General features: G+C 69.9%; 54 protein-coding genes (1 of these 54 only partly in view). 12 read left to right on the top strand and 42 right to left on the bottom strand.

What is annotated here, in order from left to right:
• From ABZU72_RS21110 to ABZU72_RS21095, 4 genes are all read left to right on the top strand, one after another.
• On the top strand, positions 1–1395 hold the 3' portion of the coding sequence (locus ABZU72_RS21110) for a bifunctional FO biosynthesis protein CofGH (protein WP_355020774.1). 1131 nt of this gene lie to the left of the window's left edge; the window shows 1395 of its 2526 coding nt (coding positions 1132–2526); its start codon lies off the left edge, out of view; the stop codon is at positions 1393–1395.
• Positions 1396–1399: 4 nt separating this feature from the next.
• Entirely contained in the window at positions 1400–1936 is a 537-nt protein-coding gene (locus ABZU72_RS21105) for a DUF1697 domain-containing protein (RefSeq protein ID WP_355020773.1), read from the top strand.
• A 97-nt stretch (positions 1937–2033) separates the two neighbouring features.
• The gene (locus tag ABZU72_RS21100) at positions 2034–3251 is read left to right on the top strand and encodes a hypothetical protein (protein WP_355020772.1); all 1218 of its coding nucleotides are present in this window, start codon (positions 2034–2036) and stop codon (positions 3249–3251) included.
• A 9-nt stretch (positions 3252–3260) separates the two neighbouring features.
• A complete protein-coding gene (locus ABZU72_RS21095) occupies positions 3261–4226 on the top strand; it encodes a formylglycine-generating enzyme family protein (protein WP_355020771.1) in 966 nt (321 codons plus the stop codon).
• Here the strand turns inward: ABZU72_RS21095 and ABZU72_RS21090 are convergent.
• Entirely contained in the window at positions 4211–5752 is a 1542-nt protein-coding gene (locus tag ABZU72_RS21090) for a sulfatase-like hydrolase/transferase (RefSeq protein WP_355020770.1), read from the bottom strand. The genes ABZU72_RS21095 and ABZU72_RS21090 overlap by 16 nt on opposite strands.
• A 127-nt stretch (positions 5753–5879) precedes the next feature.
• Here ABZU72_RS21090 and ABZU72_RS21085 point away from each other — a divergent pair, with 127 nt between their 5' ends.
• A complete protein-coding gene (locus ABZU72_RS21085) occupies positions 5880–6341 on the top strand; it encodes a DUF5709 domain-containing protein (protein ID WP_355020769.1) in 462 nt (153 codons plus the stop codon).
• Here the strand turns inward: ABZU72_RS21085 and ABZU72_RS21080 are convergent.
• A complete protein-coding gene (locus ABZU72_RS21080; protein WP_355020768.1) occupies positions 6338–6733 on the bottom strand; it encodes a VOC family protein in 396 nt (131 codons plus the stop codon). The genes ABZU72_RS21085 and ABZU72_RS21080 overlap by 4 nt on opposite strands.
• Positions 6734–6869: 136 nt before the next feature.
• Between ABZU72_RS21080 and ABZU72_RS21075 the strand changes: the two genes are divergently transcribed.
• Complete coding sequence (locus ABZU72_RS21075) at positions 6870–7919, top strand: adenosine deaminase (protein WP_355020767.1); 1050 nt, start codon at positions 6870–6872, stop codon at positions 7917–7919.
• A gap of 40 nt (positions 7920–7959) precedes the next feature.
• Positions 7960–8811 (top strand): alpha/beta hydrolase, encoded by an 852-nt coding sequence (locus ABZU72_RS21070; RefSeq protein WP_355020766.1) that lies wholly within the window; start codon positions 7960–7962, stop codon positions 8809–8811.
• On the opposite strand, the gene ABZU72_RS21065 is transcribed toward ABZU72_RS21070, so the two are convergent.
• From ABZU72_RS21065 to ABZU72_RS21045, 5 genes are read right to left on the bottom strand one after another with little or no spacing between them, the layout of a single operon-like run.
• Positions 8808–10535, bottom strand: a complete 1728-nt coding sequence (locus ABZU72_RS21065) for a biotin carboxylase N-terminal domain-containing protein (protein WP_355020765.1) — start codon at positions 10533–10535, stop codon at positions 8808–8810. The genes ABZU72_RS21070 and ABZU72_RS21065 overlap by 4 nt on opposite strands.
• Before the next feature lies 1 nt (position 10536).
• Positions 10537–12159 carry an urea amidolyase family protein gene (locus ABZU72_RS21060; RefSeq protein ID WP_355020764.1) on the bottom strand — a complete coding sequence of 541 codons (1623 nt, stop codon included), beginning with the start codon at positions 12157–12159 and terminating at the stop codon, positions 10537–10539.
• Positions 12156–12950 (bottom strand): putative hydro-lyase, encoded by a 795-nt coding sequence (locus ABZU72_RS21055; protein WP_355020763.1) that lies wholly within the window; start codon positions 12948–12950, stop codon positions 12156–12158. The genes ABZU72_RS21060 and ABZU72_RS21055 overlap by 4 nt, the downstream gene beginning before the upstream one ends.
• Positions 12947–13720: a 5-oxoprolinase subunit PxpA gene (locus ABZU72_RS21050; protein ID WP_355020762.1), complete on the bottom strand. Its 774-nt coding sequence runs from the start codon at positions 13718–13720 to the stop codon at positions 12947–12949. The genes ABZU72_RS21055 and ABZU72_RS21050 overlap by 4 nt, the downstream gene beginning before the upstream one ends.
• 14 nt (positions 13721–13734) lie before the next feature.
• Complete coding sequence (locus ABZU72_RS21045; RefSeq protein ID WP_355020761.1) at positions 13735–14991, bottom strand: NRAMP family divalent metal transporter; 1257 nt, start codon at positions 14989–14991, stop codon at positions 13735–13737.
• A 143-nt stretch (positions 14992–15134) separates the two neighbouring features.
• Here ABZU72_RS21045 and ABZU72_RS21040 point away from each other — a divergent pair, with 143 nt between their 5' ends.
• Positions 15135–15776 (top strand): GntR family transcriptional regulator, encoded by a 642-nt coding sequence (locus ABZU72_RS21040; RefSeq protein ID WP_355020760.1) that lies wholly within the window; start codon positions 15135–15137, stop codon positions 15774–15776.
• A gap of 30 nt (positions 15777–15806) precedes the next feature.
• Here ABZU72_RS21040 and ABZU72_RS21035 read toward each other — a convergent pair whose 3' ends face one another.
• The 18 genes from ABZU72_RS21035 to ABZU72_RS20950 all read right to left on the bottom strand — a co-directional run bounded on the left by ABZU72_RS21035 (position 15807) and on the right by ABZU72_RS20950 (position 34407).
• Positions 15807–16070 (bottom strand): hypothetical protein, encoded by a 264-nt coding sequence (locus tag ABZU72_RS21035; RefSeq protein ID WP_328527302.1) that lies wholly within the window; start codon positions 16068–16070, stop codon positions 15807–15809.
• A gap of 197 nt (positions 16071–16267) precedes the next feature.
• Complete coding sequence (locus ABZU72_RS21030; RefSeq protein ID WP_355020759.1) at positions 16268–16639, bottom strand: DoxX family protein; 372 nt, start codon at positions 16637–16639, stop codon at positions 16268–16270.
• A gap of 211 nt (positions 16640–16850) precedes the next feature.
• Positions 16851–17192 (bottom strand): DUF3140 domain-containing protein, encoded by a 342-nt coding sequence (locus ABZU72_RS21025; protein ID WP_355020758.1) that lies wholly within the window; start codon positions 17190–17192, stop codon positions 16851–16853.
• 67 nt (positions 17193–17259) lie between these two features.
• The gene (locus ABZU72_RS21020) at positions 17260–18291 is read right to left on the bottom strand and encodes a hypothetical protein (protein ID WP_355020757.1); all 1032 of its coding nucleotides are present in this window, start codon (positions 18289–18291) and stop codon (positions 17260–17262) included.
• 114 nt (positions 18292–18405) lie between these two features.
• On the bottom strand, positions 18406–19980 hold the full coding sequence (gene guaA, locus ABZU72_RS21015) for a glutamine-hydrolyzing GMP synthase (RefSeq protein WP_350665591.1): 1575 nt from the start codon (positions 19978–19980) through the stop codon (positions 18406–18408).
• Between the two features lie 247 nt (positions 19981–20227).
• Positions 20228–21946 (bottom strand): GMC family oxidoreductase, encoded by a 1719-nt coding sequence (locus tag ABZU72_RS21010; RefSeq protein WP_355020756.1) that lies wholly within the window; start codon positions 21944–21946, stop codon positions 20228–20230.
• A gap of 76 nt (positions 21947–22022) precedes the next feature.
• Positions 22023–23645 (bottom strand): succinic semialdehyde dehydrogenase, encoded by a 1623-nt coding sequence (locus tag ABZU72_RS21005; RefSeq protein WP_355020755.1) that lies wholly within the window; start codon positions 23643–23645, stop codon positions 22023–22025.
• 48 nt (positions 23646–23693) lie between these two features.
• Positions 23694–24293 carry a hypothetical protein gene (locus ABZU72_RS21000; RefSeq protein ID WP_355020754.1) on the bottom strand — a complete coding sequence of 200 codons (600 nt, stop codon included), beginning with the start codon at positions 24291–24293 and terminating at the stop codon, positions 23694–23696.
• A 43-nt stretch (positions 24294–24336) separates the two neighbouring features.
• Positions 24337–26076 carry a glycerol-3-phosphate dehydrogenase/oxidase gene (locus ABZU72_RS20995; protein WP_355020753.1) on the bottom strand — a complete coding sequence of 580 codons (1740 nt, stop codon included), beginning with the start codon at positions 26074–26076 and terminating at the stop codon, positions 24337–24339.
• Positions 26077–26160: 84 nt separating this feature from the next.
• Entirely contained in the window at positions 26161–26742 is a 582-nt protein-coding gene (locus ABZU72_RS20990; RefSeq protein WP_355020752.1) for a C40 family peptidase, read from the bottom strand.
• Positions 26739–27899 carry a dipeptide epimerase gene (locus tag ABZU72_RS20985; protein WP_355020751.1) on the bottom strand — a complete coding sequence of 387 codons (1161 nt, stop codon included), beginning with the start codon at positions 27897–27899 and terminating at the stop codon, positions 26739–26741. Before ABZU72_RS20985 ends, ABZU72_RS20990 begins: the two co-directional genes overlap by 4 nt.
• Positions 27896–28666 (bottom strand): serine hydrolase, encoded by a 771-nt coding sequence (locus ABZU72_RS20980; protein ID WP_355020750.1) that lies wholly within the window; start codon positions 28664–28666, stop codon positions 27896–27898. Before ABZU72_RS20980 ends, ABZU72_RS20985 begins: the two co-directional genes overlap by 4 nt.
• Before the next feature lie 10 nt (positions 28667–28676).
• Entirely contained in the window at positions 28677–29456 is a 780-nt protein-coding gene (locus tag ABZU72_RS20975) for an SDR family NAD(P)-dependent oxidoreductase (protein ID WP_355020749.1), read from the bottom strand.
• A 105-nt stretch (positions 29457–29561) separates the two neighbouring features.
• A complete protein-coding gene (locus ABZU72_RS20970; RefSeq protein WP_355020748.1) occupies positions 29562–30890 on the bottom strand; it encodes an ABC transporter substrate-binding protein in 1329 nt (442 codons plus the stop codon).
• On the bottom strand, positions 30887–31981 hold the full coding sequence (locus ABZU72_RS20965; protein ID WP_355020747.1) for a branched-chain amino acid ABC transporter permease: 1095 nt from the start codon (positions 31979–31981) through the stop codon (positions 30887–30889). Before ABZU72_RS20965 ends, ABZU72_RS20970 begins: the two co-directional genes overlap by 4 nt.
• 3 nt (positions 31982–31984) lie before the next feature.
• Positions 31985–32863: a branched-chain amino acid ABC transporter permease gene (locus ABZU72_RS20960; protein ID WP_355020746.1), complete on the bottom strand. Its 879-nt coding sequence runs from the start codon at positions 32861–32863 to the stop codon at positions 31985–31987.
• Between the two features lie 12 nt (positions 32864–32875).
• Complete coding sequence (locus tag ABZU72_RS20955; protein ID WP_355020745.1) at positions 32876–33580, bottom strand: ABC transporter ATP-binding protein; 705 nt, start codon at positions 33578–33580, stop codon at positions 32876–32878.
• A complete protein-coding gene (locus tag ABZU72_RS20950; RefSeq protein ID WP_355020744.1) occupies positions 33580–34407 on the bottom strand; it encodes an ABC transporter ATP-binding protein in 828 nt (275 codons plus the stop codon). Before ABZU72_RS20950 ends, ABZU72_RS20955 begins: the two co-directional genes overlap by 1 nt.
• 146 nt (positions 34408–34553) lie before the next feature.
• Between ABZU72_RS20950 and ABZU72_RS20945 the strand changes: the two genes are divergently transcribed.
• Positions 34554–35768 carry a helix-turn-helix domain-containing protein gene (locus ABZU72_RS20945; RefSeq protein ID WP_355020743.1) on the top strand — a complete coding sequence of 405 codons (1215 nt, stop codon included), beginning with the start codon at positions 34554–34556 and terminating at the stop codon, positions 35766–35768.
• Between the two features lie 72 nt (positions 35769–35840).
• Here the strand turns inward: ABZU72_RS20945 and ABZU72_RS20940 are convergent, their stop codons facing one another.
• The 10 genes from ABZU72_RS20940 to ABZU72_RS20895 form a co-directional block, all read right to left on the bottom strand.
• The gene (locus tag ABZU72_RS20940) at positions 35841–36923 is read right to left on the bottom strand and encodes an acyl-CoA dehydrogenase family protein (protein WP_355020742.1); all 1083 of its coding nucleotides are present in this window, start codon (positions 36921–36923) and stop codon (positions 35841–35843) included.
• Positions 36920–38107, bottom strand: a complete 1188-nt coding sequence (locus ABZU72_RS20935) for an acyl-CoA dehydrogenase family protein (protein WP_355020741.1) — start codon at positions 38105–38107, stop codon at positions 36920–36922. Before ABZU72_RS20935 ends, ABZU72_RS20940 begins: the two co-directional genes overlap by 4 nt.
• The gene (locus ABZU72_RS20930; RefSeq protein WP_355020740.1) at positions 38104–39336 is read right to left on the bottom strand and encodes an acyl-CoA dehydrogenase family protein; all 1233 of its coding nucleotides are present in this window, start codon (positions 39334–39336) and stop codon (positions 38104–38106) included. Before ABZU72_RS20930 ends, ABZU72_RS20935 begins: the two co-directional genes overlap by 4 nt.
• A 149-nt stretch (positions 39337–39485) precedes the next feature.
• A complete protein-coding gene (locus ABZU72_RS20925; RefSeq protein WP_355020739.1) occupies positions 39486–40532 on the bottom strand; it encodes a phosphotransferase family protein in 1047 nt (348 codons plus the stop codon).
• Positions 40529–41164, bottom strand: a complete 636-nt coding sequence (locus ABZU72_RS20920; RefSeq protein ID WP_355020738.1) for an HAD family phosphatase — start codon at positions 41162–41164, stop codon at positions 40529–40531. The genes ABZU72_RS20925 and ABZU72_RS20920 overlap by 4 nt, the downstream gene beginning before the upstream one ends.
• On the bottom strand, positions 41161–42144 hold the full coding sequence (locus ABZU72_RS20915) for an NADPH:quinone oxidoreductase family protein (RefSeq protein WP_355020737.1): 984 nt from the start codon (positions 42142–42144) through the stop codon (positions 41161–41163). Before ABZU72_RS20915 ends, ABZU72_RS20920 begins: the two co-directional genes overlap by 4 nt.
• Complete coding sequence (locus ABZU72_RS20910; protein WP_355020736.1) at positions 42141–42917, bottom strand: SDR family oxidoreductase; 777 nt, start codon at positions 42915–42917, stop codon at positions 42141–42143. The genes ABZU72_RS20915 and ABZU72_RS20910 overlap by 4 nt, the downstream gene beginning before the upstream one ends.
• On the bottom strand, positions 42917–43672 hold the full coding sequence (locus tag ABZU72_RS20905) for an SDR family oxidoreductase (RefSeq protein ID WP_355020735.1): 756 nt from the start codon (positions 43670–43672) through the stop codon (positions 42917–42919). The genes ABZU72_RS20910 and ABZU72_RS20905 overlap by 1 nt, the downstream gene beginning before the upstream one ends.
• Positions 43673–44121: 449 nt before the next feature.
• A complete protein-coding gene (locus tag ABZU72_RS20900; RefSeq protein WP_091051839.1) occupies positions 44122–45228 on the bottom strand; it encodes a GuaB3 family IMP dehydrogenase-related protein in 1107 nt (368 codons plus the stop codon).
• A 72-nt stretch (positions 45229–45300) separates the two neighbouring features.
• The gene (locus ABZU72_RS20895; RefSeq protein WP_355020734.1) at positions 45301–46122 is read right to left on the bottom strand and encodes a class I SAM-dependent methyltransferase; all 822 of its coding nucleotides are present in this window, start codon (positions 46120–46122) and stop codon (positions 45301–45303) included.
• A 202-nt stretch (positions 46123–46324) separates the two neighbouring features.
• On the opposite strand from ABZU72_RS20895, the gene ABZU72_RS20890 reads away from it, so the two are divergent.
• Positions 46325–46990, top strand: coding sequence for a helix-turn-helix domain-containing protein (locus ABZU72_RS20890; RefSeq protein ID WP_355020733.1), 666 nt, complete (start codon positions 46325–46327; stop codon positions 46988–46990).
• Here ABZU72_RS20890 and ABZU72_RS20885 read toward each other — a convergent pair.
• Complete coding sequence (locus tag ABZU72_RS20885) at positions 46975–47448, bottom strand: DUF3224 domain-containing protein (protein ID WP_355020732.1); 474 nt, start codon at positions 47446–47448, stop codon at positions 46975–46977. The two genes, ABZU72_RS20890 and ABZU72_RS20885, sit on opposite strands and share 16 nt — an antisense overlap.
• 63 nt (positions 47449–47511) lie before the next feature.
• Between ABZU72_RS20885 and ABZU72_RS20880 the strand changes: the two genes are divergently transcribed.
• A complete protein-coding gene (locus ABZU72_RS20880) occupies positions 47512–48309 on the top strand; it encodes a helix-turn-helix domain-containing protein (protein WP_355020731.1) in 798 nt (265 codons plus the stop codon).
• On the opposite strand, the gene ABZU72_RS20875 is transcribed toward ABZU72_RS20880, so the two are convergent.
• Entirely contained in the window at positions 48306–49127 is an 822-nt protein-coding gene (locus ABZU72_RS20875) for a helix-turn-helix transcriptional regulator (protein ID WP_355020730.1), read from the bottom strand. The genes ABZU72_RS20880 and ABZU72_RS20875 overlap by 4 nt on opposite strands.
• Positions 49128–49245: 118 nt before the next feature.
• Here ABZU72_RS20875 and ABZU72_RS20870 point away from each other — a divergent pair, with 118 nt between their 5' ends.
• Positions 49246–50643: an MFS transporter gene (locus ABZU72_RS20870; RefSeq protein ID WP_355020729.1), complete on the top strand. Its 1398-nt coding sequence runs from the start codon at positions 49246–49248 to the stop codon at positions 50641–50643.
• A gap of 8 nt (positions 50644–50651) precedes the next feature.
• On the opposite strand, the gene ABZU72_RS20865 is transcribed toward ABZU72_RS20870, so the two are convergent.
• The 5 genes from ABZU72_RS20865 to ABZU72_RS20845 form a co-directional block, all read right to left on the bottom strand.
• Complete coding sequence (locus ABZU72_RS20865; RefSeq protein WP_355020728.1) at positions 50652–51449, bottom strand: DUF1684 domain-containing protein; 798 nt, start codon at positions 51447–51449, stop codon at positions 50652–50654.
• A 214-nt stretch (positions 51450–51663) separates the two neighbouring features.
• Positions 51664–53163, bottom strand: coding sequence for an IMP dehydrogenase (gene guaB, locus ABZU72_RS20860; RefSeq protein ID WP_355020727.1), 1500 nt, complete (start codon positions 53161–53163; stop codon positions 51664–51666).
• A gap of 127 nt (positions 53164–53290) precedes the next feature.
• Positions 53291–54202 carry a GNAT family N-acetyltransferase gene (locus tag ABZU72_RS20855; RefSeq protein ID WP_355020726.1) on the bottom strand — a complete coding sequence of 304 codons (912 nt, stop codon included), beginning with the start codon at positions 54200–54202 and terminating at the stop codon, positions 53291–53293.
• Positions 54203–54265: 63 nt separating this feature from the next.
• Positions 54266–55051: a DUF1684 domain-containing protein gene (locus ABZU72_RS20850; protein WP_355020725.1), complete on the bottom strand. Its 786-nt coding sequence runs from the start codon at positions 55049–55051 to the stop codon at positions 54266–54268.
• A gap of 64 nt (positions 55052–55115) precedes the next feature.
• Positions 55116–55871, bottom strand: coding sequence for a hypothetical protein (locus ABZU72_RS20845; RefSeq protein WP_355020724.1), 756 nt, complete (start codon positions 55869–55871; stop codon positions 55116–55118).
• Positions 55872–56034: the final 163 nt, after the last annotated feature.

Below are 56034 nucleotides of genomic sequence, written 5' to 3'. Positions count from 1 at the left end.
GTCAACGGCACCCTGCGCGAGGGGCAGGCCTGGATCGACCCGCGCGTCCTCTCCCACGTCGAGGCCCTCGCCGACGAGGACGGGCTGGCCCGTGACGGCATCCGCCCCGAAGGGCACCCGTGGCAGGAGCCCGACGGCGGCTTCACCGCAGCCGGCCGGGTCGACCTGCACGCCTCCGTCGACACCGAGGGCCGCACCAACGACCGCCGCGACGACTTCGAGACGGTCTACGGCGACTGGGACGCCGTTCGAGAGGCCGCCACCACGACCGGCGCACCGGCCGTACTCCACGCCGAGGGACACGAGGCTCTCGCCGCCGCTGAGAAGGACCCCGGCAACCTCTCCGACGAGCACGCACTGACCCTGATGACCGCCGAGGGCGACCTGCTGCGCCAGGTCACCAAGCTCGCCGATGACCTGCGCCAACAGGTCAACGGCGACACCGTGACGTACGTCGTCAACCGCAACATCAACTTCACCAACGTCTGCTACGTCGGCTGCCGGTTCTGCGCCTTCGCCCAGCGCAAGACCGACGCGGATGCGTACTCCCTGGATCTGGACCAGGTCGCCGACCGCGCCGAGGAGGCCTGGAACCTCGGCGCCACCGAGGTGTGCATGCAGGGCGGGATCGACCCCGAACTCCCCTCGACCGCCTACTTCGACCTCGTCCAGGCCGTCAAGCAGCGGGTGCCGGAGATGCACGTGCACGCCTTCTCCCCGATGGAGATCGTCAACGGCACCTCCCGCACCGGGCTCCCCATCGAGGACTTCCTGATCAAGGTCCGCGAGGCCGGGCTGGGCTCGCTCCCCGGCACCGCCGCCGAGATCCTCGACGACGAGGTCCGCTGGGTCCTGACCAAGGGCAAGCTACCCGCGAAGACCTGGATCGAGATCGTCTCCACCGCCCACCGCGTCGGCATCCCGACGACGTCGACGATGATGTACGGCCACGTCGACAACCCGCGCCACTGGGTCGGTCACCTCCGCGTCCTGGCCGGCATCCAGGACCAGGCCCGTGAGCACGGAAACGCCGGATTCACCGAGTTCGTACCGCTTCCGTTCGTGCACACCAGCGCACCGATCTACCTCGCCGGCGCAGCCCGCCCCGGCCCGACCATGCGCGACAACCTCGCCGTCCACGCGCTCGCCCGGATCATGCTCCACGGCCGCATCGACAACATCCAGACCTCCTGGGTCAAGCTCGGCATCGACGGCACCAGGGCCATGCTCCAAGCCGGCGCCAACGACCTCGGCGGCACCCTGATGGAAGAGACCATCTCCCGGATGGCCGGCTCCGAGCACGGCTCGGCAAAGACCGTCGCCGAGCTCGAGGAGATCGGCGCAGGCATCGGCCGGGACGTACGCGAACGGACGACCTTGTACGAAGGTCGATGACCTGATGCACGTCGTGTTCTACCGGAACCTCAACCTCGGTCATGCCGGGTCGCCGAACCGGGAGCAACTGGAGGGTGCGCTCGAGCGGGGCGGCGCCTTGCGCGTGAGGTCGTTCCAGACGAACGGGACGGTGTTGCTCGAGGCCGATGCCCCCGAGAGGGTCGTGGCTGCGGCAGCCGGCGAACTGGGCTCCCTGGCAGGGTACGACGACGCGGCCATCGTGAGGCCGTTGGCGGATCTCGAAGAGCTGTTGGCCTTGGGGGTGTTCGAGAAGCACCAGTCCCCCCGCACGTACCGCGAGACCGTGACGTTCTTCTGGGGCGGCAAGGAGCCGAGTTGGTCAACACCATGGACCAACTCCAAAGACGACGTCGACGTGCTGCACATCGGAGACGGGATCGCCCTGAGCCTGATCCGCAAACCCCGCAACTCCGCGGGGAGTCCCACCTTCGAACTGGAACGGGCCACCGGTGGCGTGGCCACGACGAGGACCCGCGGCTCCATCGACCGGCTGTTGAATGCCGCCGCAAAGTGGAAGTAGTCCGCATCGTTGAGGCGGAAGCCACTGGGGAGTGGCAGGGGGTATCGGAAACGACTACCCTCTACGATCCTCGCTGAACCGTCTCGAGAAGAGTGAGATGTCCGACCCCACCGGCAGCACCGCTCAGCAACAACCGAAACCCACCGAGCTCGCCAACGCGGCGGCTGAGGAGGCCCGTCGGCGACGGCTCGGGCTGCCGCCGCTGCCGCGGCGGCGGCGTGACCGGGGCCGCCCCGTACGCCTGGCGCTGCGCTGGCTCGTGAGCGTCGGCGTACTCGTCGCGGTGGCCTTCCTCGGCACCTCGGCGTGGGCTTACTTCACCGGCGAGATCGGTCCGCTGCGCGGTGCCGAGAAGGACGTCGCGCGCACTCTCGCCCTCGCCGGCGACACCCCGGCCTGGGCCGACCCAGAGCAGATCCGCTGCGCCGGAGACGCCATGGTCAAGGACAAGGGCAGCGCCGGGCTCGCCGATGCCGGAGTGGTCGCCAAGACCGGCAGCGGGTTCAGCTACGCCGGGGAGTGGCCCTCGGCGCTGGGCTCGCAGTGGTACGCGGAGCTGCTCGACTGCGCCGACGGCGGCGCCAACAGCTGGAGCAGGCAGGTCGCAGACGCCTGGACGCTCGATGACCCCCGATGCCTGCGGGAGGTCGGCCGCCCGGCGATCGCCGGTGTCCTGGCGGTCACCAACCTGCGGCTCACCGACGAGGACCTCGCCGCCAAGAACGTCGCCACGATCACCCACCTCGACAGCTGCTACGCCCGCACACCCGAGGCGCCGACCGGAGCCGCCGCCGCGGGCTACCGCGAGGTCACGCTGAAGGTCACCGCCCCGGCGGTCACCTCCGGCATCGCCTCCATCGACGACGGCGCCACCCAGCCCACCGCCGGCGAGGACCCGGAGCTCACCTACACGCTGCCGGTCGCCAAGGGCGGCACCGAGGCTTGCGTAGAGGCGACCACCAAGGTGACGTACGCCTGGGGCACGGTCCGCGCCGGCGAGCCGGCCAAGCTCTGCGGCAAGGCGGCCGCGGCCCGGATGGAGTGGCACACGGTCGAGCGTTCGTGCCCGAAGGGGAAGCCGAAGTGCACCTACATGGCGGCCTATGTCGAGGGGTTGGCCGACAACCAGACGATGACGGTCACCTACCGGCCGACGGGTGACTTCAAGTGTGCCGGCAAGAAGCCGACCTGCACGGTCAAGATCAAGGCCGACGCCACCGGGAAGGCCCGCACGCCCGGCCTGATGGTCACCGGCAAGAAGGGGAAGATCGTGGCGAGCGCGGGCAGTCTGAAGGCGACGTTCAGCGGCTCGTAGGCTGGGGGCGTGCCTTCTGATCTCACCTTCGGCGCGACCCGCGGGCCCAGCCCCGACCCGGCCCAGCGCCCGCCGGCACTGCCCCGCAAGCGTCGCCGGACCCTTGTCGACCTCCCCTGTGGGACGTACGTCGCCGGGGACTCGTTCGGCGAGGGCTACCAGGCCGACGGCGAAGGTCCGGTGCACCCGGTCGACCTGCCCGGCTTCCGGCTGGACGCGACCGCGGTCACCAACGAGGAGTTCGCCCGGTTCGTGAAGGCGACCGGACACGTCACCACGGCCGAACGAGAGGGCTTCTCTGCCGTCTTCCACCTGGCCTTCGAGGGCTCGCCCCGCGACGTCCTGGGCCGCTCCCCCGAGGCACCCTGGTGGCTCGGCGTACGCGCCGCGTCCTGGCGGGCCCCGGAGGGCCCCGGCTCCAACGTCGGCCGCCGCGGCAACCACCCGGTCGTCCACGTCTCGCACGACGACGCGCTGGCGTACTGCGACTGGGCCGGGACCAGGCTGCCGACCGAGGCCGAGTGGGAGTACGCCGCCCGCGGCGGCATCGCCGGCTCGCGCTTCCCGTGGGGTGACGACCTGGAGCAGGCCGACACCCACCACGCCAACGTCTGGCAGGGAGTCTTTCCCGACACCAACACCGCCGACGACGGGTTCGTGACGACCGCGCCGGTGCGGACGTACGACCCCAACGGCTTCGGGCTGTTCCAGATGATCGGCAACGTCTGGGAGTGGTGCGCGGACTGGTTCTCGCCGACCTACTACGCCGACCTCGTCGACTCCGGCTCCTCCGCGGACCCGCGGGGCCCGGCCGAGGGCCTGACCCGGGTCATGCGCGGCGGCTCCTACCTCTGCCACGACTCCTACTGCCACCGCTACCGGCTCTCGGCGCGCTCCAGCAGCCCGCCCGACTCGACAGCGGGCAACCTGGGGTTCCGCTGCGCGGCCGACCTGGACGATCAGTCCGCCGGGTAGAACTCCTTCGGGCAGGTGTCACCGGCACAGTCGGCGTACTTCTCGCTCAGCCCACGCAGCTCGGCCAGCTCGTCGGCGTACTCGGGGAGCAGCGCGAGCGAGCGGATCTGGTAGGGGTCCTCGGCCAGGTCGTAGAGCTCTTCGCTGCCGTCGGAGAAGCGGGCGTAGGTCCAGTCACCGAAGCGGATCCCTGAGTAGATCTGCTTGGAGCCGTCGTTGACCCGCCAGGCGGAGAGCGGGATCACCCGGTCCTGCGCGGGGGCCTCGAGCCACGGCATGATGTTGACGCCGTCCTGGGTCCGCCCCGGCTCGGCGCCGGCGACCGCCATGATCGTGGTGGCGATGTCGGGGTTGCCGACCCCGGTGGCCAGGGTCCGTCCGGCCGGGATGCCCGGGCCGCGCAGGATCACCGGGATCCGCTGCGTCTCGCGGTAGTGCATCAGCTTGCCGTTGATGTTGTGGCCGCCGGTGGTGTAGCCGTTGTCCGAGGTGAAGATGATGATGGTGTTGTCGAGCTGGCCGGTCTCCTGCAGGCGGAGTACGTGGCTGGCGACCGCGCGGTCGAGCGACTGGACTGCCTCGACCCGCTGCTCGTGCGCGATCCGCAGCTCGGCGCGGCCCTGCGCGTCGAAGTGCTTGCGCGAGGCCGAGATCCGCGGCGCATCGGTCGGGGTGCGGAACATGTAGGGAGTGTCCGGCAGCTCGAGACCGTCGAAGGAGTGCTTGTCCTCCTCCGCCGGCCTGGTCGTGCTGGTGCCCTCCGGGTCTTCCGGCTCATCGGGTCCACCGTGGTGCGGTGCCACGTAGTTGAGCCACATGTACCACGGCTTGTCGGCACGCTCCGGCGCCGAGATCATCTCGTTGGCCTGGTCCCGCATGACGTACGTCGTGTAGCGGTTGTAGGTCGTGAGCTTGCCGTTGTGGTTGATCCGCGGCCGGATGAAGTTGTAGGTCGACATGTCTGTCGTCGCCCGCCAGTCGGTCCACCCGGGCGGCACGTCCTTGGCGGTCCCGTCGAGACCGTAGCCGTTGAGGTACTTGCCGGCGAAGAGGGTGTCGTAGCCAGCATCCTGCAGCGCCTCGGGCAGCGTGCCGGTGTGGTCCATCGACTGGTAGCCACCGCGTTCGCCGTTGATCGTCACCGTGTGGTGGTTCTGGCTGTACTGCCCGGTCAGCAGCGACGCACGGGCCGGCACGCAGATCGGCGTGGGCGCGATCGCCTCGGTCAGCGAGGTGCCCTGCGCGGCCAGGAGGCTGCGGGTGTGGGGCATGAACTCGAGGTCCTCGTAGGCGAGGTCGTCCGCCGTGATCATGAGGATGTTGGGCTGGGTCGAGTAGGGCGCCCAGTCGGGCGTCGATGTGGCCGTCGAGGGCACCACGCCATCGTTGTCGCGCGCGAAGGCGTTCCCGGCCAGAGATCCCAGCGAACCCAGCGGACCGGCCGATTCAGGCATCGCGCCGAGCGCGATCGAGGCGCCGGCGAGCACGGCAACGGCCGCCACCGCCAGTCGGGCGCGAGGCGCCATCTGCTCTGCTCCCTTGGTCGGTCCCCGCGTCGTATGTTTCCGTCCGGTTCCACTCCATACCGGACCGGGTTAACGTTACCGAAGGGGGCCGTCATGACCCCAATGCCCGGCCGATCAGGAGACTCAAGTGAGCGAATCGCGCGAGAACTACGGCGACTACAGTGTCGACGACGAGGACCAGATCACCGGTGAGGACGCGCTCTCCGGGGACGTTCTCGAAGGTGAGGTGCGCGACGAGCTCGACCACGGCATCGTCACCGCCGACCGCTACTCCACCGACTACGGCAACACGCCCTGGGAGGAGGAGCACCGGGAGTGCATCGACCAGCGCCGCCACCAGGAGGTGCCGGAACCGGATCCCTACGCGGTCGAGTACGACGATGCCGAGGAGAGCGACGACCCTGACGGCCGCGAGGTCGGCAACCAGCGAGCGGGGCGGCTGGTCGACCCCGACCGTGGCGAGGGGGAGGACGCGGAGTCCGAGCTCTACGGGATCGATGCCGGCATCGACGGCGCCGGCGCCTCCGCCGAGGAGGCCGCCATCCACATCATCGACGACAGCGACGCCGACGGGGACGACTACCGCTAGGCGGTGAGGTCGTCGATCTCCAGCACGATCTCGACCTCGAACCCCTCAGAGCTCTCCAGGTAGAGCGCCGTGTGCTCGTCGCCGCCGGCGTGCGGGTAACGGTCGGCGTACATCTCGTGCCAGCCGTGCTCGGTCGACGCCGCCCGCATCCTGTCGAGCTGGTCTCGGTCATCGATCATGAACGCGATGTGGTTGACGCCGGGCCGGAGCCGGTCCTGCGTGCCGTGCTGGTCCTTGGAGTGCTCCATGAAGACGTACGTCCCGTCCGGTGCCTCCCAGAAGTGGCCCTTCTCGCCGGCCTCCCAGCCGAGCTCACCGAAGAGCCAGCCCCACTCCCCCGAAGCGGTCTCGAAGTCGTCGACCCAGAGGTCCCAGTGGTGGATCGCCCGCATCTCTCCCCCTAACCAGCCAGTGAGCCTGAGGCTACATCGTGCACCGGCGTACGCGGATCGGTTCGGACTCGGAGTATTGGTGGCGAAGCCGAGAAACGGAGTCGCGGGAGGGCGTGCCGCGTGTGAGGATCGGGGCGTGAGTGACCTGAAGACCTTCATCGCCGGGCTGCCCAAGGCCGAGCTCCATGTCCACCATGTCGGATCGGCTTCGCCGCGGATCGTCTCGGAGCTGGCTGCTCGGCATCCGGGGACGGTGCCGGCGGACATCGAGCTGCTGCGGGAGTACTTCACGTTCAGCGACTTCGCGCACTTCATCGAGGTCTACCTCTCGGTCGTCGACCTGGTCCGTACGCCGGAGGACATCCGCTATCTGACCTACGAGATCGCGCGCGACCTGGCCCAGACCCAGCAGGTCCGTTACGCCGAGCTGACCTGCACGCCCTACACCTCCGTACGCCCGGACCTGGCCGTGCGAGAGCCTGGCACCGGGCACACCGGGATGGCGATCGAGGCCTACACCGAGGCGCTCGAGGACGCCCGGGTGGGAGCCGAGCGCGACTTCGGGATCACGCTGCGCTGGATCTATGACATCCCGGGCGAGTCGGGGATCCCGGCGGCCGATGCGACCCTGGCGTACGCCGTCGACCACGGCCCGGAGGCGCTCATCGGGTTCGGGCTCGGTGGACCCGAGGTGGGGGTTCCCCGGCCGCAGTTCGAGAGGCACTTCGACGCGGCTCGCGCCGCGGGACTCCGCTCGCTGCCACATGCCGGCGAGACCACCGGACCGCAGACGATCTGGGACGCCCTGACCGTGCTGAAGGCCGAGCGGATCGGCCACGGCACCTCGGCGGCCCAGGATCCCGCCCTGCTCGCCCACCTCGCGGAGCACCGAATCCCGCTCGAGGTCTGTCCCTCGTCCAACGTCGCCACCGGGGCCGTCGCGACGCTCGAGGAGCACCCGCTGAAGACGTTCGTCGACGCCGGTGTGCCGGTCACGATCAACTCCGACGACCCGCCGATGTTCGCGACCACGCTCAACCAGGAGTACGAGATCGCGACCGACCTCCTCGGCCTCGACGCCGCCGGCATCGCCAACCTCGCCCGTGCCGCCGTCGACGTCTCCTACGCACCCGACGACGTCAAGACCCGGCTGCGCGCCGAGATCGACGCGTACGCCACGCCTTAAGCGCTTGACGCGACTCGGACCCGCCCGTTTGCTGGACGCCATGGGCGAACTGACACTGGCGGTCAACGGGATCGAGCTGTGCGTCGAGACGTTCGGGAGTCCGGCGGACCCGCCGATCCTGCTCGTCGGTGGGATGAGCGCCTCGATGGACTACTGGGAGGACGACTTCTGCCAGGCGCTGGCCGCGGGCCGGAGGTTCGTGATCCGCTACGACCACCGCGACACCGGCCGCTCGACGACCTGGCCACCGGGAGAGCCCGGCTACACCGGGCGCGACATGATCGCGGACATCCCGGCTCTGCTCGACGCCTTCGGCCTCGACAAGGGCCACATCTTCGGCATCTCGATGGGCGGGGCGCTGGCCCAGTGTGCGGCGGTGCTCTATCCGGAGCGGGTCGAGACGCTGATCCTCAACGAGACCTCACCGGCCTTCGACGGCGTACCCGACCTGCCGCCGATCGGCGAGGAGCTGGCCGACTTCTTCGCGAAGGCGGCCACCACCACGGTCCCGGATCCCGACGACCACGAGGCGCTGGTGTCGATGCTGGTGGAGGACCAGCGGGCGTTCGTCCCGGAGGGCTTCGACGAGGCCAGGATGCGGGCGGTGATCGAGCGGGTCGTACGCCGCACGCCGGACATGCGGCCGAGCTTCGCCAACCACCAGGCGATGAGCGACGGCGAGCCGGTCGAGGCGACCCTGGCCGACATCGCCGCCCCGACGCTGGTCATCCACGGCACCCGTGACCCGCTGTTCCCGATCGGCCACGGCGAGATCCTCGCCCGCGACATCCCCGACGCGACGCTCCTCGTCCTCGACGGGGTCGGCCACGAGCCGCCCCCGCCCTCGACCTGGGACAACGTCGTCCCGGCGATCATCGATCACACGAGCTAGACCTCGATCTTCCCGAGAACGTCCCCGATCGCGACCGTCCCACCCACGTCGGTGCCGCGGGAGAGCACTCCCGCACGATGTGCGGCGACGCGGGTCTCCATCTTCATGGCGTCGATCACCGCGACGTCCTGGCCCTCGGTGACCTGCTCGCCGTCGGGGACGAGCCAGTCGACGAGTACGCCGGGGACGGTGGCCTCGAGCACGGCCGGGTCTGCGACGGCCGTCGCCGGATTGTCATCGGCCGCCATCGCGCCGCCCGCCGCGATCCCCCGCAGGAGATCATCCGGAAGCCCCAGCATCACCCGACGGCCGTCGATCTCGATCGGCACCCGCCGGAGCGGCTGCACGGGCGCCGGCTCGGAGCGCCGCTGCGTCTCCAGGCGCGGCATCAGCGTGGTCTCGATCCACTGCGTGTGCACCGCGAACCCGGCGGTCGAGAAGGCCGGGTCGTCGAGCAGGACGCGAGCGAAGGGTACGACGGTCGCGACCCCTTCGACGCTGAGCTCGCGGAGCGCGCGGCGGGCACGTACGACGGCGGTGTCCCGGTCCGGCGCGTGCACGATCAGCTTGGCGATCAGCGAGTCGAAGGCGCTCTGCACCGTGTCGCCCGCCTCGATCCCGGCGTCCCAGCGCACCCCCGGCCCGGCGGGGACCCGCAGGCCGGTCACGACGCCGGGGCTCGGCAGAAATCCGCGGCCCGGGTCCTCGGCGTTGATCCGCAGCTCGATCGCATGGCCCGTCGGCGCCGGCGTCTCCGAGAACGAGAGTCCCTCGCCCGCGGCGATGCGCAGCTGCTCCGCGACGAGGTCGACGGCGGTGACGGCCTCGGTGATCGGGTGCTCGACCTGGAGGCGGGTGTTCACCTCGAGGAACGAGATCACCCCGTCCTCGCCCATCAGGAACTCCACGGTCCCGGCCCCGCGGTAGGAGACCGCGGCGCAGATGTCACGCGCGGCGTCGTGGATGCGGCGACGCTGCTCGTCCGTCAGCCCCGGCGCGGGCGCCTCCTCGACGAGCTTCTGGTTGCGTCGTTGCAGCGAGCAGTCCCGGTCGCCGACGACCACGACGTGTCCGGTGCCGTCGCCGAGCACCTGCACCTCGATGTGCCGCGGGCGCTCCAGGAACCGCTCGACGAAGCACTCCCCGCGACCGAAAGCGGCCAGCGCCTCGCGCGATGCGGAGTCGAAGGCATCGGCGACGTCGTCGAGCTCGCGGGCGACCTTCAGCCCACGGCCGCCGCCGCCGAAGGCGGCCTTGATCGCGATGGGAAGCCCGTGCTCGCGAGCGAACGCGACCGCCTCGTCGGCCGACTCCAGCGGCCGGTCGGTGCCCGCCACCAGCGGTGCGCCGACGCTCTGCGCGATCCGGCGTGCGGTGATCTTGTCGCCGAGGCTGTCGATGCTCTCGGGACTCGGGCCGATCCAGATCAGGCCGGCGGCCTCGACGGCGCGCGCGAACTCGGCGCTCTCCGACAGGAACCCGTAGCCCGGATGCACCGCGTCGGCACCGGAGGCCTGCGCCGCGGCCATGAGCCACTCGATGCTGAGGTAGGACTCGGCGGCGGTGGACCCACCGAGCACGTACGCCTCGTCGGCCAGACGCACGTGCAGCGCGTCGGCGTCCTGATCGGCGTAGACGGCGACCGACACGAGGCCGGCCTCGGCAACCGCCCGCACGACGCGGACGGCGATCTCTCCCCTGTTGGCGATGAGCACCCTGCGCATGTCAGTCTCCTCGGATCTCGGCCGTCGGCCCAATGGGCACAATCGGCACAGTGGGCGTGACGGGGCGGAAGCGGATGCGGACGCCGGGCGGCAGCTGACCGGCCAGGTCCAGGTCGCGGTCGATGACCGCGCCGATGATCGGATAGCCGCCGGTGAGCGGGTGGTCCGGAAGGAAAAGCACGGGCTGGCCGTCGGGCGGCACCTGGATGGCACCGGTCACCGCCCCCTCGCTCGGCAGCTCGCCGGCGACGTCCCGCTCGAGCGGGACGGCACCCTCGAGGCGTACGCCGACCCGGTCCGAGCGCGGCGTGACGGTCCACTCCTGCTCGACGAGGGTGCGTACGCCGGCCGGGGTGAACCAGTCCTCGCGCGGGCCGAGCACGATGCGCAGCTCGACCGTCTCACCGGGGGCGGGCAGCGGGTCGGCGGGAGCCGGGCTGGGGTCGACCGCGTGCGGCGCGGCCGCGGGTCCGCGCAGCGGCACGACGTCGCCTGCGCGCAGAGGCCGTCCGCCGAGGTCGCCGGGGCCGAGGCCCGCGAGCGTGTCGCTGGAGAGGCTGCCGAGGGCCGGTGGAAGATCCAGGCCGCCACGCACAGCGATCACCGCGCGCAGGCCGGCGCTCACCGCGCCGAGACGCAGCTCCTCGCCGTCCTCGAGCGCGGTGGCGGCGCCGTGCTCGACGGGGAGCGGCGGTCCGTCGGTGCGTACGATCGTCGTCTCGGCGGGGGCGCCCGCGACGGCGAGGACCGCGGGGCCGGTGAAGCGCAGGACCGCACCGCCACCGGCGAGCTCGAAACCTGCCGCTCCAGGGGCGTTGCCCACGGCACGGTTCGCGGCCCGCAGGGCGCGGCGGTCGGCCGTTCCCGATGCGGAGACGCCGAGCGCGGCATGGCCAGAGCGGCCGAGGTCCTCGAGCACCAACTGCAGGCCGGGGCGCACGACCTCGACTGCGAAGGGGTGCTCCACGGCGTCGACCGAGGGAGCGGAGTCTGTCACCGTGACCGACTCCCGCTCGAGCCGCTCGAACCGCACGGTCATCCCGGGCGCGAGCAGGGCGGGCGGATCCCGGTGCAGGTCCCACATCGGCGCGTCCGTACGCCCGATCAGCTGCCAGCCACCGGGGCTCTCGCGGGGGTAGACGCCCGAGAACGTCCCGGCCAGCCCGACCGAGCCGGCCGGGATCCGGGTGCGTGGAGAGGAGCGCCGCGGTACGTCGAAGAGCGGGTCGTCGCCGACGAGGTAGCCGAAGCCGGGGGCGTAGCCGGTGAAGGCCACCCGCCAGGTCGCGGCCGCATGGCGCGCGGCGACCTGCTCGGCACTGACTCCGAGCAGGTCGGCGACCTCGTCGAGATCCTGCCCGTCGTAACGCACGCCGATCGTCACCGAACCAGCGCTCGGGAGGCCACCGTGGACGGCTTCGACCCGACCCAGCTCCTTGGCGAGGCTCACCTCGTCGACCAGCGTCGGATCGAACCGGACGAGCACCGTCCGGGCGGCGGGCACCAGCTCGACGACGCCGGTCGGCGGTGCGGCCACGAGAGCCGCGTGCAGCCGCATCGCGCCTTCGAGGTCGTCCTCCTCGACCAGCAACGCCTGGTCCGATGCGATGAGAACGCGCCTCACGCCAGGTACTCCGCATCCCGTACGTCGGTGATGAACATGTGACCGGGCGCGTGGGTGATCGCGAACGGCGGGCGCGAGTCCATGATCGCGGCCTGCGGCGTGACCCCGCAGGCCCAGAACACCGGCACCTCGCCGTCGCGCACCTCCGGCGGGTCCCCGAACTCGGGAGCGGCGAGGTCGGCGATGCCCAGCGAGTCCGGGTCACCGACATGCACCGGCGCACCGTGCACCGCCGGATAGCGCCCGGAGATACGTACGGCATCGGCGACGCGGTCAGCGGGGATCGGGCGCATCGAGACCACCATGTCGCCGCGCAGACGCCCGGCCGGGGCGCACGGGCGGGAGGTTCGGTACATCGGCACGTTGCGGCCGAGCTCCTGGTGACGGATCGGGATCTCGGCGTCGGCCAGGCCCGCCTCGAACGTGAAGCTGCAGCCGATCAGGAACGAGACCAGGTCGGGGTGCTCCTCCCACGCCGCGCCCGCGTCCGTGACCTCCTCGGTGAGCACGCCATCACGCCAGATCCGGTACGCCGGGATGTCGGTACGCAGGTCGGACCCGGGAGCCAGGGTCGACTCGTAGGCGCCCGGGTCGAGCACCTCGAGCACCGGGCACGGCTTCGGGTTGCGCTGCGCGAAGAGCAGCACCTCGAACGCCCAGTCGGCCGGCACGGAGATCAGGTTCGCCTGCACCAGGCCGTGGGCGACGCCACTCGTCGGTGCGACCTCGCCCGCCCGGTAGGAGGTGCGCGCGGCGCGAGCCTGGGCGAGCTGGGTGATGCTCGCGGTCATGCCGTGGCTCCGGCGAACGGGCCGATCACGATGCCCTCGGCCTCGAGCAGAGCGCGGGTCGCCGCAGCCATCCGGATCGCCCCGTCGCTGTCTCCGTGCACGCAGATCGAGTCGGCGCGTACAGCCACGTCGGTGCCGTCGATCGCCTCGACCACACCCTCGCGCGCGAGCCGCAGCATGCGGGCAGCGACAGCGTCGGCGTCGTGCAGGACCGCACCGGGCTCGGCGCGCGAGACCAGCTCGCCGCCGGGCGTGTAGGCACGGTCCGCGAAGGCCTCCGCGGCCGTCGCGAGCCCGGCGCTCTCGGCCACGTCGAGCACGACGCCGCCCGCGAGACCGAGCAGCACGAGGGACGGGTCGATCGCCTTGACCGCGGCGACCACGTCACGCGCCTGTCGCTCGTCGCGGGCGATCGTGTTGTAGAGCGCGCCGTGCGGCTTCACGTAACGGACCGCTCCGCCGACCGACGAGGTCAGGCTGATCAGCGCACCGAGCTGGTACTCGACGTGTGCCTGCAGCGTCGCTGAGTCGATCTCCATGGCGCGGCGTCCGAAGCCCTCGTAGTCGCGGTAGCCGGGGTGCGCGCCGATCGTGACGCCGTTGGCGACGGCGTCGGCGAGCGTCGTACGGATCCCTTCGGGGGTGCCGGCGTGGAACCCGCAGGCGACGTTGGCGCTCGAGACGATCGCGAGCATCGCCGCGTCGTCCGCGACCACCCGGTCGGGTGCGTTCTCGCCGAGGTCGGAGTTCAGGTCGATCGTTGCTGCCATGGTGTTCATGGTGCTCACACTCCAATGCCGATGAAGGCGAAGATCGGGCGGATCGAGACGATGCCCATGTACCAGCTGAGCAGGGTCGCGGTCGTCCCCAGAACCAGCAGCCACACCGGGTAGCGGTAGCCGCGGAGGACATCGCGCTGACGGAACCAGCCGATGTACATGAAGATCGACATGCCGATCGGGAGGATCAGACCGTTGAAGCCGCCGACGAAGACCAGGATAGCCGCGGGTGCGGCACCGATCAGCAGGTAGAGGACGAGGGAGACCAGGATGAAGGCGACGGTCGCGAGTTGCAGCGGCCAACCGGCTCCGAGCTTCTTCGAGAACGTCGAGATGAAGGTGGCCGAGGTGTAGGCGGCGCCGATGACCGAGGTGATCGCCGCGGCCCAGAAGATCGCGCCGAAGATGCGGATGCCCGCGTCACCGAGCACGGCGCCGAACGCCTGACCGGCAGGGTTGGCCGCCTGGCTCGAGAAGTCGAGGGTGACGCCGGAGGCCACCACACCGAGGATCGCGAGGAAGAGTACGTAGCGCATGATCCCGGTGACGAGGATGCCGCTCATCGAGGCGCGGTGCACGGCCGGGACGTGCTCGGGGCCGGTCAGGCCGGAGTCGAGGTAGCGGTGGGCGCCCGCGTAGGTGATGTAGCCGCCGACCGTGCCGCCCACGATCGTGGTGATCGTCGCGAAGTTGAGCGTGCCGGGCACGAAGGTCTGGCGCAGCGCGTCGCCGACCGGAGGCTGCGACGCGATCGCGACGAAGAGCGTCAGCCCGATCATCAGCAGACCGAGCACGAGCACGACCATGTCGACGACGCGGCCGGCCCGCTTGTACATGAAGATGCCGATCGCGAGCAGCGCCGAGAGCAGGCCGCCGACCTTGGGTTCGATGCCGAGCAGCGCGTTCAGACCGAGGCCGGCACCCGCGATGTTGCCGATGTTGAACGCCAGACCACCGATCACGATGAGCGTCGCCAGCAGGTGACCGGAGTACGGCACCGCCTCGTTCGCCAGGTCGCCGGCCCGTTTGCCGGCGACGGTGATCATCCGCCACACGTTCATCTGCAGTGCGAAGTCGATCAGGATCGAGGCCAGGATCGCGAAGGCGAACGCCGCGCCGAGCTGAGCGGTGAAGGTCGCGGTCTGGGTGATGAAGCCGGGGCCGATGGCCGAGGTGGCCATCAGGAAGATGGCGCCGAGGATGGGTCCTCGGCGGGAACGGGCGAAGCTCTTCGCGCGCTCGGCGCTGGTCGTCTCAGTCATGGGGGACTCCTGCCATCACTGTGTGGCTGGCACCACACTCTCTTGTGTAGTACAAGATGGCATAGATTGTTCTACAACAACACCCGTCATTGTTAAAATGGTGTTTCGATTGTCCGCGGATGCGATTCCCTTAGGATGCGGTCATGCCCGATGTCGAGGACACCCTGACGAACGCCCTGCGCCGGCGGATCATCGACGGCGAGTTCGCGCCCGGCACCCGGCTGTCGGAGATCTCCCTCGCCGAGAAGCTCGGGGTCTCGCGCAACACGCTTCGTGAGGCGTTCCGCGTGCTGGCCGAGCAGGGCCTCATCGAGCACGTGCCCCATCGCGGAGTCTCGGTCGCCTCCCCGACGGTGGCGGACGTCGTCGACATCTATCGGGCGCGGCGCTACGTCGAGCCCGCCGCGCTGGCCGCGGGCTCCCCGCTGCATCCCGCGGTGACGGCGATGCGCGAGTCAGTGGACCTGGGTGAAACCAGCCTCGAGGCGCGCGACTGGCGCACGGTCGGCACCGCCAACATGGCGTTCCACGACGCCATCGTGGCCCTCGCCGACAGCCCGCGCCTGGAGCGCCTGTTCCGCGACATCGCCGCCGAGCTGCGGCTCGCGTTCCTCGAGATCGACAACCCCGAGGCCCTCCACGCGCCGTTCGTCACACGCAACCGCTCCCTGCTCGAGACCTTCCTCGAGCAGGGCGGCCCTGCGGCCGCTGAGGAGCTGCGCGGCTACCTCATCCTCTCCGAGCAGACCGTGCTCGGAGCGTTCACGCGACTGCGCCGCGGCTAGGCGATAGGTGCTCGAAGATCGCCGGTGAGGTCAGGCGCTCTTGAGGTGCCGGAGTCGGGCCACCGCATCGGCACCAACCCTGCGGTGCGGCCCTTCGGGAAGGGTCTCGAGATGGCCCTCCAGGGCATCGACGACCGCCACGGAGACGGTCTCCGGGGCTCGTTCGATCAGTTCGATCAAGGACGTCAGGTATTCACCTGCGTCGATGTCGTCCGCGATGACCTCGAGCACATCAGCGGGGATGGACGGCAGTGCCTCCATCAGCACGCCATAGGCGAAGTCCTCAACGTTCATGACAACCATGCTAAGCCTCGGACGTTTCTCGGTTCCGTCCAGTCAGGGCGCCATACGGATCCGCCAGAGATCCTCGCCAGGCCCCGCACATTCCCGTCACTATGACAGAGGGTCCGGCCTTGTGAATCGCTCACAAGGCCGAACCCTCCGCCATGGCTGCGAGCCCCCCTCGCACGCCGGCTGAACGTCCCACAGTCTCACGCGGTGATCAGACCGCGCAGCCGCTCGTCGCGCGGCCAGGCACCTGCCCAGACGAGGACCGCGGTGGCGATGGCGAAAACGGTGTTGAAGGCCGGCTGCCCGAAGACCAGGTTCACCGTGACCGCGCCGCCCAGGTACGCGGTGATCAGGATCGTGCCCATCGCCCGGGTGGCCGGGACGTGGTAGGCGACCAGCGACAGGCCGAGGACGGCGCCGCAGACGACGGGGAACCAGCCCGGAGCGCCGATCTTGTCGTTGAAGTCCATGACGGGTTCGACCCGTAGCAGGTGCGTGACGATGTCGAAGCCGAGGAACAGGGTGACCAGGACGGTGATGACCCAGCCGGTTCGTTGTGCGTTGGTGCTCATCTCGATCTCCTCAGAAGTGGGTGGTGTTGCTCTTACCCACGCGTCGAGCGTGCACCGGCTATCTCGACATCGCCTCTCACTTTTTCTCGAGAGCGGCGGCGGCGACCTTCAGATCGGCGACCAGACCGTCGTACGTCGCCTGCCTCTCGTCCTGAGGACGGCAGAGGGGCGCGTCGCGTGTTGTCTGGACTGTTCACTCGCTGACGCTCGATCACGGGGCGAGCGGGTCGTGGCCGACGTTCATCAGACGACGCCGCCACTGCGCATCGCCCGCGGTCGGCTCCCACTCGCCGGTGTCCCCGCCGCGCAGGTCGGTGACCTTGTCGACGACGCGCCGCATCACGTCCACGTCGTCCGGGGTCACGTCGGCCCGACGCTTGCCGAGAATGTCAGCCACCCGATGACCGAGCTCGCTGCCGGCTCGGTCCGGTTCGGTCTCGGTCGTCTCCCCCGCGCCTTGCACGGCGAGCCACTGCCGCAGGTCGCGCGAGGTCATGTTCACCGCGCGATGGAAGTTCTCCCAGAGCCTGTCGTCGACGATCGTCTCGGCCATGTCGTGCCTCCTACCTGATCGACTGCTCCGATCCGGTACCCAGCGCAGCGGCCGAACACACGGGGCGTCACCCCAGGAGAGCCTGGGCCTCCGGAGAGTCGTAGAAGCTCGAAAGCCGGCGGCGGATCAGCTGCTCGAGGACGCCGGCCTCGGCGAGCGCCTCGATCACCGGCGGGCCGAAGCGGAGCGCCTCCTCGACCAGGTCATCGCGGCCCAGACCCCACTCCTCCAGGAGCCGGTCGAGGGTGAAGCTCCCATAGGTGTCGAAGAAGAAGTCGACACCCGTGTCGACCAGGGCCTGCAGGTATTCGGAGTCCCGGACATCGAGCCAGACCTGGTAGAGCCCGACGAAGAGCGCGACCAGCTGCTCGTCATCGACCAGGTCGGCGAGCTCGCGCACCGGCCGGGTCGCGAGCGCGTCCCAGACCTCCAGCAGCGCGTCATGCACCTCCTCGTCGGTGACCGAGCTCGCGGCGGTGTCGGTGAGGTATCCGAGCAGCGCTCCGGCGCCCCGCTCCGCGAGCTCGCGAGCGCTCTGGTCGACGGCCGCACCGACCGGGGTGCCCTTCACCGTGTCCGCCATCCGGCCGGCGACACGTTCGGCGATCGAGAAGCCGAGCGAGCCGCCCGGGAGGTTGTCGGCGAACCTGCGGCCGGTGTCGACGGCACCCCGAGCGGTGCCACGCATCAGAGTGCCGACGCCGGCCTGGATCCCGGAGTTGTCGGCCAGACTGCGCAGGACCTGCTGGCGCAGCGTACGCATCTCGACCAGGGCCTCGACGAGCTCGGCGATCCGGGGGCGGCTGACCACCTTGCCCAGCGGCGTCTCGTTGGCCGGATGCGCCTTGAGCCTCGTCGCGAGCGCCCCGGCGACCTCCGGGATCGCGCCCGGGAGCCGGAAGGTGCTGACGTACTTCAGCGCGACCTCCTTGATCAGGTCGCGGGGCATCACCTGGTCCAGCGTCAGCTCACTGGCGGCGCGCAGCGCGAAGTCGATCTCGCCGGTGACGAGATCGAGGAAGCGTACGCCGCGCATCGCCGCCATCTCATGGGCGACGTGGGCGTCGAGGAGTCGTCGAGCGAGGTCCGGCTCAGTCATGGAGGACATTGTCCACGGACGGAGCCGGTCCCCGGCTCATTCCCAGGCGACGCTTCGCGTCGCTGCTCGCTCGCTCGCCGGAAGTCGACGAGCAAGCTCGCGCCTCCGGCTCGCTCACTCCCATTCGATGGTGCCGGGAGGCTTCGAGGTGATGTCGACGGTGACCCGGTTGATCTCGCTCACCTCGTTGGTGATCCGGGTCGAGATGCGCTCCATGACCTCGTAGGGAAGCCGGGCCCAGTCGGCGGTCATCGCGTCCTCGGAGGTGACCGGGCGGAGCACGACGGGGTGACCGTAGGTGCGGCCGTCGCCCTGGACGCCGACCGAGCGGACGTCGGCGAGCAGCACGACCGGCATCTGCCAGATGTCGCGGTCGAGACCGGCGAGGGTCATCTCCTCGCGGGCGATCGCGTCGGCCTCGCGGAGGATGTCGAGCCGCTCCTTGGTGACCTCGCCGATGATGCGGATGCCCAGGCCGGGGCCGGGGAACGGCTGGCGCTGGACGATCTCATCGGGCAGGCCGAGCTGGGAGCCGACGGCGCGCACCTCGTCCTTGAAGAGCTCACGCAGCGGCTCGACCAGCTCGAACTCGAGGTCCTCGGGGAGGCCGCCGACGTTGTGGTGGGACTTGATGTTGGAGGTGCCGGCACCGCCGCCGGACTCGACCACGTCGGGGTAGAGGGTGCCCTGGACGAGGAAGGCGACCTTCTCGTCGCTGTCGCCCAGGATCTCGACCTCGGCGCGCTCGAAGCAGCGGATGAACTCGCGGCCGATGATCTTGCGCTTCTCCTCCGGGTCGGTGACCCCGGCGAGCGCGTCGAGGAACTCCTTCTCGGCGTCGACGATCTTCAGCTCGGCACCGGTCGACTCCCGGAACGCCTTCTCGATCGCGACCGACTCGTTCTTCCGCATCAGGCCGTGGTCGACGTAGACGCAGGTCAACCGGTCACCGATCGCCTTGGCGACGATGGCTGCCGCGACCGCGGAGTCGACGCCACCCGAGAGCGCGCAGATCGCGCGGTGGTCACCGATCTGCTCGCGGACCCGCTCGATCTGGTCCTCGGCGATGTTGCCGATGGTCCAGGTCTGGCGCGCGCCGGCGATGTCCCACAGGAAGTGCTCGAGCACCTTCTGCCCGTGCTCGGAGTGGAGCACCTCGGGGTGCCACTGCACGCCCGCGAGCTGCTTCTCGACGTTCTCGAAGGCGGCCACCGGGGTGTCGGCGGTGCTCGCGAGCACGGTGAAGCCCTCGGGCGCCTCGGAGACCGAGTCGCCGTGCGACATCCACACGTTGTGGGCCGGCGGGATGTCCTTGAGCAGCGTGCCGGAGACACCGACTGTGACCGGCGTGCGGCCGTACTCCCGCGCTCCGTTGTCGTCGACGGTCCCGCCGAGGCCCTGGGCCATCAGCTGGAACCCGTAGCACATCCCGAATACCGGGGTGCCCGCGGTGAACAGGGTGTTGTCGATGGCGGGGGCGCCTTCGGCGTACACGCTCGAGGGGCCGCCGGAGAGGATGATCGCCTTCGGGTTCTTGGCGAGCATCTCCTCGACCGGCATCGAGTGCGGCACGATCTCGGAGTAGACCTTCGCCTCACGTACGCGGCGGGCGATCAGCTGCGCATACTGCGCGCCGAAGTCCACCACGAGAACCAGATCGTGCTCTTCCGCCCCAGGAGCCTGCGTCATGCACGAATCCTAACGACGACGTACGTTGCCCGCGAAATGCACCAGGGCCCGACCGGGGAGGGAGGTGGTCGGGCCCTGATTGCCCGAGGCAAAGCTGTCCCGGACGAAAGACCCGGCATGTATTAGGGAGGGAGCAATCCCGGGTCTGATCACTCCAACGAACTCTTTTAACCACGGTTACGGGTCAACCAAAACTTCCTGCCAGAAAACTTCCTGCGCGGTTCATGTCACCAAGGCAACGGGCCGGTCACCGTACGTCAACAATGGGCAGCTGCAGCGCCCCCGGCGCGCTTGCGGGCACCGCGGGCGAAGCCGGCCTGACGGGCTGGATCCGGGCATAGCCCGCACCCAGCTTCGGCCGCGGGTCGGCCTGGTCCTTGTTGGGCCAGAACGCCATCGCCCGCTCGGCCTGGGCGGTGATCGTCAGCGACGGGTTCACGCCCAGGTTGGCGGAGATCGCGGAGCCGTCCACGACATGCAGGCCGTCGTAGCCGTAGAGCCGCTGGTAGGGGTCGATCACGCCGGCGTCCACCGAGTCGCCGATGGTGCAGCCGCCGATGAAGTGGGCGGTCATCGGCTTGTTGAACGGCTCCCCGATCGTGCCGCCGGCATACCCCGGCTTCTCGCCCGAGCTCATCACCCCGGCCATCTTCCGCACCGCGTCGAGGCCGGCGGGGATCCAGGTCGGGTTGGGCTTGCCGTGGCCCTGCTTGGACGACATCCGCCACCCGAAGATCGTGCGCTTCGGGAAGGTCGTGATCGAGTTGTCCAGCGCCTGCATGACCAGCGCGATGACAGTGCGCTCGGACCAGTGCTTGAAGTCGTAGAACGTACGCAGCGACCGCCGCTGCAGCCACATCTCCTTGAGCCACCGGCGGAGGCGATGGGGACCACCTTCGGTGAGCACCGTCTGCATCGCCGCGATCGCATTGCTGCCGTGCCCGTAGCGGACCGGCTCGATGTGGGTGTGCTCGTCGGGGTGCCACGAGGAGGTGATCGCGACACCCTCGGTGTAGTCGATGGCGGTGTCCGGGGCGATCGCGCCCAGGATCGACTCGGAGTTGGTGCGGGTCAGCTCACCCAGGCGCGGGGAGATCTCGGGGAGGTCGCCGGTGCGCTTGAGTTTGTGGAGCAGCTTCTGGGTGCCGAGCGAGGCCGCCGAGAAGACCACCTGGTCGGCGGTGAACCGCTTCGTGCGTCCGATGCCCAGCTTGGCCTTCGTGGAGCGGGTCTCGATGACGTACCCGCTTCCGGTCTTGGCCGGGTAGACGCGCGTCACCGTGGTCAGCGGGTGCACCTCGGCGCCGTTCTTCTCGGCCAGGTAGAGGTAGTTCTTGACCAGGGTGTTCTTCGCGTTGTGGCGGCAGCCGGTCATGCACTCGCCGCAGTTGGTGCACGTACGCCGGTCGGGGCCCTCCCCACCGAAGTAGGGGTCGGCCACCTCCTGCCCGGCCACATGGCTCGGACCGCCGAAGAAGACGCCGACCGGCGCCTTGTGGAAGGTGTCACCGCGGCCGGCCTCGGCTGCGACCTTCTGCATGACCTCGTCGGCCGGGGTCAGGTGGGGGTAGAGGGTGACGCCGAGCATCCGCTTGGCCTGCTCGTAGTAGGGGGCGAGCTCGTCCTTCCAGTCGGTGATGTGGCTCCAGGAAGGGTCCTCGTAGAACGGGTCGAGCGGCTCGTAGAGGGTGTTGGCGTAGACCAGTGAGCCGCCGCCGACCCCGGCGCCGGCCATGATGACCGCGTCCTTGACCATGTCGATGCGCTGGATCCCGTAGCAGCCGATCGCCGGCGCCCAGAGGTATTTGCGCAGGTCGAAGGAGGTGTTGGGCAGCTCGTCGTCGCTGAACCGGCGACCGGCCTCGACCACTCCGACGGAGTAGCCCTTCTCGGTCAGGCGCAGCGCACTGACCGATCCCCCGAAACCCGACCCGATGACGAGTACGTCGTAGTAGCTCTTGCTCATGCCGCCGCCTCCGTTGCGAGGGTGAAAGAATACGGACGCGGCGGCCTGAGGCCGATTGTCGCTCGCTGACGCTCGCTCATGCGCGGCCCAGCGACTTCAGCACGCGCAGCGAGGCGGTCATGAACTTGGCGTACGCCTGGTCGCTCATCCCGAACTGCGGGGCGAAGCGCAGGATGGCCTGGGACGCGACCGACTGGGTCTCGGTGTAGCGCAGGATGCCCTCGACACCCTGGCGACGGCCCTGGCCGGACTCGCGCATGCCGCCCATCGGGGCGTCGATGCTGGCGAAGGTGGCGCCGAAGGCCTCGTTGATGTTGATCGTGCCGCACTTGATCTGCCGGGCGATGCGGCGGGCGCGCGAGGTGTCGCGGCTGTAGATCGAGCCGTTGAGGCCGTACTCGCCGTCGTTGGCGCGCTCGATGGCCTCTTCCTCACTGTGGAAGCGGTAGATGGAGACGACCGGGCCGAAGGTCTCGTTGCCGAAGCAGGTCATCTGCGGGGTCACGCCCTCGAGGATGGTCGGCTCGAAGAAGAACGGCGCCAGGTCGGGGCGGGCCTTGCCGCCGGTGAGCACGCGGGCGCCCTTGGAGACGGCGTCCTCGACGTGGGCGGTCGCGGTGTCGACCTGGGCCTGCGAGATCAGCGTGCCCATGTCGTTCTCCCAGCCCAGGGTGGCGCCGAGGGTCATCGCCTGGGTGCGGGCGACGAAGCGCTCCACGAACCGGTCGTAGACCTTGTCGTCGACGAAGAGCCGCTCGACGCTCACGCACAGCTGGCCGGAGTTGGAGAAGACTGCGCGGGTCGCACCCTCGGCCGCCTTCTCGATGTCGGCGTCACGGAGCACCAGCATTGGGTTCTTCCCACCGAGCTCGAGGCTGGCGCCGATCAGGCGCTCCGCGGCCTGCTTGGCGACGAGCTTGCCGGTGTTGGTCGAGCCGGTGAAGCAGACGTAGTCGGCGCGCTGGATGATGCTGGTGCCGATCTTCGAGCCCGGGCCGGCGACGACGGTCCACAGGTTCTCCGGGAGCCCGGCCTCGGCCAGCAGCTCGGCGCCGAGGAGCGCGCTGAGCATGGTCTGCGAGTCGGGCTTGATGACGACCGCGTTGCCGGCGGCGATCGCGGCGATGCCGTCGCACAGCGCCATCGTGAACGGGTAGTTCCACGGGCTGATGATGCCGACGACACCCTTGGGGACGTGGTTGAGCTCGACCCGGGTGAGCACGGGGATGACGCCGAGCTTGCGCTCGGTGTCGAGGATCTTGCTGCTCCGGCGCCCGTAGTAGCGCGCCGTCAGCGCGATGTGCAGCGGCTCGTCGAAGGCGTGCTTGCGGGCCTTGCCCGACTCCAGCACGATCAGGTCGAGGATCTCGTCCTGCCGGTCGAGCACGAGGTCGTGCAGCTTGATCAGGATGCGCTCGCGCTCGGCGACCGGGGTCGCGGCCCACTTCTCCTGCGCAACCCGGGCCTTGGCGAAGGCCGCGGCGACATCGTCATCGCTCGACTGCGGGATGTGCGCCAGCGGCGCCCCGTTGAGCGGACTGATGACCTCTCGGGTCTCCCCCGTGGTCGCCACGACGCGGCCGGTCAGGCGGGCGACGTAGTCAGGCTCGAGGGCCAGGGACGCCGTGGCGTCATGCTCGGGATCGAGCGGGCCCTCGACGATCGGGCCGCCGGAAGAAGTCGGGTTGGATGCGCTCATGTACCGAGGGTATGTGACGGGCGTCTCGGAAGCCAGACAGGCGTCCCACTAACTCACGATGCGAACGTCGGCTGCCCACCACAGGTAGTCGTGCTGCTCGGCCGGAAGGTCGATCACGACGCGGTCCACGGGCAGCCGGTCGAGCGCATGCACGGTGCACTCCTCCGCGGGAGCGGCCCGGTAGAGATAGGCGTCCAACGGCCATTTCGTACGCAGCCACTCGTCCAGCCGCTCCGCGATCGACGCGGTGAGCCCGGGCTCTCGGTCCTGGCGGAGCCAGTAGCTGACCCGGGCGGTGGACCCACCGGCGTACCTGAGCAGGGTCTGGGCGTCGGCCCCCATCGCCTCCAGGTAGGGGAACAGGGGCTGCACGTAGAGGCAGCCGAGGGAGGAGGTGCCCTCGGGGTCGAGAAAGAGATAGGTGAAGGCCCGTTTCGCCTGGTGGTCGGACCAGTGCCGGATCACCAGCGGCAGGTTGTCGTCGCTGCCGAAGCCCTCCAGCGGCCACCTGCCGCAGCTGTGGTCGCGGATCACGTCCGGGCTGGCCAGGTAGGCCTCGGTGTCCAGGTCGAGCAGCTCGGGACGCAGCGGCGCGAGCACGAAATCGTCGGTGGCCAGCGGCTCGGGGGGATCAGCGACCAAGAACATGGAGTCAGATTGCTACGTCAACCGCTTGCTCCGCCACGGCAATTCAGACGAGGTCTTCGACCTCCAGCCGCGCGCGGTCGGCCTCCTCGTCGGTGACCTGCAGCTGGGAGCGGCGCTCGGCCTCGATGCGGCGCAGGTAGTGGTCGATCTCCTCCTTGGCGCGCTGCTCGTCCCAGCCGAGCTCGTCGGCCATGATCTTGGCGACCCCCGGGGCAGCACTCACGCCGCGGTCGAAGGTCTCCATCGAGATCCGGGTGCGGCGCTCGAGCACGTCGTCGAGGTGGCGGGCGCCCTCGTTGTTGACGGCGTAGACGACCTCGGCGGCGAGGTAGTCCTCGGCACCTTCCAGGGGCAGCGCGAGCGGGCGGCGCTCCTGGATGAGGTCGAGCACGTCGTCGATCAGGCCGCCGTGACGGCCCAGGAGGTGGTCGATCCGGGCGACGTGGAGGCCGGAGCGACGCGCGAGCAGGACGCGCTGGTTCGAGCGGGTCTCGAAGCCCTCGGCCCCGACCAGCCGGACCTTGTCGGTGATCGAGTCGCGCAGGGTCATGTTGGTGGTCGTGCCGAGCGAGTGGGCCGCGGCGTCGACGGCGTCCTTGGCCATCACCCGGTAGGTCGTCAGCTTGCCGCCGGCGATCAGCACCAGACCCGGCAGCGGCGTGACCACGGTGTGCTCGCGGCTGAGAGCTGCGGTCTGGTCGGACTCGCCGGTCAGGAGCGGGCGGAGTCCGGCGTACACGCCCTCGACGTCCTCGAGGTCAAGCGGCACGCGAAGGATCGCGTTGACGTGCTCCAGGACGTACTCGATGTCGGTCTTGGAGGCCGCCGGGTGGGCGAGGTCGTAGGTCCACGGGGTGTCGGTGGTGCCGATGATCCAGTGGCGGCCCCACGGGATCACGAAGAGGACCGACTTCTCGGTGCGGACGATGAAGCCCGACTCGGAGCGGATCCGGTCGCGCGGGACGACGAGGTGGATGCCCTTGGACGCCTTGACGTGCAGGGCGCCGCGGCCACCGACCATTGCCTGGATCTCGTCGGTCCACACCCCAGCGGCGTTGACGACCGTCTTGGCCCGGATGACCAGGTCCTGGTCGTGCTCGAGGTCGCGGGCTCGGACGCCGACGACCCGCTCGCCCTCGCGCAGGAACCCGGTCACCTGGACCCGGGTCGCGATGTGGGCGCCGTGGGAGGCGGCGGTGCGCGCGATCGTCATGACCAGGCGGGCATCGTCGACCTGGGCGTCGTAGTACTGGATCGCGCCGGTGATCGCGTCGGTGCGGAAGTCGGGGGCGATCCGGGCGACGCCCCGGCGGGTGAGGTGGCGGTGGCGCGGCAGGCCGGAGTTGCCCATCCCGGAGAGCGGCCCGAAGCTCGCCATCCCGTCGTAGAGCGCCAGGCCGGCGCCGATGTAGGCGCGCTCCCACACGGGGTTGGTCAGCGGGTAGAGGAACGGCACCGGCCGGACCAGGTGCGGCGCGAGGGTGTTGAGCAGCAGACCGCGCTCCTGGAGCGCTTCGCGGACCAGCTCGAAGTCGAGCATCTCGAGGTAGCGGAGTCCGCCGTGGACGAGCTTCGAGCTTCGCGAACTCGTTCCCGAGGCCAGGTCGCGCTGCTCCACCAGCCCCGTGCTCAGGCCTCTGGTGACCGCGTCCAGCGCCACGCCGGCGCCGGTCACACCCCCACCGACGACGAGTACGTCGAGCTCGGTCTCCCCCGCGGCACCGACCATCGTGCCGATCGCGAGGTCGCGGCTGTGTGGACTCAGTGCCCCTGTACGAGTCATACGTTCGAAGTTAACTCACCACGTCGAATTGTCACTTCTGGCGCGCGAGAATTCACCGGCGCCGACTGATAAGTCACGCAGACGTCACAGACGGGCGGCGCTGACGAGGGTGGCGAGGCGGTCCGGAGGCATGAGTTCCTCGACGACGACCATCTTGTCGCCGTCGGCGTGGATCATCGGACGTACGCCATCGGGCCGCGGGGGCGCGGTGGCGATGGCCACGTGGGTGATGCGGCCGCCGGGGTCCTGGGCGAAGAAGTAGAGGTCGCCTTCAGTGACGTCGTCGAGGTCGATCGGCTCGAGCGCAGCGGCCTGGTCGCGGGCGTCTCGCGGGAGGCGTACGCCGATGGCCTCCGCCGCTCGGAAGATCAGGCCTGAGCAGTCGATGCCGGCGTCGGTGGTGCCGCCCCAGACGTAGGGGACGCCGAGATAGCTCCGAGCCTTGCTCAGCAGGGTGGCCACCGGCTCGGCGAGGGCAGCCGTCGGCAGCCAGCCGGGATAGCCCCGCTCGTCCTTCGTCGAGGAGTGCGAGGGGACGACGACGTACGTCCAGTCCCCCTGCGTCTTCAGGACGACGATCTCCTCGCCGGGGACGACCTCGGTCTCGTGCTCGGCGTCGTCGGCGGGCTCGGCGACGACGAAGGTGGGCTGGTTCACGGTGGTCACGAGAGGACTCCTTCGATGCCGAGGCCGGGGGCGTCGGGGAACAGGATGCGGGGGCCGTCGTAGCCGATGCCACCGATATACGGACTGGTCTTCGCCCACCAGCCCGCGTCGAGATCCTGCTGGCCGGGGATGCCGGCCGCCGCGACCAGGGCCGCGGCCGCGCCGATGCCGAGGTGCGACTCCATCATGCAGCCGACGAGGCGTCCCAGGCCGTGGCGCTTCGCGATCTCCAGCAGCTCGATCGCGGGCGTCAGCCCGCCGCACTTGGCCAGCTTGATGTTGACCGCATCCGCCGCGCCGGCCCGGATGACGTCGACGAGGTCCTGGAGGTCGAAGACCGACTCGTCGGCCAGGATCTTGTAGGGCTGGCGGCGCCGGACGTACGCCATCGCCTCCAGGTCCCGCCGGGCCACCGGCTGCTCGACGAACTCGAGCTCGACATCCTCGTCGGCGAGCGTCGTCAGTACCGCCACCGCCTCGTCCGCTCGCCAGCCGGTGTTGGCGTCGAGCCGGAGTACGCACCCCGGCGCCGCCTCGCGGACCGCGAGCACCCGCTCGGCATCGCCCGCAGCGTCGGTTCCGACCTTGATCTTGAGCGTCGTGAACCCGTCTCGCGCTCGGGCCGCCGCCGCTTCTGCCAGCTCGTCGGGGGTTCCTACGGAGAGGGTGATGTCGGTGGTGAGGTGCGTTGGAATACCCGGTTCACCGGGTATTCCTGCACTTCTCTGGCGTTGCATTGCCCGAGAAGTGCAGGAAGTGCCTGAGCGGTGTGACGCATGGGACGTCAGATGCTCGGTCATCGAAACCTCTGCCCGCCGGGCGACGAGGTCGTGCAGCGCGATGTCGGCGGCCATCTTGGCCGACCGGTTGCCGACGACCGCGCCCTGGATCAGGCCCGCCGAGGTCAGGTCAGCAGCGGCACCGACCAGCACGTCGGAGACGGGCCCCTCCAGCGCGGCGGAAGACCCGGCGAGCGAGTCGCCGGTGACCCTCCAGACCTGCGGCGCCTCACCCCACCCGACGCACCCGTCGGAGTCCTCGATGGTGACGACGACCGTCTCCGCGAACTCCGTACGCCGCAGAGCGGTCACGAACGGGGTGTGCAGCGGCACCCGGACGCGCTGGGTGCGCACCGCGACGATGCGCGGAGAAGTCACAGGGTCGACCACAGATAGCGCGCGACCTCGCTGATCCGGAACTCCGACTCGTCGTCGTCCAGGCCGGTCGTGAGCACGACCATCACCTGCGGTTCACCCTCGGCGGGCCGGATGATCGCCATGTCGTGGCGTACGCCGTCGATCCAGCCGGTCTTGTTGCCGACCACCGCGTCCTCGGGCACGCCGAGCGGGATCGCGTCGCGATACTCCTGGGCGACCAGGATCCCCTCCAGCTCGGCGGTCGACTCGGGCGACAGCAGCCGGCCGGAGGCGAGCTTGGTGAGCAGCTTGCCCATGTCGTTGGCGGTCACCAGGTTCTGCAGCCCGGCCTCACGCGCGGGCGCGTCCTCGATCCCCCGCGAGACCGTCGTCATCGGCGTCACGCCGGCGTCGGCGAGCACTGCGGCGACCGCCTCGAGCCCGACCCGCTCGAGCACGAGGTTGACGGCCAGGTTGCCGGAGACGGTCAGGGAGCGGCGTACGAGATCACCCAGCGGCAGCGGAGACCCGACCGCCGCCCAGGTGTCGGGGTCCTGGTCCTCGGCCGGGTCCATCTCGAAACGCGACCCGACGACGGCGGAGTCGAAGTCGGGATGCACCGCGATCGGCTCGTCCAGCGACAGCAGCCCGCGGTCCCGCAGCCGATAGGCGGCGATCGCGACGGGCACCTTCATCAGGCTCGCCGCATAGTGCTGCTGGTTGACGTTCTGGGCCTGGGTCGGGATGCCGTCGAGGCCGCTGAGCCAGGTCGAGACCAAAGGTTCCACGTCGGTGAGACTAGTCGGTCCGGTCGAGCTCCTGACGGATACGGTTCACGTCGTCGATCCAGGCGTCGACGTCCGAGGCACGCGTGGCGTACTCCTCGGCCACGTCGGGCTCGAGCGAGATCCAGAACTGCGAGCCCTGCCCAGCATCCCAGACGGCGTCGGCGACCTCCTCAGCGGTGAGCGCGCCCTCGGCCGACCGGAAACCCGGGAGTCCGGAGGAGCGCTCGAGCATCGCCGTCTTCACGCTGCGCGCGACGATCGCCTGAGCGACCACGCCCTGGTGCCGGTAGGTGGCGGCGAGCCACTCGGCAAAGGCGATCTCGGCGTGCTCGGTGGCCGCGTAGGAGGGCGAGCCGAGCAGCGTGAGGAGACCCGCGGAGGAGGAGGTGACCACGAACCGGCCAGCACCGCGGGCGACCCACTCGGGCAGCAGCAGCCGCGCGGCGCGTACGTGGGCGAGGACGTTGACCTCGTACGAGGTCATCCAGGCGTGGTCGGAGGCCTCGAGGCCGCGGCCGCGCTCGACTCCCGCGTTGCCGTACCAGGCGTCGATCTTGCCGAGCTCCTCCCGGGCAGCGTCCACGAGCGCCGCGGTGCCGGCGGCCGAGGCGGCGTCGCCGGGAACCGCAAGGGCACCGATCGAGTCGGCCACCGAGCGGAGCTCGGCGTCGTCGATGTCGGCAACGACGACGCGACACCCCTCCGCTGCGAACCGCATGGCCAGGGCCTTCCCGATCCCTCGGGCTGCTCCGGTCACAACCACCCCGCTCCCGGGTGCGAGTACGTTCACGGACCGACCACCTCCAGTGGCGTTAGTGAGGGTTAATCACTGTAACCGAGGCCGGTCCGTGAACGTGCGGCAACCTACTGATCAGTACCGATCACTCGGCCCATCTCATTCGGGCAGCCCCGACGAGGGCGGGGCGTCCGAGGCGGCGCTGTCGTCCTCCTCGATGGGGGCGTCGCCGATGTCGGTGACGAGGACCGGCGTGAGCGGCTCCGAGGCACCGTTCTTGATCTCGACCACGCTCATCCCGGAGATGCCCATGTGGGAGTCCTCCGAGAACCGGAACGGCGCCATCCCGGGCCCTTCGAAGGAGGAACCCTCCTTCTCGATGGTCTCCACGATCGACTCGCGGGTGAGGTCCTTGCCGTTGGCCTGCAGCGCCTGGACGAAGGTGTAGGCCTGCGACATGCCGTAGATCCGGTAGTTGGTCAGCTTCTCCGAGCCCTTCTTGGAGTACTCGTCCCAGACCTTCTGCCAGAGCTTGACCCACTCGTCCTCAGGAGCGTCGACGCCCGGGATGTACTCGGTCGTCATCATCCCGTCCATCAGCTTCACACCCTGCTCGGCCGGGATCTTGCCCTTGGTCATCGAGGCCAGCAGCCCGCCGACGAGCGACGGGTCCGAGCCGACGTTCGAGTAGAACCACTTCGACTTGAAGCCGACGCCCTGCGCGGCGATCTGGCTCAGCGCCGTGTAAGACGGCGTGTTGAAGCCGATCACCAGATCGACGCCCTTGGACTTGAACGAGGACATCTGCGGGGAGAAGTCGGTCGACCCACCCGGCGTGTACTTCTGTACGTCGACGATCTGGGCGTCGAGGAACTGACGCGCACCCTTCTCGCCGTCCTCGCCGAAGTCGTCGTCCTGCAGGAAGAGGCCGACCTTGGCGTCGGGCATGTTCTCCTTGACGTACTGACCGATGACCTTGCCCTCGATCTCGTAGTCCGGCTGCCAGCCGAACGTCATCGGCGAGCCGGACGGGTCGTCGCCCCACTGCAGCGAGCCGCTGGAGACGAACAGGTCGGGGATGCCGTCGTCGTTGAGGCGCTGCACGACCGCGCGGTGTGTGGGGGTGCCGAGGCCGCCGACCATCGCGAAGATCTCGTCCTGCAGGATCATGTCGTTGGTGACGGCGCTGGTGTTGGTCGGGTTGTAGGCGTCGTCCTTGACGACCATCTCGATGTCTCGGCCGTGGACGCCACCGTTGTCGTTGACGTACTCATAGAACGCCTGATGGCCGGAGGGGATCTCCGAGTAGCCGGGTGCGGCCGGGCCGGTCAGCGGGAAGTGCGCACCGACCTTGATCGAGGTGTCGGTGACGCCGACCGCCGACCCGTCCTCGGATGGCCTCTCCTGCCCCGCGCCACAGGCAGCGAGGAGCGAGGCAGTGGTGAGGACACAGACGACCTGTACGGCTCTGCGTGCAGTGCTTCTCATGTTGTCTTCTCCTTGGTTTGCCCGAGAGATGAGGTGAGGGATGTGCGCGCCAGGAACGAGCGCAGGCTGCCGACGATCCCCGCCGGAGCGAGGAGGATGACGAGCATCAGCACCAGCCCGTAGACCACCGGGGTGACCTCTGCGGCCTGGGTTGCGCTGAGCCCGACCGACTCCCCGAGATCGGTGGCGAAGTGAGGAAGAAAGGCGAGTACGCCGGCCCCGATGAGCGCTCCGGTCAGGCTGCCCAGCCCGCCCAGGACGACCGCGGCCAGCAGCGTCAGCGAGAGCGTGATCGTGAACGCGCCCGGCGCCGTGAGACGTACGTTCATGGCCATCAGACCACCCGCGAGCCCGGCAGCCATGGCGCTGACGGTGAAGGCGACCACGCGGGCGCGGCCCAGGTGGATGCCGGCCAGCTCTGCGGAGACGTCGTCGTCCCGCACCGCGCGCCAGCGACGACCGATCCGCGAGCGGCTCAGGTTCGCGAGCGCCACGAAGGTGATCGCGAGGAGCAGCCAGCCGAGGTAGGCGAGGAACGAGTACTGGTCGATCTCGACGGCGGTGAAGAACCAGACCAGGTCCTGGATCCAAGCCGGGAGGTCGGTCGCGCGGGGCACCGGCACCTGAAGCCCCTGCTCGCCGCCGAGGACCTCCCACTGGTTCGCCAGCCGGGGCACCGCCACGGCCAGTGTCAGGGTCGCGCCGGCGATGTAGGGCCCGTGCAGCCGCGCCGCCGGGACCCCGACCATCACCCCGACCACGGCACAGACCGCGATCGCGACGAGCAGGGCGACGAAGACGTCGGCCAGCGTCTCGCCGCCGTTGCGCTCGAGCACCAGGGTGGCGGCGTACGCCCCGACGGCCATGAGCGCGCCGTGGCCCAGCGAGAGCTGGCCGGAGAGCCCTGTCAGGAGCGTGAGACCGCCGGCGGCGATGGCGAAGTACGCCATCTCGGCATAGCGGGTCTGCAGATATTGGCTGGAGCTGCCGATGACCGCCATCGCCACCACGAAGGCGATCAGGGCCACGATGAAGTGCCGTGCCAGGGGCACCGAGGTCACCGGACGGACGAGTGAACGCAGACGTTCCATGGGTCAGACCCTCCTGGCCGCAGCGGCCGCGAAGAGGCCGCTGGGACGTACCAGCAGCACCACCATCAGAATCCCGAGCGCGACGAGCGGCGCCAGGTGCTCACCGACGTAGCCGGTGACGTAGGAGAGCGAGAGCCCGAGGATCAGGCCGCCGATCACCGACCCGAGCGGCGAGTCGAGGCCGCCCAGCACGGCGGCGATGAAGCCGTAGATCACGAACGGGTCCATGAACGCCGGGTTCACCAGGTCGCCGCCGGCGATGAGCATCCCGGCCACCGCGCCCACGGCCGCGGCGAGCGCCCAGCCGAGGGTGAGCATGCGCCCGACGCGTACGCCCAGGAGCCGGGACACCTCGCCGTTGAACGCGGCTGCCCGCATCCGCAGCCCCAGGTCGGTGAAGCGGAAGAGGACCACGAGCCCGGCCATCACGAGAGCGACCACGACGATCGTCAGGATGCCGAACGGGGTGATCCCGATCGAGGCGTCCCCCACGTTGATCGCGTTGGTGCTGACCGGGGCCGGGAAGCCGCGGTGCTGGACGCCGAAGGTGATCGCGGTCAAGCCGTGGAGCACCATGAACAGCCCGAGGGTGAGGATCACCGCGTTGAGCTCGGCCTTGCCTTCGACCGGGCGGATGATCACCCGCTCGATCACGGCGCCGAGCCCGAACCCGGCGGCGATCGCGGCCATGAAGGCGACCCAGTAGGGCACGTCGGCGTTGATCAGCGAGAGCGCGATGTAGGTGGTCACCATCGCCATCGCCGCCTGGGCGAAGTTGACGATCCGGGTCGAGCGCCAGATCAGGCACAGGGCGAGGGCGAACGCGGCGTAGACCGCGCCCAGGACCAGCCCTCCGAGGGTGGTGTCGAGAAACTGCTGCATGTCTGCTTCTCCTCAGAACCCGAGATAGGCGTGGCGGAGCTGCTCGTCGGCGGCCAGCTCGGCGGCCGGCGCCGAGGCGACGACCTTGCCGAGGTTGAGCACGACTCCGTGGTCAGCGATGGACAGGGCACTGCGGGCGTTCTGCTCGACCAGGACGACGGTCAGCTCCTCGGTCTGCACCAGTCCGCGGAGCAGGTCGAAGATCTGGGCCACCACCCGGGGCGCGAGCCCCAGGGAGGGCTCGTCGAGCAGGAGTACGGACGGTCGCGCCATCAGCGCGCGGCCGATGACGAGCATCTGCCGCTCACCGCCCGAGAGCATGTGGGCGGTGGCCTCGCGGCGCTCGCCCAGGCGCGGGAAGAGCTCGAAGACCCGCTCGATCGGCATCGGCTCGGAGCCTGTCGCGCGGTGCAGCCCGCCGAGCCGGAGGTTCTCGGTGACGGTCAGCTCGGCGATCACGCCACGTCCCTCCGGGACGTGGGAGAGGCCGTACGAGGTCAGCTTCTCGGTCGCGGCGCGCGTGATGTCCTTGCCGTTCAGCGTCACGCTGCCCTTGCTGGACTTCACCAGGCCGGAAACGGTGCGCAGCAGCGTGGTCTTGCCGGCGCCGTTGGCGCCCAGGACGGCGGTGACCTGGCCTCTCGACGCGGTGAAGGTGACGCCGTTGAGCGCCTTGACAGGTCCGTACGCAGCGCTCAGATCCTCGACGGCGAACATCAGGCCTCCTCGGCAACGGTCAGTGCGTGGACCTCGGCGTCGTCGTCGTGCTCGACCTGGTCGCCCAGGTAGGCGGCGAGGACGGCCGGGTCGTTGCGGATCTCGTCGGGTGAACCGGCGGCGATGACGCGGCCGAAGTCGAGCACGGTGATCCGGTGGCAGACCGACATCACCAGGTCCATGTGGTGCTCGACGAGCATCACGGCGGTGCGTTCGGTCAGGCCGGTGATGATCTCGCCGAGCTCGGTCATCTCCTCGGCGCTCAGTCCGCTGGCGGGCTCGTCGAGGAGCAGCAGCTCCGGCTCGGCCACCAGGGCGCGCGCGAGCGCGACCTTCTTCCGGATCGGGTACGGCAGGCTGCCCGGGTAGCGGCCGGCGTACGACTCGATCCCGAGCTCGCCGAGCACCTCCCGCGCCTTGGCGGCCAGCCGGGCGTCGTCGCGGTGGCCGAGCCCGAGCAGCCCGCGTACGAAGCCGGCGCGGGCGAGACGGTCGGCGCCGACCATCACGTTGTCGAGCACCGTCATCCGCTCGAAGAGCCCGAGCCCCTGCAGGGTCCGGGCGATGCCGTGGCCGGCGAGCTGGTGCGGGCGGAGGTCGTGGATCGTCTCGCCACGCAGACGGAGCTCGCCCTCGGCGGGGCTGACGAAGCCGCACACGACGTTGAACAATGTGGTCTTGCCGGCACCGTTGGGGCCGATGACGCCGAGCACCTCATGGGGCGCGACCTCCAAGGAGACGTCCTCGAGGGCGCGTACGCCCCCGAACCGGACCGAGACCCCCTCGACCGCGAACAGCGGCGGGTCTTCGCCAGGCATCTGCATCATGCTCCCTTCACCTATGTGACGGCTCTCACTTTGGACTCTCCGCACAAGTGGGGATATGGGCAGTGCGCACAAAATCTTTCGGGCGCTCCGACTGAGATTCCCTGGTTTGCTGGCGGATGCGGCAGCAGGCGTGGGACGCTCCGCACATGGCTGTGACGAGTGACACATCTCCCGACGCGGAACTCCGTCCGCTGGTGGAGCGTGCCTGGGCCTCGCTGGTGAGCCAGGCGGACGCGATCGCCGACGACATCACGCTGACCCTGATCGCGATCCAGCCGGAGTGGCACCAGAACGCCGATCCGTCGGTGCGCGCCGACCTGCGCTCGAGCACGAGGGAGCACGTACGCCGCGGCATCCGGGCCATGGCCGGAATGACCCCGGGAGCCAATCCGGTCGACCTGTGGCGCGACACCGGGCGGCGACGCGCGCGGCAGGGCGTACCTCTGGAGTACTGCCTCAACGCCTACACCGTCGGCACCCGGATGCTGTGGGAGGCGATGGTCCACCAGCAGGAGGAGCTCGGGATCGACGACCGGGTGATGGTGCTCGCCGGGCGCCAGGTGTGGACCGACCTGGACGTGCAGAACTCGGTCATGTCGGGGGCCTACCGGAAGGAGGCAGCGCTGCTGCAGCGTCGCGACCTGCAGCTCCAGGGCCGGCTTCTCGACGGGCTCGCCGAGGGTCGCGGTGGCGACCCCGCGTTCGCCGCCGAGGTGCAGGACATCCTCGGGGTCGCCGCCGACGCGCGGATGGCCTGCGTGGTCGCGGCCTTCGACGGCAACCGCGACTCACCGCTGCGCAACCCCGACGACCGGCTGGAGAAGGCCGGTCTGGTGTCGTTCTGGCACGTACGCGGCGACCACCACTTCGGGCTGGTCCCGTTGGGGTCTCGCCCGGTCGCGGAGGCCGTCGCCGATCTGGTCGAGCAGCTCGCCTGCTGCAACTCGGGCCGGGTCGGGATCGCCACCGCCGACGACCTCGGCGGCTTCGGCACCGCCTTCCAGCTCGCCACGCACACCGTGGAGACGGTGCCGCGAGGGCGTACGGACATCGCGGTCGTCGACGACCGTCTGCCTCAGGTGCTGCTGACCGCCTCGCCCGCGGTCTCCCACCTGCTCGTACGCCGCACCCTCGGCCCGATCCTGGCGCAGCCGACCCACCAGTCCGACGTGCTGCTGGCGACGCTCCGCGCCCTCATCGCGCACGGCGGCTCCCCCACCCACGCCGCCGAGGACCTGATCTGCCACCGCAACACGGTCATCTACCGCATCAAGCAGATCCAGGACCTCACCGCGAAGAGCATCTCCGACCCGCGCGACCGCCTCCTGTTCGCGCTCGCTCTGATGGCCCTGGAGAAGTAGCCGAGACGTCGCCCGCGTCGGCCGAGTTGGCACCGTGGTGCCCACTCGGCCGACCGGCGTGACGGCTCGGCATCAGATGTCGACCAGGGCCCCCAGACGGTCGCGATGGAGGCCGGGGAGGCCGTACGCGATCTGGTCGGCCTTGGCTCGCTTCAGGTAGAGGTGGGCGGGGTGCTCCCAGGTCATGCCGATGCCGCCGTGCAGCTGCACCGCCTCCTCGGCCGCGGTGACGGCCAGGTCACCGCAATACGCGGCGGCGACATGGGTCGCGATCTCGGTCTCCTTCGCGTCTCCGAGAGCCAGCGCCCCGGCCGCGTAGCGCGCAGCCGCGCCGGCTCCTTCGACGCTGGTGTAGAGGTCGGCGAGCCGGTGCTTGAGCGCCTGGTAGCCACCGACGATCCGGCCGAACTGCCGCCGGACCTTCAGATACTCCACCGTCGTGGTCAGGCACCACTGCGCCACCCCGACCTGCTCGGAGGCCATCAGCGCGGCCCCGGCCAGCAGACCGGAACGTACGCCCTCGGCACCGTGCTCAGCGGCCACGACCACCTCGCCGGCGGCCGGATCGAGGGTGACATCGGCGAGCTGGCGGGTCATGTCGAGCGAGCTCACCGGGGCGATCGTCGCCCGGTCCGCGGGGACGGCTCGGACCTCGATGCCGTCAAGCGTCCTCACGGGCACCAGGAGCGTGTCCGCCTCCAGGGCGCCGGCGACCGACCGGATCTCGGTCTCGACGGGCTCCAACGGCTGGACGGTCGTGGTCGCGAGCGACACGGCCAGGGCCGCGGTCCGCTCCCCCGACGCCAGTCCGGCCAGCAGCTCCGCACCGGCCTCGGTGGGCCCGGCCAGCAGGACCGACGTTGCGACGACGGAGCTGGTCAGGAACGGCACCGGGGCAGCGGCCCGGCCCAGCTCCTCCAGGACCACGGCGGCCTCACGGGCGGATGCCCCGGCACCACCGTAGGACTCCGGGATCAGCAGCCCCGCGAGCCCGAGCTCGCTGGCGAGCCCCTTCCACAGGACCGGCGTGAGCGAGCTGTCCCCGTCGTACGCCTTGACCACGTCGCCCGGCGAGCAGTGCTCGGCCAGGAACGACCTGACCGTGGCACGCAGGTCGGCGTCGAGCTCGTTGTCGAGCAGTTCGACATCAGTCATCGCGGGATCTCCTTCCAGGAAACGTCCTTGTCGACCCGGTGCTCCCCGGGGAGACCGAGGACTCGTTCGGCCACGATGTTGCGCAGGATCTCCGAGGTGCCGCCCTCGATGGAGTTGCCCTTGGCGCGCAGGTAGCGATAGACGGCGTCGCGGCCGCCGAAGTCGACGTGCTCGGGCCGGACCATCGCCCAGCCGTCGCCGTCCTCGTAGCGAAGGCCCTCCTCGCCACGCAGCTCCAGATCGAGCCCGGTGAGCTGCTGGTTGACCTTGGCGAAGGTCAGCTTCATCGCCGACCCCTCCGGCCCGGGCTGGCCGACGGCCAGCTTCTGCCGCAGCCGTGTCCCGGTCAGCCGGGCCACCTCCGACTCGACCCACAGCCTCAGCAGCCGGTCGCGCAGCTCCGGGGTGTGATTCTCCGGATGCGTACGCCACGACTCGGCGACCACGCCGAGCATCCCGCCCTCGCGGGGCATGGCGGCGCCACCGATGGCGACACGCTCGTTGTTGAGGGTGGCGTTGGCGACCTCCCATCCCTGCCCAACGGCGCCGAGGCGGTGGGCGTCGGGGATCCGCACATCGGTCAGGAAGACCTCGTTGAACTCCGCCTCGCCGGTGATCTGGCGCAGCGGCCGCACCTCGACCCCCGGATCGTGCATATCGCACAAGAAGTAGGTCAGACCGCGATGTTTCGGGACGTCCGGATCGGTGCGGGCGACGAGGATCGCGAAGTCGGCGTTGTGGGCGCCCGAGGTCCACACCTTCTGCCCGTTGACGACCCACTCGTCACCGTCGAGGACCGCTCGCGTCGCCAGGCCGGCGAGGTCGGAGCCGGCGCCGGGCTCGGAGAAGAGCTGGCACCAGATCTCCTCGCCGCACCACAGCGGCTCCAGGAAGCGAGACTTCTGCTCCGGGGTGCCGTAGGCCAGGATCGTCGGCGCGGCCATGCCGAGCCCGATCCCGTTGCGTCGCGGGTTGTTGTCGGGGGCGCCGGCCGCCTCGAAGAGGTCGGACACCAGCGGCTGCAGGGCGCGTGAGGCGCCGAGACCACCGTGGCCCTCGGGGAACGCGACCCACGCCAGCCCGGCCTGGTAGCGGGCGTGCAGGAAGGCGCTCGGCTCGGTCGTCGCGACCGGGTGCTCGGCCAGGAACTCCTCGACGCGACCCCGCAGCTCCTCGGGAGTCACTGCCGTCCCTCCCGCCGCGCGGCCTGCTTGCGCAGCTCGGCCTTTGCCAGGGCGTTCTTGTGCACCTCGTCGGGGCCGTCGGCGAACCGCAGCGTGCGGATGCCGGCGTAGGACTTGGCCAGCGGGAAGTCCTGGGAGAGACCGCCGGCGCCGTGGGCCTGGATCGCCTTGTCGAGGATCCACTGGACGGTCGCCGGGGTGGCGATCTTGATCGCCTGGATCTCGGTGTGGGCGCCCTTGTTGCCGACCGTGTCCATCAGCCAGGCGGTCTTGAGGACGAGGAGCCGTAGCTGCTCGATGCGCACCCGCGACTCAGCGATCCAGTCACGGATCACGCCCTGCTCGGAGAGCGGCTTGCCGAAGGCGACCCGCTCCTCGACGCGGGCACACATCAGCTCGATCGCCCGCTCGGCCAGGCCGATGGAGCGCATGCAGTGATGGATGCGACCGGGGCCCAGACGGGCCTGCGCGATCGCGAACCCCATGCCCTCGGTGCCGATGAGATTGCCCGCCGGGACGCGTACGTCGGAGAAGATCAGCTCGGCGTGGCCACCGTGGTCGTGGTCGTCGTAGCCGAAGACCTCCATGCCGCGCTTGATCGTGAGGCCCGGGGTGTCGCGGGGCACCAGGATCATCGACTGCTGCTTGTGGCGCTCGGCGGACGGGTCGGTCTTGCCCATCACGATGAGGATCTTGGCGTTCGGGTTCATCGCGCCGGTGATCCACCACTTGCGGCCGTTGATGACGTACTCGTCGCCGTCGAGCGCGATCGAGGTCTCGATGTTGGTCGCGTCGGAGGAGGCCACGGCCGGCTCGGTCATCGCGAAGGCGCTGCGGATCTGCCCATCCAGGAGCGGCTCCAGCCACTCCTTCTGCTGCTCCTCGTTGCCGAAGTCGTGCAGGACCTCCATGTTGCCGGTGTCGGGCGCGGCGCAGTTGAACGCGGCCGGCGCGAGGTGGCTGCGGCCGGTGATCTCGGCCAGCGGGGCGTACTGCAGGTTGGTCAGGCCAGCCCCACCCTCACCGGGCAGGAAGAGGTTCCACAGGCCGCGCTTGCGGGCCTCTGCGCGGATCTCGCCGAGGACCGGGACGCTGTCCCAGGCCCACTTGTCGTCCTGGGCCGCGAGCTGCTCGGAGAAGACGGCCTCGTTCGGCTCGACGTACGTCTTCTGGAAGTCCCATACCGAGGCGACGAGCTCCTCGGTCCTGGCGTCGGGTGCGAAATCCATGCGGGGTGTGTCTCCTAGTTCAGGGGCGTCGCGAGCGACGCCCAGCGTGTGCGATGGCAAGGCGGAGGAGGGAGGCGGGCCGGGTTTGCCCGTCGACAGACGACAACGCGGCCAGCGTGCGTGCTGGGCGCCGCGCAGCAGCCCGTGGACTAGGAGACACGCCCCGTCTCCTTCATTGCAGACAGTCCCATGTCCAGGAGCGGGTGGATCCCGTCCCCGATCTTGTCGAATCCGGGCCCAACGGTCTGGCCCTTGAGGTAGCGGTAGTGGATCCCCTCGAGGATCGCGGCGAGCTTGTAGGCGGCGAGCCCGAGGTAGAAGCCGAACTCGCTCAGGTCGCGCGGGCTGGCCGCGTCGTAGCGGGCGATGATCTCGTCCTCGGAGAGCCAGCCGGGGGCGTTGCTGACGTCGGTCACGGTGCCGTCGCCGGAGACCGTGGCCATCCGCTGGTAGGTCAGCAGGATCGCCAGGTCGGTGACCGGGTCGCCGAGCGTGGCCATCTCCCAGTCGACGACGGCCTTGATCTGGTCGTCGGCGGAGGTCAGCACGTTGTCGAGCCGGTAGTCGCCGTGCACGATCCCCGGCCCGGTCGAGGCGGCCTCGGCTGCGCCCACCCGCTCCTCCAGCAGCGCGTGGAGCTCGTCCGCTGCGGGGAGATCGCGGGAGTACGACGCCTCGAGCTGCTTCTTCCAGCGCCTGACCTGGCGCGACAGGAACCCCTCGGGGCGGCCGAACTCGCTCAGCCCGACCGCTGCCGGGTCGACCGCGTGCAGCGAGGCCATCACGTCGATGAGCTGCTCCGAGATCGCCCTGGTCCGCTCGGCGCCGAGCGGCTCGAGCTCGCGGGCGTAGCGGTAGGGCCGGCCGTCGACCTTCTCCATCACGTAGAACGGCGCCCCGAGCACCTCCTCGTCGTCGCAGAACGCGTAGGTGAGCGGCACCGGTACGTCGGTGTCGCGCAGCGCGGTGATCACCGTGTGCTCACGCTTCATGTCGTGCGCGGTGGCGAGCACGTGCCCCAGCGGCGGGCGCCGGACGATCCACTCGTGGGTGCCGTCGGAGACGGCGTACGTCAGGTTGGACTTGCCTCCGGAGATGTGGGTCGCGCTCAGCTCTTCTCCGGCGCCTGTCACGTTCTTGGCCAGCCAGGGGCCGAGCCGGTCCAGATCGAGTCCGGGCAGCGATTCGGTCGTCACGCGGCACCTCCGAGTGCGGGAATCATTCGGGCGAGCGCTGCACGGGTGCTCGCCGGGTCTGTGTGCAGCAGTGCGTCGAGACCGACCGCCCGGGCACCGATGACGTTGGGCTCCGCGTCGTCGATGAAGAGGCACTCCTCGGCCGGGAGACCGAGCCTGCTCAGGGTGCGGTCGAAGATCGGTGCCTCCGGCTTCCGCATCGCGACCTCCTCGGAGATCACCACCACCTCGAACAGCGCGTCGACCTGCTTGCGAGGGTAGAAGTTGCCCCAGCTGTTGGAGAGCAGGGCGAGCCGGATGCCGGCGTCGCGGAGCTCCTCGGCCAGCGCGAACATCTCCGGGTTGGGCCGCATCCCGGCGAAGAGCCGGGACAGGACGCCCTCGGGATGGACCGGGCTACCGTCGTACGTCTCCAGGCGAGCGGCCAGGAGCGTGTCGAACTCCTTGACCGAGAGCTCGCCGAGCTCGAGGCGATGGATCGGGGTGCCGGCGTCGGCGTAGCGGCCCAGCCACTCCTTGAGCACCTTCGTGAAGCTCTCCGGCTTGATGCCGTCAGCCTCCAGCCAGGCCCGGATCGAGTCGCCGATGGGCGTGGTCAGCACCCCGCCGTAGTCGAAGATGACAGCCTTCATGCGACGTACACGACCCGTCCGACGGTGGTGCCGTCGGCAAGGCGCTGTACGCCGTCGGCCACCTCGTCCAGGGACAGCTCCTCGCTGACCAGCGGCTTGATCTTGCCTTCGTCCGCCATCCGGGTGAGCTCGCGGTGGCACTCGGCGACGAGATCGGGCGCGAGCGCGTTGTAGAGGCCCCAGTGGAGCCCGACGATCGAGTAGTTCTTGATCAGCGAGTGGTTGAGCGCTGCCTCCTGGATGCGCCCGCCGGCGAAGCCGATGATGAGGATCCGGCCCTCGAAGGCGATGCACTTGGTGGAGCGGTCGTAGGTGTCGCCACCGACCGGGTCGTAGATCACGTCGGCGCCCTTGCCGCCGGTGACCTCCTTGACCACCTTCACGAAGTCCTCGGTGTGGCGGTCGATCACGACATCCGCGCCGAGCTGCTTGGCGACCGCGGCCTTCTCCGGACCGCCGACGACGCCGATCACCGTCGCCCCGGCGGCCTTGCCGAGCTGGATCGCGGCACTGCCGACCCCGCCGGCCGCGGCGTGCACGAGCAGCGTCTCGCCGGGCTGGATGTGGGCGCGGCGGTGGAGCGCGAACCACCCGGTCTGGTAGCCGATGTAGAGGCTCGATGCCTCGGCGTCGGTGAGCGCTTCCGGAGCCGGGAACGTGGTCGCGGCGTCCATCAGCGCGAGCTCGCCGAAGCCGCCGTACGGCAGCGATCCGCCGCCGATCACGCGGTCCCCGACCTGGAGTCCGTCCACGCTCTCGCCGAGTGCGACCACCTCACCGCACAGCTCGACGCCGGCGGTGAAGGGCAGCTCGGGCTTGACCTGGTAGAGACCTCGGGCCATCAGGACATCCGGGAAGTTGGCCGGGCTGGCCAGCACCTTCACGACGAGCTGTCCGGCCGCGGGGGTCGGGTCGGGCACCTCCTCGAGCCGCATCACGTCCTTGGGCTCGCCGAGCGAGCCGATCCGCCACGCCTTCATACCTGTCCTTCCACGTGCTGCCAGAGTCGATTCATCCCACCGAGCCACTTGTCGGTCTGCGTCGCGCGCGCGGCGTAGTAGTCGCCCACCTCCGGGTGCGGCAGCACCAGGAAGCGGTCATCGGCCGTCGCCTCCCAGGCCGCGTCGGCGACCTGCTCGGGCGTCAGCGCTCCGTCGCGGCTGAGCAGGCCCGCCATCGGTCCCGACCGCTCGAGCATCCCGGTCTGTACGCCCTGTGGGCAGATCGCCTGGACGACGATCCCGTGATGGCGGTACGTCGCCGAGAGCCACTCCGCGAAGGCGACCGCGGCGTGCTTGGTGACCGAGTAGGTCGGCGTACCCACCATCATCAGCAGCCCCGCGGCGCTCGCCGTCACCACGTAGCGACCGTTCTTCCGCTCGACCCAGTCGGGAACGAGGAGCCGCGCCGCCCGGACGTGGGCCATCACGTTGACCTCGTGCGACGCCTGCCAGTCCTCCTCGGGACAGTCCAGGCCGATGCCGCGGTCGATGCCGGCATTTCCGTACCACGCGTCGATCTGGCCGAGGTGGTCCTTCGCCGCCTCGACGAGGCGAGCCACGCCCTCGACCGAGGCCGCGTCACCGGCCACCGGGTGGGCGCCGATCTCCTTGGCCGTCTCGGTCAGGCGTACGTCGTCGATGTCGTTGACCACGACGCGGACGCCCTCGGCGACGAGGCGGGCGGCGAGGGCACGGCCGATCCCGCCCGCGGCGCCGGTGACGACGGCGGTGCTGCCTGGAGCCGGGGCCATCAGACGCGTCCGCCGGCGAGGGTGAGGCCGCCGTCGACCGTGACGAGCTGGCCGGTCATCCAGCCGGCGTCCTCGGAGAGGAGGAACGAGGCGACGCCGGCGATGTCCTCGGGGGTGCCGAGGCGCTTGAGCGGGTAGGCCGCCGAGACCTCCTGCTCGCGGCCCTCGTAGAGGAGCTCGGCGAACTTCGTCTTCACCACGGCCGGGAGGATCGCGTTGACGCGTACCTTCGGGCCGAGCTCGACCGACAGCTCCTGGGTGATGTAGCTGAGCATCGCCTTGCTCGCGCCGTACGTCGCGATCAGGGGCGTCGGGGCCAGGCCGGCCACCGAGGAGATGTTGACGATCGCACCGCCGTGCTCGGACATCCACTGCCGCCAGACCTCCTGGGTCCAGCCGATCGGCGAGAGGCAGTTGACCTCGACGGTCTTGCGGGCCGACTCGCGGTCCATGTCGATCAGGCCGCCGGCCTTCGGGTTGATGCCGGCGTTGTTGACCAGCAGGTCGGCGCTGCCGAAGGTGTCGATCGCAGCCTTGACGACCTCCTCCTGGTGGCCAGGGTCGTCGGCCTTGCCTGCGATGCCGAGGGCGACCTCTTTGCCCCCGAGCCCCTCGACCGCCTCCGCGAGCGCCTCGGGCTTGCGCGCCGTGATGACGACCTTCGCCCCCTCGTCCACCAGCCGCTGGGCGATGCCCAGACCGATGCCCCGGCTGGCCCCGGTGATGATCGCCGTACGTCCCTCGAACCTCGACATGCTCATTCCCTCGTGTGCTCGGCTAATCTAAGCGCTTGCTTAGGTGGTGACAGCGGTCACTCTACGGGGTAGCCCAAGAACATGGAAGGTCGGCGTCCAAGCAATGCCGAGAAGTCAGGTACGTCGGCCGAGGCGTCGCGTACGTCGGCCGAGACGTCACTTGTGCCAGTCGAGTTCGCACCGTCGTGACCACTCGGCTTGCAGAAGTGGCGCCTCGGCAGGCGCGGGTTCGGGGTCGCCGGGCGGGGCAGAATCCCGCCATGGCGGGGATCTGCGGTGCCCGGACGCGACTAACCCCCACATTTTCCCGCCATGGCGGGAAAATGCGCCGACCCCGGGCGGTCAGCCGACCACTCAAGCACTGCCGAAAACGCAGTTGTGGGTGACGAAACGACAGTTTCGTCACCCACAACTGCAGATTCGGCTCACCAGAACCGAGGACTCGATCGTCAGCCGACGACGACCTCGATCCGCTGGAACTCCTTGAGGTCGGTGTAGCCGGTGGTGGCCATGGCGCGCTTGAGGGCGCCGACGAGGTTCATGGTGCCGTTGGCGACGTGCGAAGGACCGAAGAGGACCTCCTCGAAGGTGCCGACGGGCTCGAAGGCGACGCGCTCGCCGCGGGGCAGGTCGGCGTGGTGGGCCTCGTTGCCCCAGTGGAATCCCTTGCCGGGAGCATCCGTCGCCCGCGCGAACGGACTGCCGACCATGACCGCGTCGGCACCGCAGGCGATCGCCTTGGCGATGTCGCCGGAGCGGCCGACGGCGCCGTCAGCGATGACGTGGACGTAGCGGCCGCCGGACTCGTCCAGGTAGTCGCGGCGCGCGGCGGCGACGTCGGCCACAGCGGAGGCCATCGGCACTGCCACGCCGAGCACGGTCCGGGTCGTGTGCGCCGCACCGCCGCCGAAGCCGACCAGGACGCCGGCCGCGCCGGTGCGCATCAGGTGGAGGGCGGCCTGGTAGGTCGCGCACCCGCCCACGATCACCGGCACGTCGAGCTCGTAGATGAACTCCTTGAGGTTGAGCGGCTCGGCCTGCGAGGAGACGTGCTCGGCCGAGACCGTGGTGCCGCGGATGACGAAGAGGTCGACGCCGGCGTCGACGACGGCCTTGGCGAACTCCTTCGTACGCTGCGGGGACAGCGCCCCGGCCACTGTGACGCCCGAGGCACGCACCTCGCGCAGCCGCTCGGTGATCAGCTCGGCCCGGATCGGGGCCTCGTAGATCTCCTGCAGGCGCCGGGTCGCGTCGACACCGCTCAGCTCGGCCAGCTCGTCGAGCAGCGGCTGCGGGTCGTCGTACCGGGTCCACACGCCCTCGAGGTTGAGCACCCCGAGGCCGCCGAGCTTGCCCATCGCGATCGCGGTCGAGGGCGACATCACCGAGTCCATCGGCGCCGCGATCAGCGGGATGTCGAAGCGGTAGGCGTCGATCTGCCAGTCGGTGCTCACCTCGGTGGTGTCACGGGTGCGCCGGGACGGCACGATCGCCACGTCGTCGAAGGCGTACGCCCGTCGTGCTCGCTTGGCCCGGCCGATCTCGATCTCAGTCACATGACGGATTGTTCCACGGGACCGGATCGAGATCGGAAAGGCCACACGCACCGAGCCACACGCACGACCGGGCTAGCTACGCACCGCGGTCAGCAGCAGGTACTCCCACTTCATCACCCCAGCCGTGACGTAGCGGTCCCCCAGCTCGGCGAGCGCGGCGTCGAGCTCCGCCGTCCGAGCGGCGTCCTCGGCGATCCCGCGATAGGCGACGATCGTCGGCCCGTAGCAGGCCTTGAAGAAGTCACGGAACTCCGCGCCGGTCTCGAACGAGTCGATGGCGACCATCCGCTTCTCGGCCTGGACGGAGGTCACCTGGTCGCCCAGCAGGCCGCGTACGTGGGTCTCGTCGCCCCATCGCGGCGGCGGCTGCGCGCCCTCGGGCGGAGGCGGCATGAACGGCTTCATCGTCGCGAACATCTGGCCGATGAAGCCCTCCGGCGTCCAGCTGACCAGGCCGATCCGGCCACCCGGCCGTACGACCCGGAGCAGCTCGGCCGCGGCCTTCTCGTGGAACGGCGCGAACATGATCCCGACGCAGGACATGGCGACGTCGAAGGCGGCGTCGTCGAACGGCAGCGCCTCAGCATCGGCGACGCGCCACGTGATCGAGTCGGCAGCTGTCTCGCCCGATGCTCGGGCCTGTCCGATCTCGAGCAGCTCGGGCGACAGGTCGCTAGCGGTCACGTCCGCCCCCGCGAGAGCAGCTGGGATGGCGGCGTTCCCGGTGCCGGCGGCGATGTCGAGTACGCGGTCGCCCGACCCGATCTCGCAGGCCTCGACGATCACCTGGCCGAGCTCGGGGATGAGCTCGTCGGCGACCCGGGCATAGTTCCCGAGGCCCCACATCGCACGGTGGCGGGCCTTCAGGTCTGGCTGGACGGGTGCTGCGGTCATGGCTTCCTCCACGGACGTCTGACCCGAGAGGAGATCTGGAGCCTCCAGCATCGCCCCCGCGCCGCGGCCTCGGATAGTTCCTTATCTGTACTTGCCGCCCGCCGCCGATAGCGGTCTACTGAACAGACAGGGATCTCGGGCTGCACAAGGGGGAGGCGGTCCAATGGCGGGGTACGGCCAGTTCTGTCCGATGGCGAAAGCCATGGAAGTGCTCGACGAGCGGTGGACGCTGCTCGTCGTACGCGAGCTTCTGCTCGGCAGCACCCACTTCAACGAGCTGCGCCGAGGTGTGCCCAAGATGTCGCCCGCCCTGCTCTCCAAGCGCCTGCGGACCCTGGAGCGCGCGGGCATCATCCAGCGCCGCGGCGAGGGGCAGCGGACCTCCTACCACCTCACCGCCAGCGGCCAGGAGCTCGCCACGGTCGTCACCGCGCTCAACGAGTGGGGTGCGCGCTGGGTCGGCTCGCTGGGCCAGGCCGACCTCGATCCCCACCTGCTCCTGTGGGACATGCGCCGCACGATCCCGATCGATGTGTGGCCGGAGCAGCGAACCGTGGTCGAGTTCCGGCTCACCGACGTCGACCCGAAGGTCGCCCGCTGGTGGCTGATGGTGGCCGCCGACCAGGCCGAGGTCTGCGACTTCGACCCCGGGTTCGAGGTCGACGCGCGCCTCACCGCCAGTCTGCGTACGCTCACCGAGATCTGGCGCGGCGACCTCGCCTGGCCGATGGCGCTCCGCGCCGAGATGGTCACCATCGCCGCCGCCCAGGAGGTACGCCACGCCCTGCCCTCCTGGCTCGGCCAGTCCTCCGCCGCCCGCGTCCCCCGCCCCCGGGTCGACGCGGGACGGGTTCAGCTCCAGTCGTAGGAGAGGACGAAGCCGTACGCCTCGCCGCCACCCTCCTCGGAGAGGACCATGTCGGCCTCGCCGACGAGGCCTTCGAGGCCGCCGGTGCCGAGGCCGGGGATGACGGTGAGGTGGGAGCGGACGGTGGCGTCGGCGTACGTCCCGCTGATCCGCCACACGCACGAGCCCTCCTGGCCGGCGATGGAGCCGGTGAACTGCTCGTACGCCTCGAAGACCGCGCCGCCGGCGGGGTTGCCGTAGGCGCCGATCATCCGCGCGAGGCCCGTGCCCTGGATCTCGCCGGCGTAGGTGTAGTCGGTCTCGGCGGTGGTCAGGCCGCGATGGGGGATGTAGACGTCGTCGCCCATCTTGGTGCCCTCGCCGTCGATGTCGACGTAGGCCGCCTCGTGCCAGCGCGCGACGGTCATCGTGGTGCTCGCCTTGTTGCCGTAGGTCTTGTCAGTGCTCTGTTCGGTCATGGGACCAGCCTGCTCCGGGAGCAGGGACGCGGGATTGAAGGAACGCGCCATATCGTTGGCGGCATGGCCGACGACACCGAGGGCAGGGGCTATCCCGACGCGATCGTGCGCCCGGTGACGGCGGCCCGGACGATCACCACCGAACGGTTCGCGGTTTCATCAGCGCTCGCGGGACACGTCGACTACCACTGGTACGTCGGCTGGGAGCTCGAGCACCCGCACGACCAGCAGGTCATCCCGCAGCCGCGGATCCACGTCGCCGCCGAGGACGGTCGGCTGCTGGTGCACGGGATCGGCCGCAAGCCGTTCATGCGGCACCTGACCGGCCGGGGCCACACGCTCGGCGTCTCGTTCCTGCCCGGCCTCTTCCGCCCGGTCCTCGGCAGCCGGGTCAGCGCGATCGCCGACCAGGTCGTCCCGGCCCAGGACCTGCTCGGCGTCGACGACCGGCCGGCGGCCGAGCGGATCCTCACCTCGACGGACCCGGCGCAGATGGCCGCCGCGATGGAGTCCTACCTCCTGGAGGTCGGCCTCCCCACGGACCCGGTCGCCGAGGACGTACGCCGCTGGGTGACCCTCGCCGAGGACGACCGCTCGATCACCCGGGCCGAGCAGCTCGCCGACCGTGCCGGCGTGAGCCTGCGGTCGCTGCAGCGCCTGTTCAGCGAGTACGTCGGGATCGGCCCGAAGTGGGTCGTACAGCGGTTCCGCGTGCTCGAGGTCGCCGCCCGCGCCCACTCCGGTGAGGTCGACTGGGCCGCCGTCGCCGCGGAGCTGGACTTCAGCGACCAGGCCCACCTGGTGCGTACGTTCCGAGACGTCGTCGGCGCTCCCCCGGCGACCTACGCGAAGGATCTCTAGCGAGCTAGGAGCTCGAGGGCGTCGGCGGCGGGGCTGCCGGGCTCGGCGTGGTAGAGGCACATCCGGTGGCTGGTCTCGGGCATCACCGGCGCCTCGTACTCGAGGTCGAACCGCCCGACGAGCGTGTGCTGGAACTTCTTGACGCCGTAGCCGCAGTCGTTGACCGGGTGCTGCGCCCACAGCTCTGCGAACTCGTCGCTCTTCTGGGTCAGCTCGCCGACCAGGCAGCTGAGCAGGTGGTCGGCGGGGTGGAGGCCGGAGGAGTAGCGCATGAACCCGACGTGGGAGTAGGCGGTGGCGGCCTGCTCCACCCACAGGTCGCGACCCCCAGGCTCCAGGAAGAACCGCCGGGTCAGGTTGGGTCGGTTCTCGACGTCCTCGGGCTGCTCGAAGGGCAGCTCCGGCGCGATCAGCAGGTGACCGAGCCGGTTCCAGGCGAGCACGTCGTTGCGATGGTCGATCAGGAGCGCCGGCCCGGGCGCGGAGCGGATCAGGCGTACGGTGCTCGGCCGCGGCCGCTCGACGCGGTAGCGGGCCGGCGCGGCGGTCTCGGGGCGCGCCAGGCGACGCAGGTGGTCGTGCTCCTCCGCACTCAGCCGCAGCGCCCGGGCGAGCGAGTCGATCACCGAGTCGGAGGCGTTGTGGTGGTCGGCCTGCTCGAGCCGGGTGTAGTAGGTCGGCGAGACGCCGGCCAGCATCGCCAGCTCCTCACGCCTCAGCCCTGGGACACGGCGGGCGCCGTAGGACACCAGCCCGGCGTCCTCGGGACTGATCGCCGCCCGGCGGCTGCGCAGGAACTCTCCGAGCTCGGTCGTCATGATTCCTATAGTGCCGCCGGCCGACGATTTCTTCCTGACCCTGTCAGTGACAGGCACGCGGGTGGGTGGCAGGACAGGTGTCTGGCTGGCGTACGTCATCTGCCAGAGCGTTGATGTCATGACCCTCACTACGCAGGCCGAGCCCGTACGCCCGGCCGCCATGACCCGCGGACAGCTGTTGGTGCTCCTGCTGCTGCTCGCCTCCCAGTTCACCCTCACCGTCGACTTCTCGATCCTCAACGTGGCGCTGCCGACCGTCGGTGCCAGCCTCGGCTTCGCCGAGGCCGACGTGCAGTGGATCGCGACCGCGTTCGCTCTGTGCGCGGCCGGGTTCACGCTGCTCTTCGGCCGGATCGGCGACTACGTCGGCCGACGGCGGGTCTTCCTGATCGGCATGGTCGCGCTGGGCGCCGCCTCCCTGCTCGGCGGGGTCGCCACCTCACCCGAGCTGTTGCTCACTGCCCGGGTCGCCCAGGGTCTCGCGACCGCAGCGGTCACCCCGGCGGCGCTCTCCTTGCTCACCGTCTCCTTCCCGGAGGGGCCGCTGCGTCAGCGTGCCCTGGGGCTGAACAGCGTGGTGATGTCGACCGGGTTCACCGCCGGGGCGGTGCTGGGTGGCGTACTCACCGATCTGCTGTCGTGGCGCTGGGCGTTCCTGGTCAACGTGCCGATCGCGTTGCTGGTGGTCGCGGTCGCGCCGTTCGTGCTGCGTGACTCCGCAGACCGGGAGCGGTCGCGGCTCGACCTCCCGGGTGCCGTGCTGGTGACGTCCGGGTTGCTCGCGCTGGTCTACGGCGCGACCCGCCTGGGTGAGGCGGGCATCGCCGACGTGTGGGGACTGGCGTCGATCGGCGCTGCAGTGGTGCTGCTGGTCGCGTTCTGGCGGGCCGAGTCCACGCACCCGCACCCGCTGGTGCCGCTGCACATCCTCACCCGCCGCACCATCGGCTTCGGCAACATCGCCGGCTTCGCGACCTTCGCCTTCGAGTCGTCGCTGGTCTTCGTGCTGACGATGTATCTGCAGCACGTCCTCGGCCTCGACGCCCTGCAGACCGGCCTGATGCTCGTCGCGATGGGGGCAGGCGCGATCATCGGCGGAACCGTCGGCTCGCGGGTGATCGAGGCCTTCGGCGTACGCAACACCGTGGCCGGCGGGCTCGCGATCCAGGCGGTCACCACCGGCGCACTCGTGCTGATCGGGCCCTCGGTCGGCTGGCTGTGGTTCATCGGCCTGATGAACTTCATCGGCGCCATCGGGCACGTCGCCGCGATCGTCGGGTTCATGGTCGCGGCGACCTCCGGACTCCCCGACCACGAGCAGGGCCTGGCCACCGGGCTGGCGATGATGACCCAGCAGGTCGCGATCGCGCTCGGCATCCCGATCATGTCCACCGTCGCCACCGCCGCCGGCGGAGTCGCCTCGCTCGGCGCTCTCCAGGTGGCGATCGCGGTCAACGCGCTCCTGGTCCTGGTCGCAGCGCTGCTCGTGGCCGTCGGACTGCCCCGCCGCGCCTGACCGCGCGGTCAGGCGGGGATCTTCTCCCCCGCCTCGACCGCGACCGGCAGCCGGTTGCCGGCAGGTGGGAGCGGACAGGTGGCGTGGTCGGTGTAGGCGCACGGCAGGTTGGTGGCGCGGTTGAAGTCGATCACGAGGTTGCCCTCCTCGTCCGGCGCGTCCACCGAGAGGGTGCGGTTGGCTGCGTACGTCGTCCTGCCGGAGGTCTCGTCGACGAACAGCACGTGCAGCGAGCGGGGCGCGGAGCCTGGGAAGGCGACGAGGCTGTGGACAGCACCGCCCACCTCGAACTCGATCTCACCGACGGCCTCGTAGACGTGCTCCAGACCGTCGACGACCGAGCCGACGGTGGTCGGCACAGGCGTCCCGTACGCGACGAACCGCCCGGGCACGGCCCAGCTCGGGTCCGGCGCGTACGCCTCCGTCCCCTGGTAGCCGGTCAGGACCGGGTTGTCAGGATGGCGAGGGCGGATCATGTCGCTGCCACCGCGCTTGGCGATCTCGACGACCGCGTCGCCGAACTCGGCGGTGATCCCGCCGTGCTCGTCGATGACCCCGAACGAGTGCCGGCCGGTGACCTCGACGCCGTCGACGACCAGCGACTCACCCGGTGCCAGCGAGACCACGATGCCCTCGGGGCCGCTCGACCAGGCGCCCGGCACGTCGTCGTACGTCTCCGGCTCCTCGCCGAGCCAGCGGATCGAGGTGATCGCGAGGAACCCGTGGGCCGAGGCGCGCCTCTTCTCGTGCTCCTCGTGCCACGCTGCCCACTCCTGGGCGAAGGTCTCGGTGTCGATGACGGTCATGGGTCCTCCCGGAAGGTTCAGAATGCAAGCCCCAGATACAACTCAGGGATTGAACTCCGACCGGTCCGGGTTCGTGCCCGAAAAGACCACTTCGTGATGAAGTTGTCGCGGGAGACGTAGATCTCGACACGCGGGTCACGGCTTCGCAGGCTCAGCCGTGCCGCTGCTCGATCTCTTCGGCGACGCGACCGCGAGCAAGCTCGCGGGCGCTGCCTCAGACGTGGTAGTTCGGCGCCTCGGCGGTGACCTGGACGTCGTGGGGGTGCGACTCCTTGAGCGAGGCCGAGGTGATCCGCATGAAGCGGCCCTGGGTCTGGAGCTCGGGGATGGTGCGCGCGCCGACGTAGAACATGGTCTGGTGGAGGCCGCCGGTGAGCTGGTGGGCGACGGTGGCCAGCGAGCCCTTGTACGAGACCTGACCCTCGACACCTTCGGGGACGATCATGTCGTCGTCGGTGACCTCGGCCTGGAAGTAGCGGTCCTTGGAGAAGGACTTCTTGCCGCGGCTCGACATCGCGCCCATGGAGCCCATGCCGCGGTAGGCCTTGAACTGCTTGCCGTTGATCAGGACCGTGTCACCGGGGGTCTCCTCGGTGCCGGCGAGCATCGAGCCGAGCATCACCGTGTCGGCGCCGGCGACGATGGCCTTGCCGATCTCGCCGGAGTAGCGCAGACCGCCGTCGGCGATCACCGGGACGCCGGCGGGCTTGCAGGCCAGCGAGGCCTCGTAGACAGCGGAGATCTGCGGCACGCCGACGCCGGTGACGACGCGGGTGGTGCAGATCGAGCCCGGGCCGACGCCGACCTTCACCGCGTCGGCGCCCGCGTCGACGAAGCTCTGCGCGCCCTCCTTGGTGGCGACGTTGCCGCCGATGACCTGGACGTGCTTGGTGGCTGGGTCCGTCTTGAGGCGGTGGACCATGTCGATCAGCATGCGTACGTTGCCGTGGGCGGTGTCCGCGACCAGCACGTCGACACCGGCGTCGATCAGGGTGGTGGCCCGCTCCCAGGCGTCGCCGAAGTAGCCGATCGCGGCGCCGACGAGCAGCCGGCCCTGCGCGTCCTTGGAGGCGTCGGGGAACTGCTCGGACTTCACGAAGTCCTTGACGGTGATCAGGCCGGTGATGCGGCCGTCGGTGTCGACCAGCGGAAGCCGCTCGAGCTTGTGCTGACGCAGCAGCTTGGTGGCCTCTTCGCGCGAGATCTCGGCGGGACCGGTGATCAGGTCCTTGGAGGTCATCACCTCGTTGACCTTCGTGGTCGCCCACTCCGCGACCGGGGTGAACCGGAGGTCGCGGTTGGTGATGATGCCGATCAGCTTCTGGTCGACGTCGACGACGGGGAACCCGGAGATCCGGTATTCACCGGCGAGCTTGTCGAGCTGCTCCAGCGTCGCGTCGGGCCCGATGGTGACCGGGTTGGAGATGATCCCGGTCTGGGTGCGCTTGACCAGGTCGACCTGGTAGGCCTGATCCTCGATGCTCAGGTTGCGGTGGAGAACCCCGATGCCGCCCTGGCGCGCCATCGCGATCGCCATCCGGGACTCGGTCACCGTGTCCATCGCCGCGGAGATCAGCGGGACCCGCAGGTTGATCTCGCGGGTGAGCCGGGAGGTCGTATCGATGTCAGACGGCGCCAGATCCGAGTATCCAGGCATCAGGAGTACGTCGTCGTAGGTGAGGCCGAGCGTCGCGAACTTCTCCGGGATCTCCATGGAGAAATGTTACGGCCGGGCCCCGAAGATCGCCGAAACGGCGAGACTTCTCTGGCTTTTCCTGCACTTCTCGGGTGTTGCAACGCCAGAGAAGTGCAGGAATACCCGGTTAACCGGGTATTCCTTCCTACCTGCTCAGCGGCTTGAGGTCCCGCACCGGCACCTTGACGGTCAGCAGGTCGCCGGCCATCCGGATGCGTCCGCGCATCCCGGCGGCGAGAACCATGGGCAGCACGGCCTGGTTGTCGGACTGGGTGGTGAGCAGGATCTCGTCGGCGCCGAGCATGTGCGCGAGCCTGGCGGTGTCGACCAGCAGCCGGGTGCCGATGCCGCGGCGCTGCCAGGCCGGGTCGACGCGCAGGTTGACGATGCGTACGTTCTCGTCGTCCTCGGTCGGCGCCAGGACCTCGCCGATGCCGACGGCGACGCCGTCGATCAGGGCGGTGACGGTCTCTCCGGTGACGACGAGGTCGGGGGTGCTTCCGGTGCCCAGGCGGCGTACGGGCGGGGTGGTGCCGATCGCCGCCGACTCGCGGCTGCGGTCGAGGACGTCGTTGACCAGGTCGGCCATCGCGGAGCCGCGGGCATGCTCGGTCGCGGTGAAGGGGGCGGTGCGGTGCAGCTGGACGTCGACGTCGGCGACCCGCAGCTCCATGGTGTCGTGGACGACCCCCGGTGGGGCCTCGGCCTCGGCGTCGAAGAGCTGGGCGACCACCTCCGGGAACGACATCGGCCGTTCCAGGACGTGCCGGGCGGCCTGCACGTAGCGCGTCGGCTGGTCGGCCAGAGCCGCCTCGGTCGCGGTCTGGATGACGATCGCGCCGCCACCTGCGGAGGAGATCAGGTCGCAGATCTCCTTCTCGCCCCAGCCTTCGGGCGTACGCAGCACGAACTCGTCGGTGACCTGCGCCAGCCCCGGGAAGATCTGCATCCCCAGGATGTTGACCCCGGCCTCACCACAGCGCTGCGCCAGCACCGCCAGCGTGCCCGGTCGGTCCGGCAGCGTCGTACGCACTCTCCACAACATCGTCCCCACCATGAGCCCTAGTCTGCCTGTTTCGCTGTTTCTGGTCCGTTACCCACGGTTAAACCTTGGACGCAGTCAGTCCGCGGGCGGTCGCGGCGGGGTCTGTTCGCCCGCTTCGACGAGCACATCGATGTGGTTGGTCGCGGGCGGGAGCGGGCAGGTGGCGTGGATCGTGTAGGCGCAGGGCATGTTCTTGGCGCGGTTGAAGTCGAGCACGACGGTGCCGTCGGCCGGTGGTTCGACGGCGAGCTGGCGGCAGGCAGCGTAGGTCGTCACGCCGCTGGTCTCGTCGGTGAACAGCAGCCACAGCTCGTCGTCGCCGCCGTCGAACGCGATCAGCCGCTGCGGGCGGCCACTCACCTCGAACGCGACCTCTCCCACGGCGTCGATGACGCTCGAACGGCCCTCGACCACGGAGCCGACCGAGATCGGGCGGTTCGTCTCGTAGGCGGTGAAGGAGGCCCTGACCTGCCACGCCGGGTCCGGAGCGTACGTCGGTGTGCCGGTGTAGTCACGCAGGAACGGCCCGTCGGGCTGCCGCGGCCGCAGCACCGGGGTGCCGAAGCGGTCGGCGACCTCGACCGTCCCGCCGTCGAAGGTCGCGATCACGCCGACGGGATCCACGTGACCGAAGACGTGCCGGCCGGCGAGCTTGGCGCCGCCGAGCTCGAGCCACTCGCCCTCGCCGAGCTCGACGACGGCGCCCTCCGGACCGGTCGACCAGACACCTGGGATGCCGGGGAACCGCACCGGCCTGCGGCCCAGCCAGTGCAGGCCGGTGATCGCCAGGAAACCTTCGGGGCTTCTCAGCTCGGCTTCCCGCTCATCGCGCCACCGTTGCCAAGACCGCTCGAAAGTCACGCGCTGCACTCTACAAAGACTTGCGTTGCCAGGTCTTGCAATGGTCGCTGCTTTTACCTCAGGTTTACCGTCGGCGCGCCTGACCCTTCACACGAGAGAGCCGGGCCAGACGGATCGCGCCGCGGGCCGTGGTGACCAGGACGAGGTACCAGATCGCGGCCACCACCAGCAGCGGGATGATCAGGTGGTTGCGCTCCTCGAGCGCCTGGACGACCCCGAGCAGGTCGGTGATCGAGAGCACCGAGACCAGGCTCGTCATCTGGAGCGTCGTCACCAGAAGATCGCCCAGCGCGGTCAGCCGGTCACCGCCCGGGGCGGCCTTCGCCGCGTACGCTCCCATCGCCAGCGCCAGCCCCGCGATCGCCGCGTAGACCGGCGTGACCAGCCGGACCGCGTCGATGTGCACCCCCGGGATCCCGAAGGTGATGTCGGGAAAGATCAGCGCGATGTTGCTCCACAGCAGCAACTGGACGAGCACCGGGATGCTGCCGAAGACCCAGACGTACGCCGCCGCGATCCCGCCCAGCACCGGGTTGCCCGACCTCTCCATCCAGATCGCGACGATCCCGATCGCCCAGGCCACCGCGAAGACCAGCACGGTCAGCCGAATGGTGAGCCAGACTCCGGCGAGGACGTCCGGGTGGAGCAGATAGCCGACCACTGCGCCCGGGAGCAGGTTCTCGTTCTTCAGCAGGCTCCACAGGAACCGGAGCAGCAGCAGTCCGAGAAGACCTGCCACCAGCCAATCGAGGAGACCGCGCCGGGTCAGCCAGACCGGGTATGCCCGGCCGGCCCTGTCGGCAGCAGCGGTCTCGGTCATCGCGGTGAACCATGGCCTGGTGCGATGACCAGAAGGTGTCGGCGAGCTGGTCATTCGCTGAAATCGCCGAGTCGGCGCATCCCGCCCCGGGATGCGTGGTGGCCGCCGACCCTTTCGGGGAGGGTGGCTGGCCTACTCGGAGAAGATCTTGGACCTGGCGGCC

The organism is Nocardioides sp. NPDC004968 (genome assembly GCF_040608935.1).
Classification (GTDB): Bacteria; Actinomycetota; Actinomycetes; order Propionibacteriales; family Nocardioidaceae; genus Nocardioides.
Note: the sequence above shows the minus strand (reverse complement) of the source record. Positions and strands in the feature narration are given on the sequence as shown.

Excerpts from the sequence above, each read along its gene's own strand:
- ABZU72_RS21105 (WP_355020773.1), top strand. The coding sequence starts at position 1,400 with ATGCACGTCGTGTTCTACCGGAACCTCAACCTCGGTCATGCCGGGTCG.
- ABZU72_RS21100 (WP_355020772.1), top strand. The coding sequence starts at position 2,034 with ATGTCCGACCCCACCGGCAGCACCGCTCAGCAACAACCGAAACCCACC.
- ABZU72_RS21090 (WP_355020770.1), bottom strand. The coding sequence starts at position 5,752 with ATGGCGCCTCGCGCCCGACTGGCGGTGGCGGCCGTTGCCGTGCTCGCC.
- ABZU72_RS21080 (WP_355020768.1), bottom strand. The coding sequence starts at position 6,733 with ATGCGGGCGATCCACCACTGGGACCTCTGGGTCGACGACTTCGAGACC.
- ABZU72_RS21070 (WP_355020766.1), top strand. The coding sequence starts at position 7,960 with ATGGGCGAACTGACACTGGCGGTCAACGGGATCGAGCTGTGCGTCGAG.
- ABZU72_RS21065 (WP_355020765.1), bottom strand. The coding sequence starts at position 10,535 with ATGCGCAGGGTGCTCATCGCCAACAGGGGAGAGATCGCCGTCCGCGTC.
- ABZU72_RS21055 (WP_355020763.1), bottom strand. The coding sequence starts at position 12,950 with ATGACCGCGAGCATCACCCAGCTCGCCCAGGCTCGCGCCGCGCGCACC.
- ABZU72_RS21050 (WP_355020762.1), bottom strand. The coding sequence starts at position 13,720 with ATGGCAGCAACGATCGACCTGAACTCCGACCTCGGCGAGAACGCACCC.
- ABZU72_RS21045 (WP_355020761.1), bottom strand. The coding sequence starts at position 14,991 with ATGACTGAGACGACCAGCGCCGAGCGCGCGAAGAGCTTCGCCCGTTCC.
- ABZU72_RS21040 (WP_355020760.1), top strand. The coding sequence starts at position 15,135 with ATGCCCGATGTCGAGGACACCCTGACGAACGCCCTGCGCCGGCGGATC.
- ABZU72_RS21035 (WP_328527302.1), bottom strand. The coding sequence starts at position 16,070 with ATGAACGTTGAGGACTTCGCCTATGGCGTGCTGATGGAGGCACTGCCG.
- ABZU72_RS21030 (WP_355020759.1), bottom strand. The coding sequence starts at position 16,639 with ATGAGCACCAACGCACAACGAACCGGCTGGGTCATCACCGTCCTGGTC.
- ABZU72_RS21025 (WP_355020758.1), bottom strand. The coding sequence starts at position 17,192 with ATGGCCGAGACGATCGTCGACGACAGGCTCTGGGAGAACTTCCATCGC.
- ABZU72_RS21020 (WP_355020757.1), bottom strand. The coding sequence starts at position 18,291 with ATGACTGAGCCGGACCTCGCTCGACGACTCCTCGACGCCCACGTCGCC.
- guaA (WP_350665591.1), bottom strand. The coding sequence starts at position 19,980 with ATGACGCAGGCTCCTGGGGCGGAAGAGCACGATCTGGTTCTCGTGGTG.
- ABZU72_RS21010 (WP_355020756.1), bottom strand. The coding sequence starts at position 21,946 with ATGAGCAAGAGCTACTACGACGTACTCGTCATCGGGTCGGGTTTCGGG.
- ABZU72_RS21005 (WP_355020755.1), bottom strand. The coding sequence starts at position 23,645 with ATGAGCGCATCCAACCCGACTTCTTCCGGCGGCCCGATCGTCGAGGGC.
- ABZU72_RS21000 (WP_355020754.1), bottom strand. The coding sequence starts at position 24,293 with ATGTTCTTGGTCGCTGATCCCCCCGAGCCGCTGGCCACCGACGATTTC.
- ABZU72_RS20995 (WP_355020753.1), bottom strand. The coding sequence starts at position 26,076 with ATGACTCGTACAGGGGCACTGAGTCCACACAGCCGCGACCTCGCGATC.
- ABZU72_RS20970 (WP_355020748.1), bottom strand. The coding sequence starts at position 30,890 with ATGAGAAGCACTGCACGCAGAGCCGTACAGGTCGTCTGTGTCCTCACC.
- ABZU72_RS20965 (WP_355020747.1), bottom strand. The coding sequence starts at position 31,981 with ATGGAACGTCTGCGTTCACTCGTCCGTCCGGTGACCTCGGTGCCCCTG.
- ABZU72_RS20960 (WP_355020746.1), bottom strand. The coding sequence starts at position 32,863 with ATGCAGCAGTTTCTCGACACCACCCTCGGAGGGCTGGTCCTGGGCGCG.
- ABZU72_RS20955 (WP_355020745.1), bottom strand. The coding sequence starts at position 33,580 with ATGTTCGCCGTCGAGGATCTGAGCGCTGCGTACGGACCTGTCAAGGCG.
- ABZU72_RS20950 (WP_355020744.1), bottom strand. The coding sequence starts at position 34,407 with ATGATGCAGATGCCTGGCGAAGACCCGCCGCTGTTCGCGGTCGAGGGG.
- ABZU72_RS20945 (WP_355020743.1), top strand. The coding sequence starts at position 34,554 with ATGGCTGTGACGAGTGACACATCTCCCGACGCGGAACTCCGTCCGCTG.
- ABZU72_RS20940 (WP_355020742.1), bottom strand. The coding sequence starts at position 36,923 with ATGACTGATGTCGAACTGCTCGACAACGAGCTCGACGCCGACCTGCGT.
- ABZU72_RS20930 (WP_355020740.1), bottom strand. The coding sequence starts at position 39,336 with ATGGATTTCGCACCCGACGCCAGGACCGAGGAGCTCGTCGCCTCGGTA.
- ABZU72_RS20920 (WP_355020738.1), bottom strand. The coding sequence starts at position 41,164 with ATGAAGGCTGTCATCTTCGACTACGGCGGGGTGCTGACCACGCCCATC.
- ABZU72_RS20915 (WP_355020737.1), bottom strand. The coding sequence starts at position 42,144 with ATGAAGGCGTGGCGGATCGGCTCGCTCGGCGAGCCCAAGGACGTGATG.
- ABZU72_RS20910 (WP_355020736.1), bottom strand. The coding sequence starts at position 42,917 with ATGGCCCCGGCTCCAGGCAGCACCGCCGTCGTCACCGGCGCCGCGGGC.
- ABZU72_RS20905 (WP_355020735.1), bottom strand. The coding sequence starts at position 43,672 with ATGTCGAGGTTCGAGGGACGTACGGCGATCATCACCGGGGCCAGCCGG.
- ABZU72_RS20895 (WP_355020734.1), bottom strand. The coding sequence starts at position 46,122 with ATGACCGCAGCACCCGTCCAGCCAGACCTGAAGGCCCGCCACCGTGCG.
- ABZU72_RS20890 (WP_355020733.1), top strand. The coding sequence starts at position 46,325 with ATGGAAGTGCTCGACGAGCGGTGGACGCTGCTCGTCGTACGCGAGCTT.
- ABZU72_RS20885 (WP_355020732.1), bottom strand. The coding sequence starts at position 47,448 with ATGACCGAACAGAGCACTGACAAGACCTACGGCAACAAGGCGAGCACC.
- ABZU72_RS20880 (WP_355020731.1), top strand. The coding sequence starts at position 47,512 with ATGGCCGACGACACCGAGGGCAGGGGCTATCCCGACGCGATCGTGCGC.
- ABZU72_RS20875 (WP_355020730.1), bottom strand. The coding sequence starts at position 49,127 with ATGACGACCGAGCTCGGAGAGTTCCTGCGCAGCCGCCGGGCGGCGATC.
- ABZU72_RS20870 (WP_355020729.1), top strand. The coding sequence starts at position 49,246 with ATGACCCTCACTACGCAGGCCGAGCCCGTACGCCCGGCCGCCATGACC.
- ABZU72_RS20865 (WP_355020728.1), bottom strand. The coding sequence starts at position 51,449 with ATGACCGTCATCGACACCGAGACCTTCGCCCAGGAGTGGGCAGCGTGG.
- guaB (WP_355020727.1), bottom strand. The coding sequence starts at position 53,163 with ATGGAGATCCCGGAGAAGTTCGCGACGCTCGGCCTCACCTACGACGAC.
- ABZU72_RS20855 (WP_355020726.1), bottom strand. The coding sequence starts at position 54,202 with ATGGTGGGGACGATGTTGTGGAGAGTGCGTACGACGCTGCCGGACCGA.
- ABZU72_RS20845 (WP_355020724.1), bottom strand. The coding sequence starts at position 55,871 with ATGACCGAGACCGCTGCTGCCGACAGGGCCGGCCGGGCATACCCGGTC.